At 57.1% G+C, this 56,365-nt stretch carries 53 protein-coding genes and 5 pseudogenes (2 of these 58 cut by a window edge); 36 read left to right on the top strand and 22 right to left on the bottom strand.

Going from position 1 to position 56,365, the window contains the following annotated elements:
• Positions 1-439, top strand: partial view of a UTP--glucose-1-phosphate uridylyltransferase GalU gene (gene galU / locus AAEQ75_RS18885; protein ID WP_179576505.1) — the 3' portion only. 401 nt of this gene lie to the left of the window's left edge; the window shows 439 of its 840 coding nt (coding positions 402-840); its start codon lies off the left edge, out of view; its stop codon occupies positions 437-439.
• 48 nt (positions 440-487) lie between these two features.
• Here galU (AAEQ75_RS18885) and AAEQ75_RS18890 read toward each other — a convergent pair whose 3' ends face one another.
• On the bottom strand, positions 488-910 hold the full coding sequence (locus AAEQ75_RS18890) for a VOC family protein (RefSeq protein WP_256835712.1): 423 nt from the start codon (positions 908-910) through the stop codon (positions 488-490).
• 72 nt (positions 911-982) lie between these two features.
• Here AAEQ75_RS18890 and gorA point away from each other — a divergent pair, with 72 nt between their 5' ends.
• The 11 genes and pseudogenes from gorA to istB all read left to right on the top strand — a co-directional run bounded on the left by gorA (position 983) and on the right by istB (position 13,230).
• Positions 983-2,341: a glutathione-disulfide reductase gene (gorA, locus tag AAEQ75_RS18895; RefSeq protein ID WP_343350091.1), complete on the top strand. Its 1,359-nt coding sequence runs from the start codon at positions 983-985 to the stop codon at positions 2,339-2,341.
• A 7-nt stretch (positions 2,342-2,348) separates the two neighbouring features.
• On the top strand, positions 2,349-2,972 hold the full coding sequence (locus AAEQ75_RS18900; protein ID WP_003460159.1) for a trimeric intracellular cation channel family protein: 624 nt from the start codon (positions 2,349-2,351) through the stop codon (positions 2,970-2,972).
• 2 nt (positions 2,973-2,974) lie between these two features.
• Positions 2,975-3,355, top strand: coding sequence for a VOC family protein (locus tag AAEQ75_RS18905; RefSeq protein ID WP_256835708.1), 381 nt, complete (start codon positions 2,975-2,977; stop codon positions 3,353-3,355).
• A 169-nt stretch (positions 3,356-3,524) separates the two neighbouring features.
• The gene (gene galU / locus AAEQ75_RS18910; RefSeq protein WP_021489019.1) at positions 3,525-4,391 is read left to right on the top strand and encodes a UTP--glucose-1-phosphate uridylyltransferase GalU; all 867 of its coding nucleotides are present in this window, start codon (positions 3,525-3,527) and stop codon (positions 4,389-4,391) included.
• A 25-nt stretch (positions 4,392-4,416) separates the two neighbouring features.
• Positions 4,417-5,161, top strand: a pseudogene (locus tag AAEQ75_RS18915) (SDR family oxidoreductase).
• Positions 5,162-5,485: 324 nt separating this feature from the next.
• Positions 5,486-6,397 carry a bifunctional GNAT family N-acetyltransferase/nucleoside diphosphate kinase regulator gene (locus AAEQ75_RS18920; RefSeq protein WP_343350092.1) on the top strand — a complete coding sequence of 304 codons (912 nt, stop codon included), beginning with the start codon at positions 5,486-5,488 and terminating at the stop codon, positions 6,395-6,397.
• A 351-nt stretch (positions 6,398-6,748) separates the two neighbouring features.
• Positions 6,749-8,569 (top strand): Mu transposase C-terminal domain-containing protein, encoded by a 1,821-nt coding sequence (locus AAEQ75_RS18925; RefSeq protein ID WP_343350093.1) that lies wholly within the window; start codon positions 6,749-6,751, stop codon positions 8,567-8,569.
• Positions 8,566-9,429: a TniB family NTP-binding protein gene (locus AAEQ75_RS18930; protein WP_053069166.1), complete on the top strand. Its 864-nt coding sequence runs from the start codon at positions 8,566-8,568 to the stop codon at positions 9,427-9,429. The genes AAEQ75_RS18925 and AAEQ75_RS18930 overlap by 4 nt, the downstream gene beginning before the upstream one ends.
• Positions 9,430-9,536: 107 nt before the next feature.
• On the top strand, positions 9,537-10,481 hold the full coding sequence (locus tag AAEQ75_RS18935; protein WP_312977209.1) for a hypothetical protein: 945 nt from the start codon (positions 9,537-9,539) through the stop codon (positions 10,479-10,481).
• Between the two features lie 453 nt (positions 10,482-10,934).
• A complete protein-coding gene (istA, locus tag AAEQ75_RS18940; protein ID WP_343352432.1) occupies positions 10,935-12,434 on the top strand; it encodes an IS21-like element ISPst3 family transposase in 1,500 nt (499 codons plus the stop codon).
• Positions 12,427-13,230 carry an IS21-like element ISPst3 family helper ATPase IstB gene (gene istB, locus AAEQ75_RS18945; RefSeq protein WP_096824898.1) on the top strand — a complete coding sequence of 268 codons (804 nt, stop codon included), beginning with the start codon at positions 12,427-12,429 and terminating at the stop codon, positions 13,228-13,230. The genes istA and istB overlap by 8 nt, the downstream gene beginning before the upstream one ends.
• 197 nt (positions 13,231-13,427) lie before the next feature.
• Here istB and AAEQ75_RS18950 read toward each other — a convergent pair.
• The 3 genes and pseudogenes from AAEQ75_RS18950 to AAEQ75_RS18960 all read right to left on the bottom strand — a co-directional run.
• Positions 13,428-13,829: pseudogene (locus AAEQ75_RS18950) on the bottom strand (TauD/TfdA family dioxygenase); the annotation flags it as partial.
• 39 nt (positions 13,830-13,868) lie between these two features.
• A complete protein-coding gene (locus AAEQ75_RS18955; RefSeq protein WP_343350094.1) occupies positions 13,869-15,245 on the bottom strand; it encodes a heavy metal sensor histidine kinase in 1,377 nt (458 codons plus the stop codon).
• A gap of 2 nt (positions 15,246-15,247) precedes the next feature.
• Entirely contained in the window at positions 15,248-15,925 is a 678-nt protein-coding gene (locus tag AAEQ75_RS18960; protein WP_004374688.1) for a heavy metal response regulator transcription factor, read from the bottom strand.
• 206 nt (positions 15,926-16,131) lie between these two features.
• Between AAEQ75_RS18960 and AAEQ75_RS18965 the strand changes: the two genes are divergently transcribed.
• The 8 genes and pseudogenes from AAEQ75_RS18965 to AAEQ75_RS19000 all read left to right on the top strand — a co-directional run bounded on the left by AAEQ75_RS18965 (position 16,132) and on the right by AAEQ75_RS19000 (position 24,210).
• Entirely contained in the window at positions 16,132-16,491 is a 360-nt protein-coding gene (locus AAEQ75_RS18965; RefSeq protein WP_003246763.1) for a co-regulatory protein PtrA N-terminal domain-containing protein, read from the top strand.
• 166 nt (positions 16,492-16,657) lie between these two features.
• A complete protein-coding gene (locus AAEQ75_RS18970) occupies positions 16,658-17,215 on the top strand; it encodes a cupredoxin domain-containing protein (protein WP_343350096.1) in 558 nt (185 codons plus the stop codon).
• 147 nt (positions 17,216-17,362) lie between these two features.
• Positions 17,363-17,896 carry a cupredoxin domain-containing protein gene (locus tag AAEQ75_RS18975; RefSeq protein WP_003246762.1) on the top strand — a complete coding sequence of 178 codons (534 nt, stop codon included), beginning with the start codon at positions 17,363-17,365 and terminating at the stop codon, positions 17,894-17,896.
• A 79-nt stretch (positions 17,897-17,975) separates the two neighbouring features.
• Positions 17,976-18,224 (top strand): DUF2933 domain-containing protein, encoded by a 249-nt coding sequence (locus AAEQ75_RS18980; protein ID WP_003246761.1) that lies wholly within the window; start codon positions 17,976-17,978, stop codon positions 18,222-18,224.
• 5 nt (positions 18,225-18,229) lie between these two features.
• Positions 18,230-20,593, top strand: coding sequence for a heavy metal translocating P-type ATPase (locus AAEQ75_RS18985; RefSeq protein WP_012018611.1), 2,364 nt, complete (start codon positions 18,230-18,232; stop codon positions 20,591-20,593).
• A gap of 173 nt (positions 20,594-20,766) precedes the next feature.
• Positions 20,767-22,494 (top strand): ATP-dependent nuclease, encoded by a 1,728-nt coding sequence (locus tag AAEQ75_RS18990; protein WP_343350097.1) that lies wholly within the window; start codon positions 20,767-20,769, stop codon positions 22,492-22,494.
• A pseudogene (locus AAEQ75_RS18995) lies at positions 22,484-23,912 on the top strand (UvrD-helicase domain-containing protein). Before AAEQ75_RS18990 ends, AAEQ75_RS18995 begins: the two are co-directional and overlap by 11 nt.
• 97 nt (positions 23,913-24,009) lie before the next feature.
• Positions 24,010-24,210, top strand: a complete 201-nt coding sequence (locus AAEQ75_RS19000) for a heavy-metal-associated domain-containing protein (RefSeq protein WP_003246756.1) — start codon at positions 24,010-24,012, stop codon at positions 24,208-24,210.
• Positions 24,211-24,229: 19 nt separating this feature from the next.
• On the opposite strand, the gene AAEQ75_RS19005 is transcribed toward AAEQ75_RS19000, so the two are convergent.
• The 4 genes from AAEQ75_RS19005 to bufA2 are packed head-to-tail and all read right to left on the bottom strand — an operon-like array spanning position 24,230 to position 26,527.
• A complete protein-coding gene (locus AAEQ75_RS19005) occupies positions 24,230-24,544 on the bottom strand; it encodes a hypothetical protein (protein ID WP_017675723.1) in 315 nt (104 codons plus the stop codon).
• A gap of 50 nt (positions 24,545-24,594) precedes the next feature.
• Positions 24,595-25,389, bottom strand: coding sequence for a DNA-binding domain-containing protein (locus AAEQ75_RS19010; protein ID WP_003460128.1), 795 nt, complete (start codon positions 25,387-25,389; stop codon positions 24,595-24,597).
• Positions 25,386-26,222, bottom strand: a complete 837-nt coding sequence (bufB, locus tag AAEQ75_RS19015; protein WP_004374664.1) for an MNIO family bufferin maturase — start codon at positions 26,220-26,222, stop codon at positions 25,386-25,388. Before bufB ends, AAEQ75_RS19010 begins: the two co-directional genes overlap by 4 nt.
• A 44-nt stretch (positions 26,223-26,266) precedes the next feature.
• Positions 26,267-26,527, bottom strand: coding sequence for a BufA2 family periplasmic bufferin-type metallophore (bufA2, locus tag AAEQ75_RS19020; protein WP_003460126.1), 261 nt, complete (start codon positions 26,525-26,527; stop codon positions 26,267-26,269).
• Positions 26,528-26,810: 283 nt separating this feature from the next.
• On the opposite strand from bufA2, the gene AAEQ75_RS19025 reads away from it, so the two are divergent.
• The 6 genes from AAEQ75_RS19025 to AAEQ75_RS19050 all read left to right on the top strand — a co-directional run bounded on the left by AAEQ75_RS19025 (position 26,811) and on the right by AAEQ75_RS19050 (position 31,695).
• Positions 26,811-27,017 (top strand): co-regulatory protein PtrA N-terminal domain-containing protein, encoded by a 207-nt coding sequence (locus AAEQ75_RS19025; protein WP_003460125.1) that lies wholly within the window; start codon positions 26,811-26,813, stop codon positions 27,015-27,017.
• A gap of 194 nt (positions 27,018-27,211) precedes the next feature.
• The gene (locus AAEQ75_RS19030) at positions 27,212-29,005 is read left to right on the top strand and encodes a copper resistance system multicopper oxidase (RefSeq protein ID WP_343350099.1); all 1,794 of its coding nucleotides are present in this window, start codon (positions 27,212-27,214) and stop codon (positions 29,003-29,005) included.
• 12 nt (positions 29,006-29,017) lie between these two features.
• A complete protein-coding gene (locus tag AAEQ75_RS19035; protein ID WP_343350100.1) occupies positions 29,018-29,329 on the top strand; it encodes a hypothetical protein in 312 nt (103 codons plus the stop codon).
• Positions 29,319-30,410: a copper resistance protein B gene (locus AAEQ75_RS19040; RefSeq protein WP_343350101.1), complete on the top strand. Its 1,092-nt coding sequence runs from the start codon at positions 29,319-29,321 to the stop codon at positions 30,408-30,410. Before AAEQ75_RS19035 ends, AAEQ75_RS19040 begins: the two co-directional genes overlap by 11 nt.
• Positions 30,411-30,419: 9 nt before the next feature.
• Positions 30,420-31,262, top strand: a complete 843-nt coding sequence (locus AAEQ75_RS19045) for a c-type cytochrome (protein WP_343350102.1) — start codon at positions 30,420-30,422, stop codon at positions 31,260-31,262.
• Complete coding sequence (locus AAEQ75_RS19050) at positions 31,252-31,695, top strand: DUF411 domain-containing protein (RefSeq protein ID WP_003246746.1); 444 nt, start codon at positions 31,252-31,254, stop codon at positions 31,693-31,695. The genes AAEQ75_RS19045 and AAEQ75_RS19050 overlap by 11 nt, the downstream gene beginning before the upstream one ends.
• A gap of 177 nt (positions 31,696-31,872) precedes the next feature.
• On the opposite strand, the gene AAEQ75_RS19055 is transcribed toward AAEQ75_RS19050, so the two are convergent.
• The 5 genes from AAEQ75_RS19055 to AAEQ75_RS19075 form a co-directional block, all read right to left on the bottom strand.
• Positions 31,873-33,198, bottom strand: a complete 1,326-nt coding sequence (locus AAEQ75_RS19055) for an OprD family porin (protein WP_343350104.1) — start codon at positions 33,196-33,198, stop codon at positions 31,873-31,875.
• 157 nt (positions 33,199-33,355) lie between these two features.
• A complete protein-coding gene (locus tag AAEQ75_RS19060) occupies positions 33,356-33,688 on the bottom strand; it encodes a DUF2790 domain-containing protein (protein ID WP_313403421.1) in 333 nt (110 codons plus the stop codon).
• Between the two features lie 145 nt (positions 33,689-33,833).
• A complete protein-coding gene (locus AAEQ75_RS19065; protein WP_343350106.1) occupies positions 33,834-36,983 on the bottom strand; it encodes an efflux RND transporter permease subunit in 3,150 nt (1,049 codons plus the stop codon).
• Positions 36,980-38,440 carry an efflux RND transporter periplasmic adaptor subunit gene (locus tag AAEQ75_RS19070; RefSeq protein WP_003460118.1) on the bottom strand — a complete coding sequence of 487 codons (1,461 nt, stop codon included), beginning with the start codon at positions 38,438-38,440 and terminating at the stop codon, positions 36,980-36,982. The genes AAEQ75_RS19065 and AAEQ75_RS19070 overlap by 4 nt, the downstream gene beginning before the upstream one ends.
• On the bottom strand, positions 38,437-39,699 hold the full coding sequence (locus AAEQ75_RS19075) for a TolC family protein (RefSeq protein WP_343350107.1): 1,263 nt from the start codon (positions 39,697-39,699) through the stop codon (positions 38,437-38,439). The genes AAEQ75_RS19070 and AAEQ75_RS19075 overlap by 4 nt, the downstream gene beginning before the upstream one ends.
• An 836-nt stretch (positions 39,700-40,535) precedes the next feature.
• Here AAEQ75_RS19075 and AAEQ75_RS19080 point away from each other — a divergent pair.
• Positions 40,536-40,837 (top strand): annotated as a pseudogene (locus AAEQ75_RS19080) (transposase); the annotation flags it as partial.
• 447 nt (positions 40,838-41,284) lie between these two features.
• On the opposite strand, the gene AAEQ75_RS19085 reads toward AAEQ75_RS19080, so the two are convergent.
• From AAEQ75_RS19085 to cadR, 5 genes are all read right to left on the bottom strand, one after another.
• Complete coding sequence (locus AAEQ75_RS19085) at positions 41,285-42,193, bottom strand: sterol desaturase family protein (RefSeq protein ID WP_023083085.1); 909 nt, start codon at positions 42,191-42,193, stop codon at positions 41,285-41,287.
• A gap of 68 nt (positions 42,194-42,261) precedes the next feature.
• Complete coding sequence (locus AAEQ75_RS19090) at positions 42,262-43,008, bottom strand: helix-turn-helix transcriptional regulator (RefSeq protein ID WP_023083084.1); 747 nt, start codon at positions 43,006-43,008, stop codon at positions 42,262-42,264.
• The gene (gene lspA / locus AAEQ75_RS19095; RefSeq protein ID WP_023083083.1) at positions 43,005-43,514 is read right to left on the bottom strand and encodes a signal peptidase II; all 510 of its coding nucleotides are present in this window, start codon (positions 43,512-43,514) and stop codon (positions 43,005-43,007) included. Before lspA ends, AAEQ75_RS19090 begins: the two co-directional genes overlap by 4 nt.
• Positions 43,511-43,858, bottom strand: coding sequence for a DUF3703 domain-containing protein (locus tag AAEQ75_RS19100; protein ID WP_044727165.1), 348 nt, complete (start codon positions 43,856-43,858; stop codon positions 43,511-43,513). Before AAEQ75_RS19100 ends, lspA begins: the two co-directional genes overlap by 4 nt.
• 107 nt (positions 43,859-43,965) lie before the next feature.
• The gene (cadR, locus tag AAEQ75_RS19105) at positions 43,966-44,373 is read right to left on the bottom strand and encodes a Cd(II)/Pb(II)-responsive transcriptional regulator (protein WP_017246254.1); all 408 of its coding nucleotides are present in this window, start codon (positions 44,371-44,373) and stop codon (positions 43,966-43,968) included.
• A gap of 101 nt (positions 44,374-44,474) precedes the next feature.
• On the opposite strand from cadR, the gene AAEQ75_RS19110 reads away from it, so the two are divergent.
• From AAEQ75_RS19110 to AAEQ75_RS19125, 4 genes are all read left to right on the top strand, one after another.
• Positions 44,475-45,368, top strand: coding sequence for a cation transporter (locus AAEQ75_RS19110; RefSeq protein WP_026006648.1), 894 nt, complete (start codon positions 44,475-44,477; stop codon positions 45,366-45,368).
• Between the two features lie 85 nt (positions 45,369-45,453).
• A complete protein-coding gene (locus AAEQ75_RS19115; protein WP_250033552.1) occupies positions 45,454-45,714 on the top strand; it encodes a hypothetical protein in 261 nt (86 codons plus the stop codon).
• Between the two features lie 92 nt (positions 45,715-45,806).
• On the top strand, positions 45,807-46,325 hold the full coding sequence (locus AAEQ75_RS19120) for an ATP-dependent zinc protease family protein (protein WP_343350108.1): 519 nt from the start codon (positions 45,807-45,809) through the stop codon (positions 46,323-46,325).
• The gene (locus AAEQ75_RS19125; protein WP_069900673.1) at positions 46,312-46,881 is read left to right on the top strand and encodes a DUF4946 domain-containing protein; all 570 of its coding nucleotides are present in this window, start codon (positions 46,312-46,314) and stop codon (positions 46,879-46,881) included. The genes AAEQ75_RS19120 and AAEQ75_RS19125 overlap by 14 nt, the downstream gene beginning before the upstream one ends.
• Before the next feature lie 25 nt (positions 46,882-46,906).
• Here the strand turns inward: AAEQ75_RS19125 and AAEQ75_RS19130 are convergent, their stop codons facing one another.
• A complete protein-coding gene (locus tag AAEQ75_RS19130; RefSeq protein ID WP_069900674.1) occupies positions 46,907-47,884 on the bottom strand; it encodes a site-specific integrase in 978 nt (325 codons plus the stop codon).
• A 179-nt stretch (positions 47,885-48,063) separates the two neighbouring features.
• On the opposite strand from AAEQ75_RS19130, the gene AAEQ75_RS19135 reads away from it, so the two are divergent.
• From AAEQ75_RS19135 to AAEQ75_RS19145, 3 genes and pseudogenes are all read left to right on the top strand, one after another.
• Positions 48,064-49,062, top strand: coding sequence for a DNA-binding protein (locus tag AAEQ75_RS19135; RefSeq protein ID WP_063542795.1), 999 nt, complete (start codon positions 48,064-48,066; stop codon positions 49,060-49,062).
• A 38-nt stretch (positions 49,063-49,100) separates the two neighbouring features.
• Positions 49,101-49,607 (top strand): DUF6036 family nucleotidyltransferase, encoded by a 507-nt coding sequence (locus AAEQ75_RS19140; RefSeq protein ID WP_343350110.1) that lies wholly within the window; start codon positions 49,101-49,103, stop codon positions 49,605-49,607.
• 165 nt (positions 49,608-49,772) lie between these two features.
• A pseudogene (locus AAEQ75_RS19145) lies at positions 49,773-50,018 on the top strand (inositol monophosphatase family protein); the annotation flags it as partial.
• A 152-nt stretch (positions 50,019-50,170) separates the two neighbouring features.
• Here the strand turns inward: AAEQ75_RS19145 and AAEQ75_RS19150 are convergent.
• From AAEQ75_RS19150 to AAEQ75_RS19160, 3 genes are all read right to left on the bottom strand, one after another.
• Positions 50,171-51,433 (bottom strand): site-specific integrase, encoded by a 1,263-nt coding sequence (locus tag AAEQ75_RS19150; protein ID WP_343350111.1) that lies wholly within the window; start codon positions 51,431-51,433, stop codon positions 50,171-50,173.
• Between the two features lie 15 nt (positions 51,434-51,448).
• A protein-coding gene (locus AAEQ75_RS19155; protein ID WP_256382191.1) for an IS3 family transposase occupies positions 51,449-52,602 on the bottom strand; the annotation gives its coding sequence in 2 pieces (ribosomal slippage) (positions 51,449-52,356 and positions 52,356-52,602; 1,155 coding nt in all).
• Positions 52,603-53,114: 512 nt separating this feature from the next.
• A complete protein-coding gene (locus AAEQ75_RS19160; protein WP_343350112.1) occupies positions 53,115-54,296 on the bottom strand; it encodes an integrase in 1,182 nt (393 codons plus the stop codon).
• A 572-nt stretch (positions 54,297-54,868) separates the two neighbouring features.
• Between AAEQ75_RS19160 and imuA the strand changes: the two genes are divergently transcribed.
• Both imuA and AAEQ75_RS19170 read left to right on the top strand, forming a co-directional pair.
• On the top strand, positions 54,869-55,486 hold the full coding sequence (gene imuA / locus AAEQ75_RS19165) for a translesion DNA synthesis-associated protein ImuA (RefSeq protein WP_343350114.1): 618 nt from the start codon (positions 54,869-54,871) through the stop codon (positions 55,484-55,486).
• A gap of 7 nt (positions 55,487-55,493) precedes the next feature.
• Positions 55,494-56,365 carry the 5' portion of a Y-family DNA polymerase gene (locus tag AAEQ75_RS19170; RefSeq protein WP_343350116.1) on the top strand. 538 nt of this gene lie beyond the right edge of the window, so only the first 872 of its 1,410 coding nucleotides appear in the window; its start codon is at positions 55,494-55,496; the stop codon falls past the right edge of the window.

Here is a 56,365-nt window from a genome sequence, read left to right on the forward strand (position 1 = left end):
GAACCTGGAAGGCGATAGCGTACTGGCGCAGATGGTCAAGCTGTACAACCAGTTCCGCTGCTCCATCGTCGCGATTCAGGAAGTGCCGAAGGACGAAACCTACAAATACGGCGTGATTGCCGGCGAGATGATTCGCGAGGACATCTACCGCGTCAGCAACATGGTGGAGAAGCCCAAGCCTGAGGACGCGCCGTCGAACCTGGCGATCATCGGTCGGTACATCCTGACCCCGGACATCTTCGACCTGATCCGCAGCACGCCACCGGGCAAGGGTGGTGAGATCCAGATCACCGACGCCCTGATGCGCCAGGCCCAGCAGGGCTGTGTGATGGCGTACAAGTTCAAGGGCCAGCGTTTCGACTGCGGCAGCGCCGAGGGTTACATCGACGCCACCAACTTCTGCTTCGAGAACCTGTACAAGACCGGCAAGGCGTTCTGATACGCCTTCAGGTAAACGAAACGCCACCCTCGGGTGGCGTTTTGCATTTCAGGGGATGGGCATTTCCTCGGAGCCAGGGCCTAATGGCTGGCCGTAGCTGAATTCGACGTAATTGCCGGCTGGGTCGCGCAGGCCGCAGTAATAGCCAACTGGGTAGGGTTCGTCGCGTGGTGCCCAGATCAGGCAGCCGTCGTGTTCGGCCATGGCGGCGATGCGATCAACCTCTGCGTGGCTGCCCAGGGCAAAGCCGAAGTGGCTGTAGTCATTAGCAGCCAGGTTACGGTCTTGCCCGCCCGGCATGATCACGAAGATGAACTGGTGTTCCTTGCCCGGCTCGGCCATCCAGACGATGCGTGTGCCCTTGCCGGGGCGCTCGTGGATCACTTGCATGGCGCAGAAACGTTGATAGAAGGCGATGCAGGCGTCGAGATCGGGGACGTGCAGGGCCAGATGAGTCAGGGTGGGGCGCATGTTCTCCACCTCCGGCGTTCAGCTTAGCGCGGGCCTTTACGGTATGCTCCTCGTCTGCCAAGGAGATACCCCATGAGTTACGACTTCGACCTGTTCGTGATCGGCGCCGGTTCCGGCGGCGTACGTGCGGCGCGCTTCGCCGCAGGTTTCGGTGCCCGCGTTGCGGTCGCCGAGAGCCGCTATCTGGGCGGTACCTGCGTCAATGTCGGTTGCGTACCGAAAAAGTTGCTGGTGTACGGCGCGCATTTCTCCGATGACTTCGAGCAGGCCTCGGGTTTCGGCTGGTCGCTGGGCGAAGCGAATTTCGACTGGGCGACATTGATCGCCAACAAGAACCGCGAGATCGAACGCCTCAATGGCATCTACCGCAATCTGTTGACCAACAGCGGCGTCAGTCTGTTCGAAGGTCATGCGCGTATCGTCGACGCGCATACCGTCGAAGTGAACGGCCAGCGTCACAGCACTGAACGCATTCTGATCGCCACTGGCGGCTGGCCGCAGATTCCCGATATCCCCGGTCGCGAGCACGCTATCAGCTCCAACGAAGCCTTCTTCCTCAAGCAACTGCCCAAGCGCGTGCTGGTGGTGGGTGGCGGTTATATCGCTGTGGAGTTCGCCTCGATTTTCCATGGCCTGGGCGCGCAGACTTCGTTGCTCTATCGCGGCGACCTGTTCCTGCGTGGTTTCGATGGTGCGGTACGTGAGCACCTGCGCGATGAACTGAGCAAGAAGGGCCTGGACCTGCAGTTCAACGCCGACATCGCCAGCATCGAACGCAAGGCCGATGGCAGCCTGGCCGCGACGCTCAAGGACGGTCGCGTACTGGAGGCCGACTGCGTGTTCTACGCCACCGGTCGCCGGCCGATGCTCGATAACCTTGGCCTGGAGAACGTCGAGGTCAAGCTGGACCAGCGCGGCTACGTGGAGGTCGATGACCTGTTCCAGACCTCCACGCCATCGATTCTCGCCCTTGGCGATGTGATCGGCCGCGTACAGCTGACCCCGGTCGCACTGGCCGAAGGCATGGCCGTAGCGCGCCGGCTGTTCAAGCCCGATGAGTACCGGCCGCTGGATTACAGCATGATCCCCACCGCCGTATTCAGCCTGCCGAACATCGGCACCGTTGGCCTGAGTGAAGAGCAGGCTATCGAGGACGGGCACAAGGTGAAGATCTTCGAGAGCCGCTTCCGCCCGATGAAGCTGACGTTGACCGAAGATCCCGAGCGCACGCTGATGAAGCTGGTGGTCGATGCCGACAGCGACCGCGTGCTCGGCTGCCATATGGTCGGCCCGGAGGCCGGCGAGATCGTTCAGGGCCTGGCTGTCGCGCTGAAGGCCGGTGCGACCAAGCAGATCTTCGACGAGACCATCGGCGTGCACCCGAGCGCCGCCGAGGAGTTCGTCACCCTGCGTACGCCGGTCAGCCGCTGAGGACAGCATGGAAAAGCTTTTCTATGTCGCAGACCTGTTCGGCGTAGCGGTGTTTGCCATCACCGGTGCGCTGATGGCAGGGCGCAAGTCCATGGACCTGTTCGGCGTGCTGGTGATGGCCATCGTCACCGCACTGGGTGGCGGCACGTTGCGCGACCTGATTCTGGACAACCATCCGGTCAGCTGGATTCGCGACGACACCTACATCCTGGTCGCTTCCCTGGCGGCACTGGGCACCGTGGCCTGGGTACGCATGACCCGCCCGATTCACGAGAAGGGCCTGCTGATCGCCGATGCCTTTGGCCTGGCTGTGTTTACCGTGTACGGCACTGAACTGGCGCTGCAACACGGTACGCCGATCAGCACCGCGGTGATCATGGGGGTGATGACTGGTGTTGTCGGCGGGGTGATTCGCGACGTGCTGTGCAACGAGATTCCGCTGATCTTCCAGAAGGAAATCTACGCCACGGCCTGTATCGCCGGCGCGCTGACCTTTATCGGCCTGCGTGCCCTGGGCACGCCACACTGGCTGGATACCGCGGCGGCAATGTTCGTAGTGCTGGCAGCGCGCCTGGCGGCGATTCACTGGCACCTCGGGTTGCCGCGTTTTCATCTGCTGGACAGGCATTGAGCATGATCGAGAGACTGGACCATCTGGTGCTGACGGTGGCGGACATCGACGTCACCGTCGACTTTTACCAGCGTGTGCTGGGCATGAGTCACGAGCGCTTCGGTGCCGGGCGTAGCGCTCTGGTATTCGGCAAGCAGAAATTCAACCTGCATCAGGCCGGGCGTGAGTTCGAGCCCAAGGCGATCAAGCCAACACCGGGCGCCATCGATCTGTGCCTGATCACCCTGTGGCCGCTGGAGCGTGTAATGGCTCACCTGGCCGAGCAGGGCGTGACGGTAGAGGAGGGGCCGGTGGCACGTACTGGCGCCGTCGGGCCAATCGAATCGGTGTATTTTCGCGACCCGGACGGCAATCTGATCGAAGTAAGCCGTTATCTCGCCTAGAGGGCGACTTGTCGTTGGCTGCGGCACCTCGGCATCCGCGTGCTGAGGTCGAGGTGTCGCACTTCGCAAAATTGCAGCAGCGAAACGGCGCCTGCTGAAATATCTTGAACCGTAAAGGTTCTAAACGGGTCAGGTTCTATTACCGAGTCACTCAATTGGTATAGAACTCATGATCAAGAAATGTTTATTTCCCGCAGCCGGTTACGGCACCCGCTTTCTTCCCGCTACCAAGTCGATGCCCAAGGAAATGCTCCCGGTGGTCGACACCCCGTTGATCCAGTATGGCGTCGAAGAAGCCCTGCAAGCCGGGCTGCATGAAATCGCCATCGTCACCGGCCGTGGCAAGCGTTCGCTGGAAGACCACTTCGATATCAGCTACGAGCTGGAACACGAGATTTCCAACACCGGCAAGGAAAAATCCTTGAGTGGTGTGCGCCACCTGATCGATCAGTGCACCTTCTCCTATACCCGCCAGATCGAGATGAAAGGCCTCGGTCACGCCATCCTCACCGGCCGCTCGTTGATCGGCGACGAGGCGTTCGCCGTGGTGCTGGCCGATGACCTGTGCCTGAACCTGGAAGGCGACGGCGTGCTGGCCCAGATGGTCAAGCTCTACGAACAGTTCCGCTGCTCCATCGTCGCCATTCAGGAAGTGCCGATGGAGGAGGTTTCGCGCTACGGCGTGATCGCCGGCGAAGCGCTGCGTGACGACATCTTCCGCATCGAGCGGATGGTGGAAAAACCCAACCCCGAAGATGCGCCGTCGAACCTGGCGATCATCGGCCGCTACATCCTCACGCCGGATATCTTCGAGCTGATCGAGCAGACAGAACCGGGCAAGAGCGGCGAGATCCAGATCACCGACGCGCTGATGAAGCAGGCCCAGCAGGGCTGTGTGCTGGCCTACAAATTCAAGGGTCGCCGCTTCGATTGCGGTTCGGCCGAAGGCTACGTGCAGGCCACCAACTTCTGCTTCGAGAATCGCCACAAGACTCATCCGGTGATGACTGCGAGCCCGCAGCTGAAGGCCGTCTGAACACCAGCGAAAGGAGGAGCGAAGGATGAACGACAAGACCCTGCCGCCTCAGCATCAGCAGCGGCAACCTGGTGTCGAACACGCCATGCACCCTGAGCCGATCTACCTTGCCGATGATTACCGCGCCGCCGGCAAGCTGACCGGCAAGGTGGCGATCCCTCGACGAGGTGAAACATCACGGCGGCGAAGCTATCGCCCTTGCTGGTGACGTTGGCGACGGCGGCTTCTGCCAGTGCGTGGTCGACGCGGTGATCGCCAAGTGGGGACGTATCGACATCCTCATCAACAACGCTGGCGAACAGCACCCCGAGCATAACCTCGAGGCCCTCGACCAGGCGCAGTGGGAGCAGACCTTCCGCACCAATATCTTCGCCATGTTCCACCTGACCAAGGTCGCGCTGGAGCATCTGCAGCCGGGCTCGAGCATCATCAACACCAGTTCGGTGACGGCCTACAAGGGCAACCCGATGCTGCTCGACTATTCCTCGACCAAGGGCGCGATCACCTCGTTCACCCGCACGCTGTCGATCAACCTGGCGCCACGTGGCATTCGCGTCAATGGCGTTGCACCCGGGCCGATCTGGACGCCGCTGACCCCGTCCACCTTCAGCGCCGAGAAGGTCTCCGAGTTCGGCGCCGACACGCCGCTGGGGCGCCCCGGACAACCTGCAGAGGTTGCCCCGGCATTCGTTTATCTGGCCAGCAACGATGCCTCTTACGTCACCGGGCAGATGCTGCATGTCAACGGCGGCAGCGTGGTCAACGGCTGATGAAAAAAGCCTGAACGACTCGTGGCAGAGCCTGCCTAAATTTTATGTAGAGGCAATAACGCCTCGCGAGTCACCACAGTTCCGTCAGCAACTGCAGGAGCACAGCAGCCGCAGTGTGGAGTTCGAAAGAGTCATACGCACGCAGCTGTAGCGGCAACTGCAGGAGAGGGCGGTTCAGCCCGTTGTGCAGGCTGTCGAAGAGAAAAGTGCGCAGACGGTTCGGCGTTACTCGCGTTATGGCTTAAAGTAACCGGTCGCCGAAAGAACCGTCATGGCCATAGCCATGAAGGGCTTTCATTCTTTACAAATAAGTGTGTGGTGAAGATGAGCAAGCCTTTCATTTCGCTGTGCCCTGAAATTACTCGGGCACATGCGCTGACGCTGATGGAGTGGTTGCAGGATGAGCGCGTCACCTGCTATCTGAGCGACTCGCGTCATGTTTCCCGTTCCATCGCGGAAGTCATCGATCGGACGCAGTTGCCGATCCTGACCCATCTGTTCAACCGGGGCGGTCGTTTCTTCATGGCCTATGACCGGCATGACGAGCCGGTGGGCTTTGTCCGTCTGATCAAGACCGGCCTGGAGTGCGAGATCGTCCTGGCCATCGGAGACAGCGACAAATGGGGCCGAAATCTCGGCGCTCGCACGATCCGCGAAGGCATGAAACTGGCCTTTCTCGACATGCGCGCCGAGAAGCTTATCGCCAAGATCCACCCGGACAACGTGCGCTCGCTGAAAGCTTTTGTGCGCTGCGGCTTTATGCTCGAGAACGAAACGCCAACATTGAAATCGTTTTCCATGACGGCGGCGTGTTATCGCCAGCTCCTGCGCGAAAGTGCCGGTACCGACGTTACAGGAATCCAAATCACTGAAATCGACAAGGCCAGGCTCGAGAATCTAATCGCACTCGAGGAGGGGCCGGCCATTGTCGAGCTCGAACATGAGCTCGAGCGTGCTGTTGTCGTCAAGCCTGAGGAAGTGGCACGCAATGTCGTCACGATGAACTCCAAGGCCTTGCTGCAACTGGACGACGAAGAGATCGAAGTGGCCTTGGTCTATCCCGAAGACGCCGACAGCCGCGCCGGAAAATATTCGGTGTGTTCCGATATCGGCGCGGCCATTCTCGGCTACCAGGAGGGAGACGCCATCGACTGGCGGATTTCCGATCGGACTCTCCGGATCGAGATCAGTAAAGTGCTTTATCAACCGGAAGCTGCGGGCGATTACCACCTGTAATCGCTCCTTTGGCTCATCGTTACTTCATCAGGCATACATTTTTTGATGCCTGATGAGGGCGGGCCATCTGTTCTGAAGGCCGTAGGGAATTCGACCTGAGAAGCGATTGACCTGGGATCGTTGAAAGCGGATCTCCAGGTGAGATGTGATGCCTGCTCAAAAAAGAGACTAGATTTTTCATATATAAATCAGTGACATAGCTTCGTTTCAGTTTAAAAAAAAGACAAAATTGGCGAAATCACATCTCATAGTCTATTTTTTAAATGCAGTCTGCGTTGTGACAGGCAATATCACACTTGGCGATATGTTGCCGAAAGATGTTTCTCTCCAAATTTTGCAGCGAAACTATATATGACAGATCAACTAATTGTTGGGGAGCTAGTAGTCGCAAAGGGAAAGCTTGCCACAATTCAACAGATTCTTAGCGCAAAGAGCATTAGGGTAGTCGTTAAGGCAACTGGCGAAGCTTTGATGGTTTCTCAGCGCGATATTGAGAGGATTGTTGGTCTCACAGGAGGGGTGGTTGGGGGTAATGTAATAAATTTGAATGTGAATGATTATGGAGAAGACGAGCTATCGCTAGCTGTAGAGCGGTACAACGTTATTAGCCAGTGGAGGGTGAAGGAAGTAACAACCGCTCAAGCTTGTGTGAAGCTGAATTTGTCGCGGAGCTATTTTTTTCGTTTGGCTAAGATGTGTGATGAGGAAATTGGTCCTCTGTCATTGGTTCTTCAGCGGCGTGGGGTTAAGAAAGGAGTTACTAGATTAGATGAAGCTGTAGAGGTAATTATTTTTGATGCGACTCATAAAGTTTACAATTCAAAAGGTGCTAGCTATAGCAAAGTGTGGCTCGAGGTAGATGTCGCATGTAAAGAGCAGGGGTTACCATCCCCTTGTAAAGCTACAGTTTTACGACGTGTGGAGTTAATTCTCTCAGAGAAAAAAAGAGTCAAAATCAAAGCCGGGGCCGATGCCGCAGCACAACAGTTCTCGGCGCGACCGGGAAAGAAAAAAGTCGAAAGGCCGTTGCAATGGGTGCAAATGGATCACACGTTGGTCGACATTATCCTTTTAGCGGATGATCGTATCAATGTGATTGGTCGCCCTTGGTTGACGGTGATAATTGATATATATACAAGAGTGATTGTCGGCTATTACCTCAGCCTTCACGTTCCGTCGTCAGTTTCTGTGGCGTGTGCACTTAGTCAAAGTGTGCTTCCTAAAATAGGTTTTGCCAAAAGCATGGGCATAGATCCCGTAGACTATCCCTATTATGGTAAGCCAGACGTTTTGCACATGGATAATGCTGCGGAGTTCACCAGTCCCAAATTTAAAGCTGGATGCGAGTCATTTGGAATACATCCCGAATATCGACCAGTTGGTGAAAAGCACTTTGGTGGTCATGTTGAACGATTGATTGGTACTTTCATGACGACAAAAGTCCACCTCTTAAAAGGAACAACAATGTCGAACTCAGTTGCACGAAGAGATCTCGACAGCGAAAAGAATGCCACAATGACATTCTTCGACTTTTCTCGTTGGTTTGCACGCGAAGTGGTTGTTTATCACTCGACCATTCATAGTGCGTTGAAAGTTAGTCCGCGGCAAGCTTGGTATGACTATTTTGCTCCCTCCGGTGGGCTTCCGTATCCACCGAAAATTTCAGAACCGGAGCAGCTGAAGCTTTGGTTTATGCCTCAAGAAGTACGAAAAATTAACCCCGAAGGTATAAAGTTACACGGTCAGACGTATTGGGATCCTATTTTAGTGCCCTTTATTGGGACTAATAAGGCGGTTGTTAAGTTTGATCCGTTTAATTTGAATGAGGTGTGGGTTAAGTTAAATGGACAGTTCTGCTCAATTCGTCTATCCGACTTAACGATCCAAGCACCAAATTATGAAGAATATCGTGCAAGCAGGTTACATAGGCGGCCAGTTCGAGTCGGGGCAATTGATAGTGCTGGAGGGCTTAAAGCCTACAGGGAAAAGCAGGACATCGAGAAAGAGAGCATCGTCTTAACGCGTAAGCAAAGACGCCGAAAAGCTGCGGAAAAAGCCTATCTTGATGCCTACCCTGGTCCTATTGGCGACAATCCGGCAGTTAAGCCCGAAAAAGTCAAGCCTGACTATTCAGCTATTCCGGAAAGATTCAGATCTGGGGGGAGCAAATGAGTAGCGAACACGTTCGATCTGACATACAGAAGTATTTATCCGCCGATGTGGATACTCGAATAGCCGCAATTCATAATGAGCTTTGGGTTGATAATAATTCCAGCGAAGCTGTTTTTAGAATGATGAATAATATTGCGGAAGTCCCAGATCGCATTAATGCCCCCGCGCTGCTCGTGATCGGTCCTGGTGGTTCGGGGAAAACGGCCATAATATCACAAATCCCGAAGCGAATTAAGAATAGTGAAGGATTGGTTGTTATATCCATGGCCGAGTCGCCTGAGATAAGCGTCAAGAAAAGCCTTAAAGCCGAACTCGCCTTGGCTCTCGGTTTGCCTCTAGCCTCTGGGGTGAGACCTAAAAGCGGCTCAGATATTATCCCAAATGAAATTAGAGAGGTTATCAGGCTTAGAAGAGTTTGGGGCTTGGTTATCGATGAATTTCATGATGCACTTTTGCGTCCTAAGCAAGAGCAGCGAGTTAATATGTCAATCCTCAAGAAATTACTTGGAGTTGAGTATGGATTGAAGTTATTTTGCTTTGGCACCGTTAGCGCGCGGAATGCCCTGCAGTCCAATGATGAATTTAAAAGGCGATTTCATGAGGTTACGCTTACGGATTGGTGTGAAGATGAGGGTTTTAGATCGTTCTTGCTAGAAGTCGAGGAATCATTGCCATTGCGAATGCCATCGCAGCTCTATTCTGAGGAGATGGTAAGGTCGATTTTATCTATTACCTATGGCCGAATGGACAAGACTCTCGAGTTGATTAGAAGTGCTGCATGTTATGCAGTAAAGCTAGGCGTTGAGAAAATTGATCTGAATATGCTGCAGCGTGCAAACAAAAATCTCTGGGGCTACTAGATGTGAGATTAAGTGCGCTACTAACGCCGAATTTTGACGAGACGCTATCGTCATGGCTTTTTCGGTGCAGCCTTAATCGGCATATAATAAAATTCACGCGCCTGGAATTGGCCGAACGTCCGTTGCATTGGTGGGAAGGGCTAGAGTTCAGGTCCGCTGATCCAGATGTTGATTTTTTTTCAGCGTCTCAACGCCTGGGGGAAGGGCGTGAGGACATTAATCCAGAATGGTTGAGTGTTTATTTCGGTTTACGTAATGGAACTGCAGTTGAATGGAGTTATCGCCGTTTCTTTTGTCCGGACTGTTTGCGAAATGACGTAGCCAATGGTCATTTACCTATATGGCGAAAAAGTTGGTGCTATTCCCATTCATGTATTTGCAGTATGCATAAAAAGGAATTGGTCGCGCTATCTGATGCGTCTCGTTACTCGAAAGCGTGGGATGCTTTTGTCCAAGAATGTAATTCGGTCTCAAGAAGTAATGTGGCGGAAGACCCATGGTTTTCACGTTTCCGCTCTACCACTCTTATGAAGATTGAGCACTTTCTTACTGGCAGCAGAGCTAGTCGGAGATATATCGTGGTTGATTTATTCAATAAGTTATTCTGTATTTTTCTTCAAGCTCCTTTTCATGGTGGTCGAGGTGGATCTGCTAGAATCCATTTTCAGACAGAGAGAGGTATGCGGTTTTCTGATCCGACCTCCTTTGAGCAAAGCATATTCAAGGGGGCTTCCATCGCGGACCCGCCAAGTAGATTTGGAAGCATGATATTTGCTGCTTCATTGCTAGATATTATTCCTTATTCAAGATTTTTGATGTTCATTGAAGCGTGTGAGGATGCAAAGATTGGTCTACTAATACCTAGGGACTTACATCGGGCTGCAGCCTTTCCTTATGTCGATGGGGCCGGGTATAGAGCACTGCATCGTTATTTGGGTGGTTTTCCCAGGAAGGACTTTCCGTTATTGGATCGCCACCTTCAACTCCAAGAGGTCAGATATGCTCGTGAGGGTGTGCTCGGCCTGCATTTGTTCGGAACAGTTCTTGACTAGCGGTTGTTAGTCTACGCAACTCTGTTCGTGCATAAATGTGACAAATCGTGAATCTTGTTTCTGCCTATGAAAAGGTATTTTGGTACTGCGGAAAATTGACAAGCTGAAGCAAGTAATTCCTATCCTTACTTGTCAACTCAAAATCCATCAATGATCGGTCGATACCGATCGCATTGGGCATCAAGGGGCGCTGTACTAGGGCGTTTTTTCATTAGGGCAGGTTATGCCTCCAACGCAACGCGCATCCATTTTGGCATTTTGGATGTCATTAGTTTCGCTAGGTCTTCAGGTCTAAGCGCCTTTTTAATTGTGACAATACACTCCGGGGTAGAGTTGTTTGTTGCCGCTGACCGAAAACTGACCCAGTAGAGGCTGTTCTGCCGACTGAAAACTGACCCAGGTGTTCAACTGCTTCTGCTCAATTTTTGAGCAGGAGAACACAGGGTGATCAGTATGGAAATGATGGGCAAAATTCGGCGGATGTATTTCCGCGACAAGCTGTCGCTGCATGAGATAGCCAAGCGCACCGGGCTGGCGCGCAACACGATTCGCAAGTGGGTCAGAGCACCTGAGGCCAAGCAGCCGGTGTACCAACGCCGCGCGCTCTTTAACAAACTCAGCCCTTTTCACGCCACGCTAGAGCAGGCGCTAAAAGCCGATTCGCTGCGCCCCAAGCAACAGCGGCGCAGTGCCAAGGCGCTGTTGGCGCAAATCAAAGCCGATGGTTATGACGGTGGCTACAGCCAGCTCACCGCGTTTATCCGTGCCTGGCGAGGGGGACAGGGCAAGGCGTCGCAGGCCTTTGTGCCGCTGACCTTTGCTCTTGGCGAGGCGTTTCAGTTTGACTGGAGCGAGGAAGGCTTGCTGGTCGGCGGCATTTACCGGCGTATGCAGGTGGCACATCTGAAGCTGTGTGCCAGCCGTGCGTTCTGGCTTGTGGCGTATCCGAGCCAGGGCCATGAGATGTTATTTGACGCCCATACACGCTCGTTCGGCTCCTTGGGCGGCGTGCCGCGCCGGGGCATCTACGACAACATGAAGACGGCCGTCGACAAGGTCAATAAGGGCAAAGGCCGGACGGTGAATGCGCGCTTTGCGGTGATGTGCGCGCATTACCTGTTCGATCCGGACTTCTGCAACGTCGCCGCTGGTTGGGAAAAGGGCATCGTTGAAAAGAACGTGCAAGACAGCCGCAGGCGTATCTGGCTAGACGCCCAGGACTGCCAGTTTCACTCCTTCGAGGAACTCAATGCCTGGCTGGGCCAGCGCTGCCGCGCGCTTTGGAACGAGCTGACGCACCCTCAATACAGCGGGCTGAGTGTAGCCGAAGTGCTGGAGTTGGAGCGCGCTGAACTGATGCCTGTGCCAGCGCCATTCGACGGTTACGTCGAGCGGCCTGCGCGGGTCTCCAGCACCTGCCTGGTCAGCGTCGGGCGCAACCGCTACTCGGTGCCATGTGAGTACGCGGGTAAGTGGGTCAGCAGCCGTTTGTATCCGACGCGAATCGAGGTGGTGGCTGACGACGCGCTGATCGCCAGCCATGTCCGCTTGCTGGATCGCGACCAGGTCAGCTATGACTGGCAGCACTACCTCCCGCTGATCGAACGCAAGCCCGGTGCGCTGCGCAACGGCGCGCCCTTTGCTGATCTGCCGGCGCCGCTGCGTCAGCTTAAGCACGGTCTGGGGCGTCATGCCGGCGGTGACCGGATCATGGCGCAAGTCCTGGCTGCCGTACCGGTCGCCGGACTCGATGCCGTGCTGGTAGCCGTTGAGCTGGTACTGGAGAGCGGCAGCCTGAGCGCCGAACACATCCTCAATGTCGTGGCACGGCTGACAGCATCCGAACCACCACCCAGCGTCGAAACCCACTTGTCGCTCAAGGAAGCCCCCGTCGCTAACACGGCGCGCTACGACCGCCTGCGTGGCCAGGCCGAGGAGGTCGGTCATGCGTGATTTGATGGCGGAACTCAAGGAGCTGCGCCTGCACGGCATGGCCACGGCCTGGGCGGAGTTAACTGCACAGGGTGAGTCGAACACAGCCTCGTCCAAGTGGCTGCTCGAACACCTGCTGGAACAAGAGCACACAGATCGCGCCATGCGCTCGGTGAGCCACCAGATGAACATGGCCAAGCTGCCGATGCACCGCGATCTGGCCGGCTTCGACTTCAGCGCCTCCAGCGCCGACGCTCGCTTGATCAGCGAGCTGGCCAGCCTGGCCTTTACCGACACCGCGCAGAACGTGGTGCTGATCGGTGGGCCAGGCACCGGTAAAACCCACCTGGCCACCGCACTGGCCGTGTCCGGCATCACCCGGCATGGCAAGCGCGTGCGCTTCTACTCCACGGTCGATCTGGTCAATCTGCTGGAGCGCGAAAAACACGACGGCAAAGCCGGGCGGATCGCCCAGGCACTGCTGCGCATGGATCTGGTCATCCTCGACGAACTGGGTTATCTGCCGTTCAGCCAGGCTGGCGGTGCGTTGCTGTTTCACCTGCTGTCCAAGCTGTACGAACACACCAGCGTGGTGATCACCACCAACCTGAGCTTCGCCGAATGGTCGAGCGTGTTCGGCGACGCCAAGATGACCACCGCCCTGCTGGATCGGCTGACCCACCACTGCCACATCGTCGAAACCGGTAACGAGTCCTATCGCCTGCAACACAGTAGCTTGGCGGCCCAGGCCAAGATCAAATCACGGGAGCGAAAGCGTAAGGGCGGCCAGGAACCGGAGGACGATGAGTCGTTCTGATTTCATGGTGACGACGGCCTGCTGCATGGCTGCATGTGGCAGGTCTTCAACAGCTGAACTGGGACAGCGAGGGAGTGGGTTCAAAAGCAGCTGCGCTGGTAGACTTATCCACAGTTGCTGGTAACAAAATCAGCAATCCGCCCTGGGTCAAATTTCAATCGGCAGGGTGGGTCAATTTTCCATCAGCGCCAACAGTTGGTGAAACCGTCGTTGACGAACAGGCCCTTGTGCCCGGTAACCGGGTGGGTACGCACCACCGGGTGAACCACGGGCGGGTGGGTGCGTTGCACTTCGTGGTAATGCGCCAGGGCTTCGGGCGTATTGCCGAAGCGCTCCAGCGGGAAGGAGCGGGTGAAGTCGTGGGTGGCAGTGAGGCCGTCGAGCAATTGCTTCAGCGGCTGCGACAGGGCGTCATAGGCGGCGCTGCTGCTTGCCCAGAGGGTGTCGCCGCCGTAGGGCGGCAGGTGCTTGGCGGCGAGTACCGCGCCGAGGGCCGGAGTCTCCAGAAAGCTGACGTCGGTGTGCCAGATGGCATTGTCGCGCACGTCGGTCACGGCGGTGTCGAGCACGAGGATTTCAGGTTGCTCTGTCAAGTTGGGCTAGCTGTCTGCTGTAGTCTACTTACCGGCAGACCGACATCAGCTGGGATGGGGGAGTTCAATGTGAAAGCCCGTGAGGCCAGCCGCTGAAGTACACCAAATGCGGCCTTTGTGAGCCTCGATTATGGATCGGGTGATGGCAAGCCCGAGCCCGGCATTGCTCGGGCTACCTTCGCGTCGAGCAGGGTCTACCCGGTAAAAGCGGTCGAAGAGTTTCTCTAGATGCTCCGAGCTGATTGTGTTCCCTGGGTTCTCGATGCTGAAGGTAGTTGAGTCCGCTGTCTGGCGGATCAGAACCGAAATTCTCTTTCCCGCCGGCGTGTAACGCAGCGCATTGGACAGCAAGTTGGACAGCGCTCGATCAAGCATCAGCCGATCTCCTAGCACTTGGCCTTTGCCTATGAGCGAAAGTTCAATGCCGCGCTCTTCGGCCAGGAGGTGGTAGTAGTCAAACAGTTTGAAGATTACGTCAGCCAGTTCGATCCTGGCCTGCTCTGGGATGATCAGGCCATTATCAGCCTTGGCCAGGAACAGCATGTCATCGATCATGCGAGACATGCGCTTCAATTCCTCCAGGTTCGAGTACAGATTCTCCTCGTAGGCATTGATATCACGCTTCTTGCTCAGCACGACTTCAGTGTGGGTCATCAGGTTGCTTACGGGCGTGCGCAGCTCGTGTGCGATGTCAGCAGAGAAATTGGAGAGTCGAATGAAGGCCTCTTCAAGTCGGGCCAGCATCGCGTTGAAGGACAGTACCAACTGCTGAAGTTCCTGTGGCACTGGTTCTAGAGGGATTCGTTCCTGTAACGAGCGAGCGGACATCCCGGAGGCTACATCAGTGACTTGCCGCAGGGGCCTAAGACCACTGCGAGCAACCACCCAGCCAAGCGCCGCACTGACCAAGGCACTGATGACCAATCCAATCCAGAACCATCGCTGCAGCGTGTCGAAAAAGTGCGTGTGATTGGTGACATCGAGAATCAGCAGAGCTGTAAGCGGTTCGGGTTGGTCAGTCACAGAGATTTGAGCCGTCATGCCCCGGTACATGTGCTCGTCTTTCTGCCACTCCCACATGCTCTGCTCATCGGCACGCCTGAAGCGTCCCGGCACTTCGACTGCTCTGGGGTCGGAAAAGAGCACTGCGCCGTCGCTGGCCAGGATGGTTGCGGCCAGATCCTGATGCGCCCCCAGTAAGGCTCGCAACTGCGGTAACTCCTCGGAGAGGTTAGCTCCGCTGCGAGCGTTGTTGAGAATGTGTTTGGCTGATTCGAGTTTTTCCACCAGGGCCTGCCGGTCCAGCATCTTAAAGTGGTGCTGGCTGAGCATGTTGAAGCTCAGCCCCGCTACTGTCAGGACGGCAATCACCGCGGACATGAACATCAAGCTCATCCGAGCGGTCAGCGAGAGGTGCTTCATATTCACTCCGGCGCATCCATCATGTACCCCATGCCGCGGGCGGTATGGATCAGCTTGAGATCGAAATCGTCATCGATCTTGGCGCGCAGCCGACGTACAGCGACCTCAATGACGTTGGTGTCGCTGTCGAAGTTCATGTCCCACACCTGCGAAGCAATCAGCGATTTCGGGAGCACTTCGCCGCGCCGGCGCAGTAGCAGTTCCAGCAGTGAAAACTCCTTCGCGGTCAGGTCAATTCTTTTCCCGCCACGGATCGCACGCCGCTTCATCAGATCGACTTCCAGATCGGCAATTTTCATGGTGGTCTGCGTCGGCGAACCATTACCTCTGCGCAACAGCGTTCTGACCCTGGCCAGAAGCTCTGAGAAAGCAAATGGCTTGATCAGGTAGTCGTCCGCACCCAGCTCCAACCCTTTAACGCGGTCTTCCACACCATCGCGTGCCGTCAAGAACAGTACGGGGACGTCTTTTCCTGCTGCGCGCAACATGCGCAGCACTTCCCAACCGTCCAGCCCAGGCATCATTACATCCAGAATTAGCAGGTCATAGGCTTCGCTAAGTGCATGCTGAAGGGCATCTGTACCGGTCATAACCCGGTCGACATTGAACCCAGCCTCGGTGAGACCTTGCTGGAGGTACGTACCGGTTTTGGGTTCGTCTTCAGCTACCAGTAGTTTCATGTGTGCAGACTCCAAAAGTCGGGTGGCCTGAGTTTGCAGGCAAACCGCGGCCCCAACCAGAAGCTTACGAAAATGTAATTCTGACTTCAGCTCACTGACAGGGTGGCTTGTCTAGGGTGCAAGCATGAGTACTAGGTTGTGCTCTCGGCCCTCGACAGACCAAAAGCAGAGGTGCCGGCCATAGTTTGCACTGATGGAGACTGCCCATGAAATCGCTGAAACCTTTGCTTCTGGTTGGTTCGCTACTGCTGTCTTCCATGGCTTGGGCCGAAGGGGGCAGCGACCGTGTATTCGAGCGCATCCAGCAGATGCGCGACAAAGCAGAAGCCGTGCTGATCCAGGCGGAGAAGGCCCCGGTCGGCGAGCGGCATGTGCACATGAAGGAGCATATGAACATGCTCGAAGACATCATGAGCCAGCTGCACAATGAACATCCCGCGCCAAACATGTCTGCCGAAGAGCATCTGGCCTGGATGGAAAAGCATGACAAGCTGGTAGACGACGTGCTGGCTCAAATGATCCGCGAGCACAAGCTAATGATGGCCGACAAAGAGTGCCATCGATAAGGATTTTCCCATCTTCCAGGCCTTCCGTGATTGCTCCTTTGGCCTAGCGGCGCCTTTATGGCGCCGTGCTTTTTCCCAGCTGACGCAATTGTAGTTTTGGGGTCAGCGGCCTGGCAGCAAGCGGGGAATAGCATGAGATTTCCAGCACCCATCTCGAGGTCTCACCATGAAACGCTTACCCCTTAAACTGCTGATCAGCACTCTGTTCATCAGCACCACCTTTCCGGCATTTGCCGAGGTCGGCGGCAGTAGCAATGGCATTGGGCAGCAGGCCCAGGCGACGCCAGCGACTCGCACCATCTTGGTAAAGATGGACGACATCAACTACAGCCAGAAAACGATCGATGTGAAGCCAGGTGAAACCGTGCGCTTCGTTCTGAAGAACGAGGGCGCGTTGATGCACGAGTTCAACATCGGGCAGGCAGCGTCCCAGCTGGAGCACCAGCGCAAGATGGCGTCCTTGGTCAAGGACGGCACACTGACCCCGACCGGCATGGCCGAGCGCATTGTCTGGCATGAGCGTTATGGCACGGGAGACTCCAACCCTCCAGGCTATCCGGAAGTCATCAAAGCCAAGCATGACGACCCGAACGCGGTTCTCGTCGAGCCCGGCACAACCAAAGAGTTCGTGTGGACCTTCCCTAAGGCGGGCAGTTTGAGCTTCGCCTGTACATTGCCTGGGCATTACCAGGCGGGGATGGTCGGTGAGTTTGCTCTGCGTTAGTCCGGCATCGGTGCTATCCGTTGGCCGCGAGCTGGGTAGCACCGATCTGACGAACCTTACTGCGATGTAGTTTTCACGTCAGCGTACCGCCAGCTGCACCTCATTAGCATCGGGACTCATCCCTCCTCAACACCTCAGAGGCACACCATGAAACTCAGACCCGCTTTCATAATCACCACCCTTGGCTTGCTGCTCAGTGCTGCCAATGCGCTGGCCAGCCCGGGCCACAAGAAAGACAGTATTGGGCAACCGGGAGACGGTCAGGCAGTAGATCGCACCATCGAAGTCCGGATGGGGGACATCTTCTTCGAACCCAAAGCAATGGAGATCAAAGCAGGCGAGACAGTTCGCTTCGTCCTGAAAAATGACGGTGCACTGCTACACGAATTCAATCTTGGCAAAGCGGCATCCCATGCCGCGCACCAGAAAGAGATGGCCGCGATGTTTCAGAACGGCACGCTGTCCCCTACAGGTGCACATGACATGAGCAATATGGGCCATGCCATGGGCGGCATGAAGATGGTCGGTATGGAACACGATGACCCCAACAGTGTTCTTGTCGAACCTGGAGCACGCGAAGAGTTGATCTGGACCTTCTCCGCCGCCACCGAACTGGAGTTCGCCTGCAATATTCCAGGACATTATCAGTCGGGAATGGTCGGTAAGGTGACCGTACGCTGACGTTTATTGATACTCGCCAACTCCGTCCAGTCTGAGACACCTATTCTGATCCGGCCGCCATTGAAACGAGGCTATTGTCGTGGACCATACCCATCACACCAGTACCACTGAGCCGCCTTTTTGGAAGAGCAAGATTGGCATTGCGCTGATCATGCTGGCCGTAATCGGCATCTTCTATGTAGCGCGTGAGCATTACGGTCATCTTTCGCAGGCCCTGCCGTACCTCATCCTGCTGCTATGCCCGCTGATGCATCTGTTTGGCCACAATCACGGCGGGCACTCCCACTCCAGCAGCACCGCTGTTTCCAAGGACGAAGAAAGGACATAGATCGCATGCAAAAGACCTCCTGCCATCATGACCAGGATCATTCACATAACTCGCACGCCCACTCCGAGAGCCAGCGCGACCCGGTGTGTGGCATGGAGGTCAAACCTGATGGCCCTTATCGCGAGAGCTTTGAAGGGAAGGCCTATCATTTCTGCAGTGCGAAGTGCCTAGAGAAATTCCAAGCAGATCCTCATCAGTACATGAGCCATCAGTCTCATGGGGAGCATCACCAGCACGCGACTCCAGCACCCACATCGACACCTGTAGGTGCTGAATACACCTGCCCGATGCATCCAGAAATCCGTCAACCGGCTCCCGGAAACTGCCCGATCTGCGGGATGACGCTGGAACCTGTCATCCCGGAGCTGGAAGAGGAGGAAAATCCAGAGCTGAAGGACTTCTCGCTGCGGTTCTGGTGGACCCTACCGTTGACCGTCATCGTGACCGTATTGGCGATGGCCGGCCATTCCTTGCAACTGTTTCATGGCACGACCCAGAACTGGGTCGAGCTGGCTCTGGCGACGCCCGTGACGCTATGGGGTGGCTGGGTATTCTTCACCCGCGGCATTGACTCCATCCGCCACCGCAGCCCCAACATGTGGACCCTGATCGGTTTGGGAACGGCCGCTGCCTACCTCTACAGCGTGGCCGCTACCTTGGTTCCGCAGTGGTTTCCGGCGGCTTTTGCCCAGGACGGACGTATCGGCGTCTATTTTGAAGCAGCCGCGGTGATTATCTCACTCACGCTGTTGGGCCAAATGCTCGAACTCAAGGCCCGCTCGCAGACTTCGGCAGCCATCAAGTCACTGCTGAGGCTGGCACCAAAGACTGCGCGTCGCATCAAGCCCGATGGCCAGGAAGAAGATATTCCGCTGACACATGTCCATCAGGGCGACCACCTACGTGTCCGGCCGGGAGAGAAAGTCCCGGTGGACGGTACGGTTCTAGAGGGGGAGAGCGCCGTCGACGAGTCGATGCTTACCGGAGAACCGTTACCCGTGACCAAGCGGGTAGGGGATGCCCTTATCGGTGCCACCCTGAACACCCACGGCAGCCTGGTGATGGAGGCGCAGAAGGTCGGTGCCGAGACCATGCTGTCGCAGATCGTTCAGATGGTGGCCAGAGCCCAACGTTCCAAGGCCCCCATGCAGCGTATGGCTGATGCGGTGGCAGGGTATTTCGTGGTCGGGGTGATCCTGATCGCGATTCTGACCTTCTTCGGCTGGGGGCTATTAGGGCCGGAATCAGGCTGGGTATTTGGCCTGATCAATGCGGTGGCGGTGCTAATCATTGCGTGTCCCTGCGCTCTGGGTCTGGCAACCCCGATGTCCGTCATGGTTGCGACTGGCAAGGCCGCTAGCAGCGGTGTGTTGTTCCGCGATGCCAGCGCCATCGAAAATCTATGCAAGATCGACACGCTCATCGTCGACAAGACTGGAACCCTGACTGAGGGGCGTCCCGTATTTCATAGTGCGGAAGGGACAGGCGGTTACGACTCCAATGAAGTGCTGCGCCTGGCTGCTAGTCTCGACCAGGGTAGTGAGCACCCGCTGGCTCATGCCATCGTCGATCATGCGCGCGGTCAGGGCATTGCACTGGTCAAACCGGACACTTTCGAATCTGGCTCGGGTATTGGTGTGCGCGGCCAGGTCGATGACCATCAGCTGCAGCTCGGCAACACAGCACTGATGGACGAGGCGGGCGTCGATATTACCCCGCTGCGCAATCGCGCCGAGCAACTGCGTCTGGAAGGCATCAGCATCATCTATTTGGCCGTTGATGGTCGCCTGGCGGGACTCCTGGCCGTTTCCGATCCGATCAAGCCTACCTCTCAACAGGCTGTCTCCAAGCTTCAAAGCGAAGACGTAAAGGTCATCATGGCCACTGGTGATGGCCTCACCACAGCAAGAGCCGTGGCGAAGCAGCTCGGAATCGAGGAAGTGCATGGTGAGGTCAAACCGCAGGATAAGGAGAAACTGGTCGCCGATTTGCAGGGCTATGGCCGTCGTGTCGCCATGGCGGGTGACGGCATCAACGATGCGCCCGCCCTGGCCAGGTCTGACGTAGGTATCGCCATGGGCACCGGTACCGATGTGGCGATGAACAGCGCCCAAGTGACGCTGGTCAAGGGAGATCTGATGGGCATCCTGCGAGCGCGCACCCTGTCAGTGGCAACCGTGAAAAACATGAGGCAGAACCTCGCCTTTGCGTTCCTCTACAACGCGATGGGAATCCCGCTAGCAGCGGGGCTGCTGTACCCGCTGACGGGGCATCTTCTGTCGCCCTTGATTGCTGCGCTGGCGATGAGTGTCAGCTCGGCGTCGGTGGTCTTCAATGCTCTGAGGTTGAAATCAACGGACATCGGATAGGCTTCCATACCACCGACCAGGTGATTATTCAGAAGCGCATCTGACCGGAAAATGCCGTACGGTAGTTTCCGGTCCGACCTATCTGTCGCAACACATAGTGACGAGGTGACGTTCGATGGACTGTTGCCGCTGCGGGTAGGAGACTGGTCGTCGTTAACCCATGAGGACTCTCCGTGGCCCGCATTCGCAGACTGATTATCAGCAACTTCCGATCTATCCAGGCGCTCGACTGGGTGCCGGCCCCAGGAATTAACTGCCTCATAGGTCCTGGCGATAGTGGAAAGTCCAGCATTCTAGATGCGATTGACCTTTGCGTCGGTGCCCGCCGGGGCGGCACGTTCGGCGACATGGACTTCTTCGCTCTGAACGTCGAAACACCCATCACCATCAGTGTGACGCTTGGCGATTTGCCGGTATCGCTGATGGATATCGATGTTTACGGCGAGTTCTTGCGTGGATTCAATCCAGGAACGGGAGAAGTCGAAGACGAACCGCGAGCGGGGCTGGAGACCGTTATCACCTTGCTCCTGCAAGTTGGTGCCGATTTGGAACCTACCTGGACACTTTTTTCTGAGCGTGCGGAGCAGCAGCAACTCGAACGCACTCTTCCCTGGAAGGAACGAGCGGCACTAGCACCCGCCCGTATCGGCAGCTTTGCGAGTTCGAACTTGTCGTGGAGTCGTGGCTCAGTGCTCAATCGACTTACCGATGAGCGCGCCGAGCTTGGTGCTGAACTGGCGCGCGCCGCTAGGCAAGCAAGAGCGAACTTTGGCAATCAAGCAGCCGAACATCTGACCCAGACGCTTGAGGTCGTGCAACGCACAGCACAGCATCTTGGCGTTTCGGTCGGGGCTATGCCTCAGGCGCTCCTTGACGCACATTCTGTGTCGATTGGCGAGGGGGCGATCGCGCTGCACAGTGAAACAGGTATTCCGCTGCGCTCCCTTGGCACGGGCTCGTCACGCTTGCTAGTGGCAGGGCTTCAAAGGGCTGCGGCCAGCGCCGCGCCAATTGCCCTGGTTGATGAGGTGGAATACGGGCTTGAACCTCATCGGCTCATGCGATTCCTGGACTCGCTGGGTGCAAAGGACGCTGCCGCTCCGTTGCAAGTGTTCATGACGACGCACTCGCCGGTCGCGCTGCGCGAGCTGTCCGGCAGCCAGTTATTCGTTGTTCGGTCAGCACCTCAGCGCCACAGTGTTATGCCAGCTGGGGAAGCCAACGAGGTACAAAGTACCCTTCGGAAGGACCCCGAAGCATTCCTCGCCAAATCCATCATCGTTTGCGAGGGGGCCAGCGAGGTTGGCTTCGCGCGTGGCCTTGACCAATGGTGGGTCAGTCTTGGCGCTACCTCATTCCTGGCCCATGGCGGCGCGTATGTGGACGCCGGCGGGGGAAGCCCCGATAACAGTCTTATCCGGGGAACAGCACTTCTGAACTTGGGTTACCGCGTGATGGTTTTTGTAGATGCCGACAAGCCTTCGACCGCGGGGCTCGCTGAAGCATTCTTGGCCGCCGGCGGGCAAATTCTTACATGGCGACCAGGCCTCACGTTGGAGGACGAGATCTTCCGCCATCTCAGAGAGCAAGCACTCGATGCACTTCTGGCGAAAGCCGAAACAATAGTGGGTGCAGAGCTGATGAACGCACACATTCAGACGAAGTCCCAAGGCCGCGTGACGCTGAACGATATCCGAGCCAAGCGACTCGTGGATGGGTACTCACCTGAGAGACGAGAGCTGCTGGGAACCGCATCCCGTATCCGCAACAGCGGCTGGTTCAAGTCGCTGACAACCTATCAGGAGGTTGCAAGGGACATCGTCGGTCCGTCTTTACAGAACGCCGAACCGGGCTTCATGGCAGTCACGAATCAGCTCTGGACGTTTACAAGTGCCCCCTGAGATTGATCTTTTCGCTATCGAGCGTGGCTCCATAACGGCCCCCGCAGGTTGTGGAAAAACGCAATTGATTGCCGAGACGCTCATCGCGCATACGCAGAGCAAACCCATCCTCGTCTTGACACATACGAACGCCGGCGTTGCGGCCTTACGGGCGCGCCTGAGACGAGCCGGTGTTCCTAACTCCGCATATCGAGTCTCCACCATTGACGGATTCTCGATGCGCCTGATCGCTAAGTTCCCAGCGCGAAGCGGCCATAACCCGCAGATCCTACAGCTGCATCAACCCAATACTGACTACCCGGCAATTCGGGAGGCCGCCATGCAGTTGTTGCAGGCCGGTCACCTCGCTCAGCCCCTTCGCGCCACCTATGCACGGTTGCTTGTCGACGAGTACCAAGACTGCAACGTCGTCCAGCACGCCATCGTGTCTGGTTTGGCCCAGGTGCTTCCGACCTGCGTGCTCGGTGACCCGATGCAAGCCATATTCAGCTTCCGTGGCAATCGACTGGTGCATTGGGCGAATGAGGTGCAACCCCTGTTTCCCGCAGCGGGAGAGTTGAGGATACCGTGGCGCTGGCGGCTGGCTGGAGCTGAGAACCTCGGGCAGTGGCTGCTCGCCATAAGGCAACAACTTCAAGCTGGTCAGCCGGTGGATCTGCGCACGGCTCCAGCAGAAGTGCGTTGGGTGCAGCTAAACGCCGGAACCGAAGTTCAGCAGCGACTGGTGGCCGCGAGAACCGAAGCTCCCAACGCTCAGGGTAGCGTCCTCATCATCGGGGACTCCATCAACGTGCAAGGTCGCCATCAGCTCACGAGCCAGACACCCGGTGCCATGGCCGTAGAAGCCGTCGACCTGAGAGATCTCGTCAACTTCGCCAGGAACTTTGACTTGCAGGGTGCCAATGCTCTGGCACAACTTGTGGAGTTTGCTTCCAGCGTAATGACGGGGGGTAGGTGCAGCAAACCTGCGAACGCGCGTGGAGTCGCTGCGTGCAGGAAGGGCCCGAACGCCTCCGACCGCGGCCGAGGCTGCGGCGATCGATTTCGTAGCAGCGCCAACATTGGGGCAAGCGCTCCGTGTGATCGATACGCTCGCTGAGCAGCACGGGGCACGTGTATACCGACCGGAGGCTCTGTACTGCTGCCGGTCTGCAATGCAAGCGGTGGTGGGAGGTGCTACCGACTTTCTGAGTGCAGCCATTCAAGCGCGAGAGCGCAATAGACACCTTGCCCGACCGATCGCAAGACGCTCTGTAGGCAGCACATTACTTCTCAAGGGGCTGGAGGCGGATGTCTCGGTTGTTCTGCATCCTGAGCTTATGACCCCCCAGAATCTATACGTCGCACTGACGAGGGGCGCAAGGCATGTCGTGGTGTGTTCACCAACCCCCATCCTTACGCCCGTGGTAAACGGCTGATCCTTTTGTAGCGCTTACGGGCTTGACCTTGCCATCGTGTCAAGGTCGATGCTGTCCGTGCGGTAACTTGAGCCGCGGACGAAATGAGGTGAAAGACATGTTTAGTCTGAGTGTTGCGGGGATGGGCTGTGGCAGTTGCGTGAGCAAAATCACGAAGGCCATTCAAGCTCTGGATCAGGATGCACGAGTAGAAGTGGATCGAGCGGCCGGCAAGGTCACCGTTGAGAGCACAGAAAGTGCCGAATCGATCCGCGAACTCATCCAGGAGCTTGGCTATTCGGCCCAGGTCAGCGCTTGAGCGCTGACCTGCTATCCCACTAAATCTCCAGTTCTGAGAGCTCTTTTAGCCCTGGGATACTGGTGACCTCGTTGGTCATACCTTCTGAACCATCTCGGCCGCGAAGCCAGTTTGAGTGATCGCCTGGCTCGCGCATTTCCAGCGTGTCATAGGAGTACCGCTTGCGCTTGAACAGGCTTTTCAATGCAGCGAACTCGTGGCTTTTTTCGTCTTCTATGCCGACGACTTCTCCTGCAAGCCGCTCCCAGTGACCAACGCCGTCGGCCAGCATTGCCTGATAGGTCTCCGGGTCAAGCAAGGCTTGCTGTTTGAAATGCATGATGCGGTGAGTCATAGAAGCGCTCGGAGTGGCCAAAGAGAGAGCGCTAGCCTAAAGGTTCCGGGTCATTCGTGTAATAGCTGGCCGCGCTTTAGCAAACCGTCGTTGACCCACAACTTCAACCAGGTCGCGGCTTGCAAGGGAGCTTGCTCGCCATGCGTGGCGCTCAACGACTCGCAGAGTTCAGCGAACGATCCGCCCTCGATGAGAAACTGCAATGCCGAAGCCTCCGCTGGCTCCAGGCTCCGGTACTGGCAGACGAGTTCATGACGCCAAACAAGACAGGCTAGGTTCGTTGGCAGGCGGGTAATATCAGGCAGCAAGCTGCCGGACTTGGCGGCTTTCCACAACTCCAGCGTGTTGTACTGCAGCTGCAACCACCGAGCAGATGCAGTCAGGGAAACCCTGAGTGAAATCCAGTCTTCAGCCGAAAAATCACTCATGGTCTCCAGCGAAAGCGCTTCGACATCCTGAGCGTCGAAGGCCAGTGTAAAGGCCCATTCCAGTTCCGCGAGTTCGCGCATCGGCGATAGTTGGGGTTCTTCGACGTAGCTGCTAATGAACTCGGGCAGCTTCTCGCCCAGCCAGCGAATGCTGAAATGTCGTGGTGGCCAGGCGGCCAAGTAGGCCAGTGCGAGCTGCTCGAATGATTCGTTGCCGATCCAGTGAAGCAGGGCAGGGAAGTCTTCTCGCAAGACCGCAAGCAGGCGCGAACGGTAAGCGTTGTGGTAGATCTGCAGGCCTTCGAGAGCACTCAGCGCTGTGCTACCTCGGATCTGCTCCAAAAGCTCGTTGGAGGGCAGGGCACTGTCACCTGTCAGGTAAGTTTCAAATGCAGTCTGTAGGGCGATCAGGCTCAAGGGGTGGCCCCCGATATCACAGATTTGGCGATAGCACGGGCATGTGCTAATTCGGACAACAGCTCTTCCAGCGGCGGAAACTGGTCATCCCGCTCGATCAAGGTCGATGTCGGGCCCAAGTAGCTCAAAGTCTTGCTGTAGAGAGACCAAACCGGATCAGCGATGGGCTGGTCATGGGTGTCGATGAGGTACTGCCCGTAATCGCTGTGCCCGGCCAGGTGAATTTGCCGAATCCGCTCGTGCGGCAATTCCATGATGAACTGCCAAGGGTCGAAACCCTGGTTGCGCGAACTGACGTAGACGTTGTTCACGTCGAGAAGCAGCTCGCACCCGGTCAGGTAACTGAGCTCCGAGAGGAACTGAGACTCGCTCATGCTGGATGTTGTCCACTGCACGTAGGAGGAAACGTTCTCCAGCACGATGGGACGTTCCAAAACATCCTGCACCAAGCGCACCCGGGCCGCGACATGCAGCAGGCTCTCCTGGGTAAACGGCAGCGGTAGCAGATCGTGAAGTTGATGGGCGTTGCCTCGACTCCAGCACAGGTGATCAGACACCCACTGAGGCTGCACCCGATCCGCCAGCTGCTTGAGCTGTCGTAGGTAGTCTATGTCCAAGGCATGTGAGCCGCCAATCGAAAGAGATACTCCGTGCATCACCAGGGGGTAGTGCTCGCCGATCGCATCAAGGAAGTAGAGAGCCTTGCCGCCCTCCACCAGGTAATTCTCGGAAATGATCTCGAACCAGTCGACCGCAGGCCGTTCCTCCAGGATCTGCCGGTAATACTCGTTACGAAGGCCAAGACCGAAACCCAGAGTTTTGCGCTTACTCATTCGAGACTCCAGCAGGGGAGTGGCATGCACTCCCCTGAACCGCCTTATTCGCTGGTTTTGCCACCGGCTTCGTCACATTTGGTCTGGGTCATCAACTTGAACCCTTGGCCTTTGCATTCGCCTTGGCCTTTGCAGTCGTTTTTCGCGGTCATGCAGTCGTTCTGCCCTTTGCAACCATTGATCCCGAAGCACTTCACTTCTGCTGCTTTGGTTTCCTGAGCAGCCTGGACGGGCAGGGTGGAGAACAGGCTGGCGGCCACCAGAGCCAAGGCTGCACCGGTAGCTACGTTGGATTTGTTCGACATAGTGGCTATCTCTCTTGATTGTTTGATGGTCGCGATCCGTCGGTGCGAATGAACGAGTTAGCTCAGGCATTGCTACCGATCAGGCCCATGGAATCCGCAAGGCTGCGCGGGCAGGAAGACAGTACCGAGCCTTCAGGAGGGCCTACAAGAAAGAAATAGCAAACTGACAGAACTGTAATGTTCGGATCAGGTTGCTGACAGGGCGTCGTGGTTAACGTAGCAGCGAGCTTAACGCTCGTCCCCACTAGTTACAGGGGCTTCTAAACTTCTGAGGATTAACGAAATGAAATCGATCAAAACCCTGTTTGTAGTTGCTGCCCTGAGTGTTTCCAGCCTGGCGATGGCCGAAGGCGGTGCTGATCGCACGTTTGCACGCATGGAGCAGGCACGCCAGACGTCTCTGGAGGCCTACCGGGTGGCCCAGCAGCAGAAAGTTGAGGCTCCTGTAGCCAGCAGTCCAACCGAGCAAGCAGAGCACACCAACTGCTGAAGTCATCTACCTTACAGAAATGTAATCACCCGGATGGTTGAAATATGGCAGTTTCATACTGCTCATCGTCGGTAAGGCATTGTGCAATGCACCGACGTGGAAAGTTGAGGGGCAAATCCCCGACATTGAAGCAGCCATGAACCCGAGACCGGGCACGCCATCACCGGCTCATTTGACGGATTGGACAAAACGGCATGCAAAGCAAAACCACAAGGCGCACCTTCGTCAAAGGCCTGGCAGCCACCGGTATTATCGGCGGACTTGGCCTGTGGCGCACGCCGGTCTGGGCGGTGAACAGCCCCGGCCAGCCCAACGTACTGACTGGTAACGAATTCGACCTATTCATCGGTGAAACCCCGGTGAACATCACCGGCGCAGCGCGCACGGCCATGACCATCAACGGCTCGCTCCCTGGGCCGATTCTTCGTTGGCGCGAAGGCGATACCGTCACATTGCGCGTGCGCAACCGCCTCAAGGAGGACACCTCCATCCATTGGCACGGCATCATCCTGCCGGCGAACATGGATGGTGTTCCTGGCCTGAGCTTCCATGGCATCGCCCCTGATGGCATGTATGAGTACAAGTTCAAGGTCAACCAGAACGGCACCTACTGGTATCACAGCCATTCTGGGCTCCAGGAGCAGGTCGGCGTATACGGTGCGCTGGTCATCGATGCCAAGGAGCCCGAGCCCTTCAGTTACGACCGTGATTACGTCGTGTTGCTGAGCGACTGGACGGATGAAAATCCAACGCGGGTACTGGCCAAGCTCAAGAAACAGTCGGACTACTACAACCAACACAAACGCACCGTTGGTGACTTCATCGATGACGTAAGCGAGATGGGTTGGTCCGCCGCCGTAGCCGACCGTAAGATGTGGGCCGAAATGAAGATGAGCCCGACTGATCTCGCCGACGTCAGTGGCTACACCTACACCTACCTGATGAACGGCCAGGCACCTGATGGCAACTGGACCGGCATATTCAAACCAGGCGAAAAGATCCGCCTGCGGTTCATTAATGCCTCGGCTATGACCTATTTCGATGTGCGCATCCCAGGCCTGAAGATGACTGTGGTTGCGGCCGATGGTCTGCACGTCAAACCGGTCAGCGTCGACGAGTTCCGTATCGCCGTGGCCGAGACCTACGACGTGATCATCGAACCAGACAGCGAACAGGCCTATACCGTGTTTGCCCAATCCATGGACCGCACTGGCTATGCGCGCGGCACCCTTGCGGTACAGGAAGGGTTGAGTGCACCGGTACCAAGCCCTGACCCGCGCCCACTGATTGCCATGGGTGACATGGGCATGGACCACGGCAGCATGGGCGGCATGGATCATGGGAGCATGCAGGGTGGCATGGCCGGCATGGATCACAGCCAGATGGCGGGAATGGATCATTCGGGCATGGCAGGCATGGCAGGCATGGCAGGCATGGCAGGCATGGCAGGCATGGCAGGTGCCATGCAGGCACACCCAGCCTCAGAGACCAACAACCCGCTGGTCGATATGCAAACCATGACACCAACGCATAAGTTGGACGACCCAGGTATTGGTTTGCGAGACAACGGCCGACGCGTCCTCACGTACTCTGACCTGCGCAGCACCTTCCCTGATCCGGACGGGCGTGAGCCAAGTCGCACCATCGAGCTGCACCTCACCGGGCATATGGAGAAATTCTCCTGGTCCTTCGATGGAATCAAGTTCTCTGACGCCGAGCCTCTGCGCCTCAAGTACGGCGAGCGTGTTCGCATCACGCTGGTCAACGACACCATGATGACTCACCCGATCCATCTTCATGGCATGTGGAGTGATCTGGAGGATGCGAACGGCAATTTCTTGGTGCGTAAACACACCATCGACATGCCGCCAGGTTCCAAGCGCAGCTATCGGGTGACCGCCGATGCGTTGGGGCGTTGGGCCTATCACTGCCACCTGTTGCTCCACATGGAAACGGGCATGTTCCGTGAAGTCCGTGTGGATGAGTAAAGGAGATTTCTGATGAGTACTTTTATGAAGCGTAATGCCCTGTTTGGCAGCGCAGCGATGTTCAGTCTTTTGGCTGTTCTGCACGCGCCGACGTCATTTGCAGGTGAGGGGCACAGCGAGCACGAACAACATGCTGCCGAGTCGGCTGCGCCCGACGCCAGTGACAAGCCTGCAGATCAATCGAAAGGCAAGGCCGCTGGCCATCAGATGGATCATGGCGCCATGGATCATGAGGGTATGAACCATGACGATATGGGGCACGAGAAGATGATGGATAAGCATGGCGGCACCGAAGCCGAAGCAGGTTCGAACCATGACCACTAGGTTTTCACGCCCGTCCCTCATAGCGCTGGCCGTGTCGCTGAGTGCACTCAGCGGCGGCGTTACTTTGGCTGCGGAAGAAATGGATCATTCGGCAATGGGGCACGGCACCATGTCGATGGACCATAGCCAGATGAGCCACGGCGCTACCAAAGCGCCGATGGAGGGCATGGATCACAGCAAGATGGACCATGGTGCCATGCAGGGTGCTTCGGGCAGCATGGATCATAGCCAGATGGGCCACGGCCAGAGCCAAGAGAAGGCCCAGGCTATGGATCACAGCAAGATGGGGCATGGCGCCATGCAAGGACAGATGGAGGGCATGGATCATTCAAAGATGAACCATGGCTCCGCTGAAGCCCCGAGAACCACCAGCCGTACGCCGATTCCCGTTCTGACGGATGCTGATCGCCAAGCGGCTTTCCCGCCATTACCTGGCCACAAGGTTCACGACAGCGCCATCAACAGTTTTTTCCTGCTCGATCAGCTCGAATACCAGGACGCAGATGAGGGCAGCACCCTGGCCTGGGATGCGTCGGGCTGGGTAGGCGGTGATATCAACCGGGTCTGGTTCCGCTCCGAAGGCGAGCGTACCAACGGCGTGACCGAGGATGCTGAATTACAGCTGCTGTACGGCCGCTCGATCGGCCCTTGGTGGGATGTCGTCGCGGGCGTTCGCCAGGACTTCAAACCGGAGTCGCCGCAGACTTGGGCCGCCTTCGGTATCCAGGGCATGGCGCTTTACGCCTTTGAGGCCGAAGCCACGGCCTTCGTCGGCGAGAATGGCCAAACTGCTGCCCGACTGGAGGGCGAGTACGACATTCTGCTGACCAACCGGCTGATTCTCCAGCCAACTGCCGAAATGAACTTCTACGGCAAGAACGATCCTGAGCGAGGTGTGGGGTCTGGGTTGGCAAATACCGAGCTCGGCTTGCGTCTGCGTTACGAGATTGTCAGGCAGTTTGCCCCCTATATCGGGGTTTCCTGGAGCCGCTCCTATGGCAACACGGCGGACATGGTGCGCGACGAGGGCGGTGATGTAGACGAGGCGCGTTTTGTCGCCGGTATCCGGATGTGGTTTTAAGAACCTGACATGAAAAGAACAATTAAAACTTTGGTGGCGGCCGGCGTGGTCGGTAGCACAGCTGTCCTGGCCGGCGCCTACTTTGGCGTGGTCAACGTGGGGGCCGACGATCCCCATTTTCCTGCAGTGCATGCGTTTCTCACGATGGCCCGTGACCGCTCTATCAAAGTCCGTTCGCGGGACATCGAGGTTCCCAACCTGGATGATCAAGCTCTTATTCGCGCCGGTGCGGGCAACTACAACTCCATGTGTATCGGCTGTCATTTGGCGCCAGGTGTGGCGGAGACCGAGCTAAGCCAATCGCTTTATCCTGCGCCCCCCAACCTCGCCAAGATCGGTGTCGATGGCAATCCGTCAGCAGCGTTCTGGGTGATCAAGCATGGCATCAAGGCAACGGGTATGCCTGCGTGGGGCAAGAGCATGGGAGACGAGTACATCTGGGGCATGGTTGCCTTCCTCAACCAACTGCCGACGATGGATGCCAAGCAATACCAAACACTCGTCGCATCCAGTGGCGGCCATCAGCACGGTGGTGGGGAAACGCAGATGCATAACCATGAAGGACAGCACGGCGACAACAAGCCTGGCCATCATGACAATAGTGGCGGTGGCGATGACCATCATGGATCAGGTGATGCTGGAGAGCCTGGTCATCACGATGCCGCGGCTACGGATAGCGAGGGTGGCTCCGCACCTAAGGCAGGTCACCATTCGGATATGAGTGGCGATGACCACCATGCTGGAGATGAGGCGTCGTCCAACGGAGGTGATCATCACGCCGAGCAGGCTCCGAACGCCTCGCCCAAGACCCACACCCACGCCGATGGCAAAGAGCACGTACATGAAAGCTAAATATCTGGCCTTACTGGCCGCTCTCTCCGTCACGTCTGCGGTTCAAGCAGCTGATGCCCTGACGATTGATGTCCATCGTGATGCCAATTGCGGATGTTGCAAGAAGTGGATTTCACACCTCGAAGCGAATGGCTTCAAAGTCGTCGACCATGTTGAAAGCAACATGACAGCAGTGAAGCAAAGACTGGGCGTCGCGCCACGGTTAGCGTCTTGCCACACCGCGGTGATTGACGGCAAGTTCGTCGAAGGTCATGTGCCGGCGGCTCAGGTCATCGAACTCACTAAGCGCGATGATCTGCTGGGCATCGCTGTTCCCGGGATGCCGGCGGGCTCCCCCGGCATGGAAGTCGATGGCGTACAGCATGCCTACCAGGTCATTGGCTTGACCAAGACGGGTTCTGATCAGGTCGTTGCAGAATATCCCGCCCAGTAGTACTGCCTGCCAGCACGGCCGCTTGTGTGTAGTGGCCGACTCATTTTCATACGTCCTTTAACCTAAGTAAAAAAGGCGCCCTAGGGCGCCAAGGGCTGTCTCCAAACCAAAGGAGCACTACGAGGGGACAGCAGGACCAAGGAGCGAGCGGGCAATCAACCCGCTCGCTTGCCAGGGTTAGAGAACTTCCAGCGGGTACTCGACAATCAGGCGGAACTCATCCAAATCCGACTCGAAGTCGGTGGCGCGAGTCGTGGCTTGTCGAATGCGAAAGGACATGTCCTTCAACGACCCAGACTGCACAACGTACTTGGCCTCGATGTCCCGCTCCCAGCGCTTCTGGTTGGTCAACGGATCGCCGTTGTCATCACTGCGCATATAGACTTCGTTGGCGTTGCTGTAGTCGGCATCCCAGCCCTGGGCATATCGAGTCATGAAGCTCAATCCAGGCACACCGAAAGGCTCCATATCCAGGTCATAGCGCACTTGCCATGACTTCTCCTTCGGCGAGTTGAAGTCGCTGTACTGGATGGAGTTGTCGAGGTAGATGGAGTCCGATTGGCGCAAGTAGTCGAAGTCATCATCGCCATTGTTGCGCTGGAGACCCACCAGCACTGTATGAGCGCCGAATTGGATGCCGACCTTGCCGCTCCAGATGTTGTTATCGAAGCTCCCGAGGAGCTGCCTCCCTTCATCGACCGCCTTGTAGTAGTTCAGCCCGCCGATCAAGGCGACATCGTCCGCAAGCGGGTAGCTCAGCGTGGTGCCCGCGTAATATTGATTCCAGGCATCCTTGAGGCGGCTGGTGTAGAGACTAAAGCCGACGTTGTCATTAAGCGTGTAATCACCACCGAAATAGGCGATCCATGGCGAGTCCACTTCGCCCGCGTAGAAGGTAGCGAAGCCGTCGCGCATGCTGCTGGTATTGGGTTGGCTCATCGAGTGGAGGCGACCGCCCTGAAGCGACAGTCCTTCCACGCTGCTGTTGACCACGGTGACACCTCGGAAACTCTCCGGTAAAAGCCGTGCATCACCGTATTGGACGACCGGGCTGACGGGAAAGACGTCGCCTGCCTTGATCTCGGTATCCATGAACCGAGCTTTCCCCGCGCCACCCAGTTTGGAGTAGTTATCCTCAGCCTGCCCGAGGCTGTTGTAAGGCAGCACATCGACTGAGCCACCGGCTCCTGAACGGCCGTCGCCAGTGTCAAGTTTAAGTCCTAGCATGGCAAAGGCATCGACACCGAAGCCTATGGTGCCCTCGGTGAAGCCAGACTCGAATCGGCCTATCACGCCATGCGCCCACTCTTCCGAATAGCCATTACCCGAGCTGCTGGACTGGCCTTTGCGGAAGTCACGGTTGAAGTAGAGATTTCGATTGAGGATGGTCAGGCTGCTGCCTTCGATAAATCCCTCGCCTTTCTCGTCGGCGGCCATTGCAGCTTGCCCGGTACTGACGCTCAGAGTGAGCAGAGAAAGTCCTAACAGGGTTCTGTTATTCATAAATGCTCCTGATGTTATTGGCAGTTGTCATTGTGTGGTCGCATATATGTGCCAAGCGCGCCGGGCATAGCCAGGCACGCCTTGGTCATATTTCCACATGCCAAATAACGTCAGGGTGACTTGGAAATTACATTTCAGTCAGCGCGATGTCATTTATCTAGTTTTGATTAAGGCAACCTGTCCCGGCTGCCCGGTATTCAAGAATATTCAGATCGCCATTGGAGTCCTCGTAGGTCATCTGGGCCGGCATCACACCGCAGCTAGAGTCCGTCGGGGTAGTGGCCACGACCCTGGCGATATCGAGTTTCATGCCGTAGCGGTAATGAATAACTTCAGGCGGATTCTTTCCGTTAGCGGCAGCATACTCTTGCATGGCCTGCTCATTGGCCTGAATCATCCGACCATAAACACGATCAGCGCCGCCTTCTGCCAGAGTGGCAGAGGAAACAACCATAGCGGCAAGGGCTGCAATAACTTTGAGGCTTTTCATGTTTAATCACTCCTTCAAGGTGGTGATTAAAATATATCCGCTCAACCTGTCATAAAAATGAAGTCAAAGTTACATCGCTGTAATGCTTCCTGCCGCGTTACCCGGGCGAGTCAGCTTGGCGCGTGGCTTGCCCGGGTTTGTAAAGCTATAGCTCCTGCGGTGCGCGAACCTTCTGTGTACGCTGCCTTCGCATCAGCCAGTACGCGGCCGGCAAAACCAACATGGACATCAGCGGCGCGGTAATCATGCCGCCGACCATGGGCGCGGCGATGCGCTTCATCACTTCAGATCCGGCACCTCCGCCCCAGAGGATTGGCAACAGGCCGGCGATGATCACGGCCACCGTCATCACCTTGGGCCGCACGCGCAGCACTGCGCCTTCACGAATTGCCTCCAGTAGTGCCGGGTCACCGCTGCGCCCGGCATCCATACGTGCATGCCAGGCATTCTTCAGGTACAGCAGCATGATCACCCCAAATTCCGCCGAGACGCCGGCCAAGGCGATAAAGCCGACCCCAGTGGCAACCGACAGGTTGAAGCCGAACCAGTAGAGCAGCCAGATGCCGCCCGATAGGGCGAAGGGCAGGGTTGCCATGATCAGTAGGGCCTCACCGAAGCGGCTGAAGGTCAGGTAAAGCAGCACGAAGATGATCAACAAGGTCGCCGGTACCACCCAGGCCAGCCGTGCATTGGCGCGCTCCAGGAACTCGAACTGACCGGAGTAGGAGACGGTCATGCCAGCATCGAGTTGTACCTGCTCAGCTACGCGTTGCTGCAACTCGCGCACGGTCGATGCCAGGTCGCGCCCACGGACATCGACATAGACCCAACCGGACAGACGCCCGTTCTCGCTGCGCAGCATTGGCGGCCCTTCGGTCAGACTAACCTGGGCGACGGTGCCCAAGGTGATCTGCTGGCCGGCTTGCGTGAGGATCGGCATACGCCGTAGTGCCTGCGGACTGTCTCGCCACTCCTTGGGATAGCGCAGGTTGATCGGGAAGCGGGCCAGTCCTTCAACCGTCTCACCAATATTGCTGCCGCCGATGGCGCCCGATACCACCGCCTGCACATCGGCGATGCTCAGGCCATAGCGCGCCGCGGCCAGTCGATCGATCTGGATGTCCACGTAACGGCCGCCAGTAAGGCGTTCTGCCAAGGCCGAACTCACCCCAGGCACCTCTTTGGCCACGGCCTCGATATCGCGCGTTATGCGCTCGATGTCGACCAAGGAGGTTCCGGACACTTTCACCCCAATGGGGCTCTTGATCCCCGTCGCCAGCATGTCGATGCGGTTGCGGATGGGCGGCACCCAGATATTGGACAGCCCCGGAACTTTTACCGCGCGATCCAGTTCCTCGATCAGCTTTTCGGGTGTCATCCCCGCGCGCCATTGATCGCGTGGTTTGAACTGCACCGTGGTCTCGAACATTTCCAGCGGTGCTGGATCGGTGGCGGTCTCTGCTCGCCCGGCCTTGCCGAATACCCGTGCCACTTCGGGCACCGTGAGGATCATCCGGTTGGTTTGCTGCAGCAGCTGGGTTGCCTTGCTCGCCGGCAAGCCGGGCAGGGCCGAAGGCATGTACAACAGATCGCCTTCGTCCATGGGCGGCAGGAACTCTCCTCCGAGTCTGCTGAGGGGCCACAGACTGGACACAAAGACCAGCACGGCCAGCGCCAAGGTCACCTTGGGCCAGGCCAGCACCCACTCCAGCACCGGCCGGTATGCGCCGATCAGCCAGCGGTTCAAGGGGTTTTGCTGTTCGCTGGGGATATGCCCACGAATCCAGTAGCCCATCAGCACCGGTACCAGGGTGACCGAGAGGCCGGCGGCGGCGGCCATGGCATAGGTCTTGGTGAAGGCCAGAGGGCCGAACAGGCGCCCTTCCTGGGCCTCCAGGGTAAATACCGGGAGGAACGATAGGGTGATGATCAGCAGGCTGAAGAAGAGTGCCGGTCCGACTTCGGCTGCGGCTTCGCCGATCACTCGCCAGTGCGCCTCGCCTTGGAGCGGCTCATTGGGGTGCCGAGCCTTCCAGGCCTCGATGTGCTTGTGCGCGTTCTCGATCATCACCACGGCGGCATCGACCATGGCGCCGATGGCGATGGCGATCCCGCCGAGCGACATGATGTTGGCATTGACGCCCTGGTAGCGCATGACGATGAAGGCCATCAGGATGCCCAGGGGCAGGGTGATGATCGCCACCAGCGACGAACGCAGGTGCCAGAGAAAGATCAGGCAAACCAAGGCAACCACCACGAACTCTTCCAGCAGCTTGTAGCTGAGGTTGTCGATGGCACGGTCGATCAGTTGCGAACGGTCATAGGTAGTGACCACTTCGACGCCGGTGGGCAGGCTGGCTTTCAGGCTGTCCAGCTTGGTCTTCACGGCAGCGATGGTGTCCCGGGCATTCTTGCCGGAGCGCAGGATGACCACGCCACCGACCACTTCACCCTGGCCGTCCAATTCGGCGATACCGCGACGCATCTCTGGCCCCAGTTGAATGGTGGCCACCTGGCCTAGCAGCACCGGAATTCCGCTTGCCGAAGCCCGCAGCGGCACATTGCGAAAATCATCCAGGCTCTCCAAATAGCCCGAGGCCCGCACCATGTACTCGCGCTCCGCCAGCTCCAGGATGGCGCCGCCGGTTTCCTGATTGGCGCTCTTCAGCGCCGCTTCGACCTCCTGCTGAGTTACCCCATAAGCCACCAGCTTCTGGGGATCGAGCAGCACTTGGTATTGCTTGACCATGCCGCCGAGGGTGGCCACTTCGGCTACGTTGGGCAGGCTCTTGAGTTCGTACTTAAGGAACCAGTCCTGCAGTGCCCGCAGCTGGGCAAGATCATGCTGGCCGCTGCGGTCGACCAAGGCGTACTGGTAGATCCAGCCCACGCCGGTGGCATCCGGCCCAAGGGTGGTGGTAACACCCTCGGGCAGGCGTTCCTGCGCCTGGTTGAGGTACTCCAGCACCCGCGAGCGTGCCCAGTAGAGGTCGGTATCGTCCTCGAACAGCACATAAACGAAGGAGTCGCCGAAGAACGAGTAGCCGCGCACTGTCTTCGCCCCCGGCACCGAGAGCATGGTGGTGGCCAGCGGGTAGGTCACCTGGTTCTCGACAATCTGCGGTGCCTGCCCGGGGAAGCTTGTGCGGATGATGACCTGGGTGTCGGACAGATCCGGCAGTGCATCCAACGGCGTGTTGCGCAGCGACCAGATGCCCAGGGCGGTGATGAACAGGGTCGCCAGCAGCACCAGAAAGCGATTGCCGATAGACCAGTGGATCAGGCGTGCGATCATGGCTGGTCTCCTTCCTTGCTGAGCTGCTCGATCATCAGGCCGGAGTTTTTCTGGCGGGCGCCGATACGTACGTGATCTCCTGGCTTAAGTCCCACAGCTACTTCTGAGCTGACCAATGGAAAAGCCATGGTCATACCTGGCATATTCAGGCTCTCGAAGGGCCCGTGCTCCAGGGTGACTGACTCCGCGTCCAGAGCACGAATCACACCATGGGCCTCATGTAGTTCCTTCTTATTGTCCTGCTCGGCATGGCTGGCCATGACACCCTGTAGGCTGGCCTCCGAATCGATGAGGAACTGGCCGGAGGTAACGACCGCCTGACCCTCCTCAAGACCGGACAACACCTCCAGACGCCCATCAGCCTCGCGGCCCAAGGTTATTTCCAGGGGGCGGTAGCGCCCATCGCCTTCTACCAGCATCACCAACGCACGCTTCCCGGTGCGAATCACGGCTTCACTCGGCACAAGAAGCGTGGATTGTTCGACGGCACTGTTCAGGCGTACGGCGGCGAACATGCCGGGGCGCAACTTACCGGCAGGGTTGGGTAGCTCGCTGCGTACCGTGAGCGTGCGTGTTTGCGGATCGGCACTCGGCAGCAAGGCTATGACGCGGCCCAGCAGCGGTCGATCAGGAAAGGCCGTCAGGTTGGCGCGGATCTCGTCCCCGACCTGGATACTTCCGGCCATGGCCTCGGGTATCGCCGCATCGAGCCAGACACTGGATAGCCCGTTAATCAACGCCAGATCCTGCCCGGCTTCGACGGTCATCCCGGCGCGTACCTGCAAGGCTTGGAGCTCGCCGCTGATAGGTGTGGTGAGTGTTTGCACCGCCCGTGGTTTGCCGCTGCGGCGGACCTGCTCGATCAACGTTTGAGGCATGCCAAGCAGGCGCAGGCGCTCTTGGGCCGCACTTATCAAGCGAGTGTCAGCGGTACGCAGTACCGCCAGGAACTCCAACTGCGCGGCGGACCATTCGGGAATCAGCAGGTCGACCAGGGGGGCTCCGGCAGGCAGCACATCGCCCGGGGCGCGACCGTAAACCCGCTCGACGAATCCGCCGGCGCGGGCCTGGAGGTTCGCCACTTCTCGCTGGTTATAGGCCAGGGAACCCACCGCCTCGATATCCGAGGGCAGTACACCTCGGATCACCATCGAGGTTCGCATTCCGAGGTTCTGCACGGCTTGAGCGGGGATGCTCAGGACAGACGGATCCTGCTCGGATCCTGCGTATTTAGGGACAAGTTCCATATCCATGAAAGGTGACTTGCCCGGTTTATCGAAGCGCTGCTCAGGCTGCATAGGGTCGTACCAATAGAGCACCTTGCGCTCGTCCGTCGGTGCGGAGCTAGGCAGTAGCTCGTGTTTGGCTTGCCGCTGGGCCAGCCAGTAGCCACCGCCCGCCGCGCCAATGCCCACGGTCAGCACGGCGACCGCAAAACCAAATGTCGATATCTTCATTTCAGGCCCTCCACATAGGCGTAGTACAGGCTTGCGGAGAGCTGGCTCAACTTGCGCTGCTGTTCAATCTGCCGCAGCTGCGCCTCAATCAGGTCGCGCTGGGCAGTAATAACGGATGTGAGCTGGCTGTTACCGGCTTGGTAGGCGGCCAGTTCGAGATCGGCACGTTTGCTTGCAAGCGGGATCAAGGTTTTTTCGGTGCGTGACAAGGTCCTGCGCAGTTGCTCAAGCCCGGCAATACCGCCTTCCAGCTCAGCCTGATGGGCGCGCAGTAATGCTTCCTGCTCGGCTTCCATCTGCGACACGCTTTCTTGTCTGGCGTTGATCTTGGGCCCCTGACGTGTGCCTACGAACAACGGCAGGTCGAACGTGAATTGCACCATCACCATATCGCCGAACTGGTTGTCGCGATTGTTGTAGGCAAACTCAACACCCCAGTCGGGGGTCTTCTCGGCGATGGCCTCGTTCAGCTCGGCGCTAGCCTCGCCGACTCGGGCGGAGGCAGCGCGCAACTCAGGGTGTGAGGCAATGCGTTGCTGCAGGTGCGGTGCCACCAGGTTCAGATTGGGAACACCTCCTTGCAAAGGCTGGTCAGCCTCGTTGCCTATCCAGCGGCGCAGCTTGGCACGAGCTACTGCCACATCGCGATTCAGTTCATCTCGCCGATCTTGTAACGCCAAAGCTTCCTGGTCGGCCTGCAACAGCTCGCCAGGCTGAGCACTACCGCCGGCAATTAGCGATTGCACGGTCGAGCGGAGCATCTCGATCTGACGGTCCAGTTGATCGAAGAGGCCAACACTGCGTTCGGCGTAGTACACGTCCAGCCAGCTCACTGCCGTCTGGCGCTTGATTTCCAACTGCATGGCACGCTGCTCGGCCTCGGCCCGCGTCATGGAGGCTTCGGCCAGTTGGCGACGGGCCAGACGCTTGTCGCCGTTTGGTACCTCCTGCATGAGTCCAATGCGGCGCATGGTCATGGAGTCACGATTAAGTGTGTAACGGTCAGGGCCTTCGATCGGCAGGTTGTCGATGCCTAGAATCAGCTTGGGATCGGGCAAGGCGTCTGCGGGCCCTACAGCCTGCTGTGCCGATGCCACCTGCGCCTGGCGCGCGAGGTTCTCAGGGGCACTCTGTTCGGCCAGAGCTTGGGCTCGTTCGAAGGTTAGGGGCTGTGCCTGCGCGGCAAGCCAGGGAGCTGCCCAGAATGCGGCAGCCAACACGCCGAGATAGCCACGGCGTGGAAAAAGGAAAGCGGACATGCTTTCGCCTCCAATGCGATTGATCGAGGTCGCAGCTACGAAACGTGGTCGCGACGATGCGCCTGACTGTAAGGCGCGGGATGATCACGGCATTAGACGAAACGAGGAGGGCGCCAGAGTCCTGCGGGCTCTCGCTTAATCACCGACTGGGTCAGCAATATCTCGGGGCGTGAGGGGAGAGGGGATATGCTCTTGATCACGGTGGTCTGGAGAAGTCCTCCGGTCTTGCATTCCTGGCCGGATTTGCAGGGGGACTTATTGGCCACCCCATCAGACGTGTCCATTTGCTCGCAGCACGGAGCATCGACCATTGCATGGCCCTGATGATCGGCGCTCTGCATCGGGCAAGGTTGTGCCGGCATGCTGAAAGCCACACCGCCGAAGGTCGGCAGCACGAGGCTAGCAATCATTAGCAGGATCAATCCAATCCGACGCACAGCAATTCACCAGGCGGGGCAATAGGCCGACGATAGCAGATTGCCCCGAGGCATGAACGCTCCTTTTGGCAATAGTGTTGATTTGGATCAAATAGAGTGTCATGCAGGGTATCAATCGGGCTCAACTGGTAGCTCCGTTTAACCGGATTTCTCAAGCTCGTAGGGTTCGCACCACCCGCTAGGCGCGCTAGCACAAGACCGGCCTCGCTAGCCGTTCAGTCGAGCCCCAAGTAGGAATTGGGGGCCTGGTCAAACATACTGTTGCTTAGGCGAGATGCAGGGGCTGCCTGCTTCGAGCAGGCCCAATCAGGCACCAAAAGCGAATTCTATAATCGCTCTATAATCACTTTGAATCGCCCCGGGTTTCGTGGAGGCCTCAACTCTTGAGAAGATGAGGCAATGAGAAAGACGACTACCTACTCCCCTGAAGTCCGTGAACGTGCCGTGCGCATGGTTCTGGAGCACCTGAACGACTACCCCTCCGAGTGGGCGGCCATTGAGGCCATTGCCCCGAAGATCGGCTGTGCAGCGCAAACTCTGCATGGCTGGATTCGTCGCCATCAGACCGACGCCGGCCAACGTCCTGGGCCGACCACTGACGAGCGCGAACGCATCAAAGCCCTGGAGCGAGAGAATCGCGAGCTGCGCAAGGCTAACGAGATCCTGCGCCTGGCCAGTGCGTATTTTGCCCAGGCGGAGCGGCATAGAATTTCGCGAGCAATCTCGTAGAGGACGATTGACTCACCGGGACGCCAAGTTCGCGCATACTCCCTCCAACGAACCTCGCTCAACTCTGCTAGTTCCTGCACGTTCGCGGGTGTGAGCACTCCCATGAAGAGGGCCTTTCGGTGACGATGCGCATCACCGTCCAAACCTTGGACACCGTCTTGTCCGAATAAGGTTTTTTGCAGTCGCTTGGGCGCAGCGTTCTGGCGAACGAATCGGTCAGGGTCGCAAATCAAGCGAGCAGCTTCGGCACCTGTTAGGCACAGAGTTTTCTGTAATATCAAGCGAGTTTGAAACACAGGCGATTGATGAAACTTACTGCGCGTGGAGATAAATCGGTAGGGATCTCGCAAAAAGGCCCAAGTACTGTCCAATCCGGTGTCACGCGGTATGTTTGGCATTGCTGACTCCACCCGTTCTAGCTACGTGTTGCGGATTTCATCCTGCTCTGAAGAATTGTGACCGGCCGGGTAAGCAGATGTTGGATGAACAGGATCAATAAATTGCCCGAAATAATTTCTGGGGTAGTCCTTTTCATGCAATCCAACCTCAGCCTCGCCCAGCTTCCCGGCGCTGTCGTAGAAGGTTCCAAACATCTGATCCCACACAGTTGAAAACTCACCGAAGTTGACCTGAGCGTCTTCGAAGTCGCGCTTATGGTGCCAACGATGGACCTCAGCAACCCCTAGCACATGCCGCAGCCAACCCACGCTGTAGTCCAGGTTCGAATGCTGAAAGGCCAGATGGACGGTTAGGATCCCAAACCACGTTGCGACTACGGCAGACGGAGCTCCAGATATGAGCAAAACCACCAGCCCCGGCCCGGCCATCAACGCCGCATGCAGAGGATGTCGACGTTCTCCGTTCATCCAGTAGAGCCGCTCAGCGCTGTGATGGATCATGTGAAAGCGCCACAGCCAATGCACCCGGTGGCTGATGCGGTGCATCACATACAGGCTCAAGTCGAGCACGGCGGCGACTAGTAGCAATTGCAGCCACAATGGGCTCTCGATCGGAAAGAGCCGAACCGAAGCCGGTACCGCATCGCCTAACTTAGCCAGAAATTCTGCAGTAAATTGAATGACAGACAGGTTCACCAGCATGTGCAGCAGATCCGTCAGGGTGTCCTGATGATCTTCCAGCCAGGCTCGCCGAAAAGGCTGGATGCGCTCCAAGCCAGCAATGAGTAGCAGCCCCGCCGCGGCGACTATGGGTGTGGTGGGCCAATACGGTATACCTGCATACAGCGCCCAAATCATGAAGGAGGCACAGCCGCCAAACACAAGTGGATAGCTCAGCCACCGTATGGCGAATCGCAAGGGAATAGACATCGCTCAGCTCCTGAGTAGGGAGCCATGACTGTATGTGGGAAGGTCCGCTTTCGGCTTGAACGAAAGAGCTACGACCCCTGAAGATCGACTTCAGCCAGGGCGGAGGAAGGATCGATGCCCAGCAGTGCCCGGAATGTCCGGGAGAAATGTGCCGAGTCAGAAAAGCCCGCCTCATGGGCCGCTTCAGTGAGTAGACCCCCTTTGGCTAGGTGCTGTAGGGCTTGTGTGAGACGTAACCATTTCGCATAGCTGCGCAGCGGCAAGCCTGTCTGTTCCACGAACCAATGGGAAAACCGTGTAGGGGATAAATGCACCAACGCGGCCATTTCTTCGCGCCTCATTTGGCCTCTATGCAGCGCTTCAATCACCTTTGTCAAGCGAGGATCTGGAATCGGTGGATCGGGTAGCCGCAGTGCCTGGCGCACCCCCGTCCTAACCTGGAGAGCGGTATGTCCTGTCTCGCGCAGCATATCGATAATCGCTACTACGTCCGCCGGGGCGATCACGACTACCCTTGCTTCTTCGGTACCCCGCATAGTTGGGGCTTCATCGGATAGTGCATCCAGATAGATCGACAGCACTCGACCAGCACTGATCCGGTGTTTCAGGCCCGCGGCGATGAAGATGGCAGCCCCTGTTTGAATGCCCAACGGGGTTTCAACCGATACAGGTGAATCGAGGCCCACTGAAATCTGATGCGCCTGATGGTGGTGCCACTCCTGGTGGCCGGCACGGCCATGAAAGATGCCGATGCCGGGCCCTATCCAGGCCTGGCCTGCCCAGCGTACGGTATCCGTTGAGAGCGAGCCTTTCATTCGTTGACTCGGCCGGCTTCCGCATTTGGGCTTAGCAAACTGCTCAGGATCAACATGGCGGCGCCACCGACGATAGCAATATCCGCCAGGTTAAACGCAGGCCAATGCCAGGACAGCCAGTAAAAATCCAGGTAGTCGATTACATGGCCTCGAAATGCGCGATCAATCAGATTCCCAACTGCCCCGCCCAAGATAAGGCTATAGCCTAGGGCTTCGCTTTTGGCTCTGCGTTTACGCAATATCAGAGCCAGCACGATCGAAACGACCAAAGCTATGACAATGAAGAAGTAACGCTGCCAACCACCCGCGTCAGCCAGGAAGCTGAACGCTGCACCGGTATTCCAGAAGTGAACCAGGTTGAAGAACGGGGTGAGAGGAATCACGGTGCCGACCGGGAGCGAACCCGTAATTGCGCTTTTCAACGCTAGGTCGGCCGAGGCAATGGCTAGCGATAGCATCCACCAGAACCCAGGAGCAACAAGAGGTGATCTAGGAGACGACCTCATTGCATTTCTCCTTGAAGAAGTCGCTGCAGCTCCGGTGAAATAGGCATCGGCGCAAAAGCACTGACCCTGGCGCGCCCGCTGTTTCCGAGCGGCACCCAGATCTTCGAGAACAGCAGGGCCGCCATGATTCGCGGTACTTGGCTGAGCACCTTTCGTAAGTCGCGCAACTGCCAGCCGGCCCTCAGCATCAGCCAATGGCTCTGAGCATGAAGAATAGGCATTCGCTGGCTCAATATGTGGGCTCGCTCCAGCCAGGAGAAAGCCTCGGTTGGCGCCTCTTCATTAAGTGCTTTCCTAGCCTGGAAGAAGGCCTCATCAATGGCAATGCTGAGAGCGGTATTCATCTGGATCTCACTTACGCAGTAGATGCCCGAGTGAACACCCTATAGCTGCTATAGGGTCAAGCGCTATGGGCGATTCAAGACGACGCAAAAATGACTTTATGTCGGAATTACGAAAGAGGTTTGTCGCCCCCCAGCAGGCCCGAAAGTATCCCGCAGTCCAGACTTTGTCGTTCGTTATCGCAGCAACCTCGCAACGTCACCAGCTGGTTTTCGAGAGCATGTAAGGATGCGATCTGAGCCCTTACCTGTGCGATATGTCTATCAAGGAGCTCATTAACCGCAACGCAGGGTTGCTGCGGCTGTTCCTGATAGCTCTGCAAAACACCAATTTCTTCCAGTGACATGCCAAAAGAGCGGCATCGGCGAATGAACAGCAGTTTGTCCGCATGGTCTGCTTTATAGGTTCGATAGCCATTGTCCTCGCGTTCGGGCGGTGGAAGCAGTCCCTGACGTTCATAAAAACGAATCGTCTGAGTGTCCACTCCTGTCCGCTGTGCAAGTTGACCGATGCGCATGGTCTGTCCCTTGGTAAAAAAGCCAGTATATCCAGGCTTGACCCTATAGCCACTACATGGTTCTTAATCGGTAGAATCAAGTCCTATAGGAGAGGCGAGTCATGACTTCTTGTGATAAATCCTGTGGCTGTGGCCCTGAGCCGGTAAGCACTGAAGCGGCAGCCGCGCCTTCGAATGAAGGGACTTGGGTCAGCAGTTTTTCTGTGCCCAAGATGGATTGCCCGTCAGAAGAGCGAATGATTCGGCTCGCGCTCAATGGCTTTTCTGAACTCAATTCGCTGTCCTTTGATCTGAGCAGCAGACAGGTACGCGCTTTCCATGACGGTCCGGTTGACCAGATCGCAACCAAGCTGGAATCACTTGGTTTGGGGGCAACATTGCTCGGTACTCAACCGGCCAGCCAGGAAGCAGCTTCGGCCAATAGCGCCAGTGAAGAGCTGACTGCTTCCAAGGAGGCTGGCTCGCTCAAAATCCTGCTCGGTATCAATGCCACGATGTTTGTCATCGAGTTGGGCGTAGGCTTGATTGCTCAGTCGACGGGTCTGATCGCCGACTCGCTGGACATGTTTGCTGATGCTGCCGTCTATGGTCTGGCTCTCTTTGCGGTCGGTCGGGCTGCGCAGCTGCAGGTTCGCGCTGCGCACCTGGCGGGTTTTATCCAGATCGTGTTGGCTCTGGGGGTACTCGTGGAGGTGGTTAGGCGCTTCATCTATGGCAGCGAACCTGAGTCGATGCTGATGATGGGGATTGGCTTAGTTGCACTCGTCGCGAACGTCAGCTGTCTCTTATTGATCTACGGCCATCGTGAAGGCGGTGCACACATGAAAGCGAGTTGGATTTTTTCGGCCAACGATGTGATCGCGAATATTGGTGTTATCGCCGCTGGAGCTCTGGTTGCGTGGACAGGCTCTTCCTATCCAGATTTGGTGATTGGTACGGTAGTTGGCCTCATCGTACTCAACGGTGCGCGCCGAATCCTGGCATTGAAAGCCTGACCAACCGGATCGACAGCACCCCCATTTTCCAAACAGAGACGCGTAGCTTGTGAGTGACGTTGAGACGGCTGAGATAGAACAGCTGATGGCTGGATTGGACGGCAAAATTGCCGAAGGGCATGCCGCCCAGAGTCGCGATGCTGCTTATGCCGTCTATGTGAAGCTCGCGTCGCTTCGTGAACAGCTCCCAGCCCAGCCTGATGTCAGTAAAATCCTCACAGAAGTCGGGGTGGAGAAGGCCTTGGAGCAAGCCAGCCAGAAGGCCTGGCGACTCTATGAGGCCTTTTACCTCGAAGTGCAGTATGACTTGGAATGGGCGAGCAGCCGCAGCTACGAAGACGCTTAGAAATTCTTCCTTGAAAGATGAGAAGCGGCGAATGGGCCACGGGTGATACCTGGCCTAAACGAATCCAACGCGCCATAAATGAGGTTTCCACTATGCAGCATCGAACTACCAGATGGTTGTCTGCCGTTTTTATCGCTTTGGCGATGGCACCCTGCTTCGCTGCGACGAACACACCCCCCAAAGTATTTGGCTGGGTGGAGGAAGGACTGATTCAGCCGGACAACATCTCCGTAAAAATCAAATTGGATACGGGGGCCTTGACCTCATCGATGGATGCGAAGGACCTGGAAAGGTTTGAAAAGGACGGCGAGAAATGGGTCCGCTTCAACGTGGAAGTCAAAGACAGTGAGACCGGCAAGATGGCCAATTCATCATTTGAGCGCAGGGTCATTCGCAATGTGAAGGTGCGTGGTGCGGGCGGCGCTGAGAAAAGGCCAGTTGTAGTCATGCAAATGTGCATCGGGTCACGTATTTATAGTGAGGAGTTTTCGCTCAAGGATCGAGGCAAGATGAATTATCCAGTCCTTATCGGCCGCCGCACACTGGCGCGTATCGGTGCGGTTGATGCCTCCCAGACATTCACCATGGAGCCGCGATGTGGCAAATCATGACCCTGAGACGCAACCTCTTGTCATGACTTTAGTTAGATTTGCTCTGCCATTGGTTTCGGTAGTCATAAGTTTATTGATCGCCTTCCAGACCTATGCAACTGACCTCAATGTGGAATGGCCAGAAGGCTGGAGTAGCTCGCGCCAGCCCGCTCTGCTGGATGCACAGGGACAGCCTACCGGCTCGCGCCAGAGAGCTGTATTACAGGACAAGGATGGCAACCAACTAGCGGCAATGGAGGTCACACGTCTAGCCGTGCCAAAAGAGCATGCCGTGAGCATCGAGAACGTTATCGCGACTATGCGCAAAGCGTTGCAGTTCCACTATGCCCAGCTCGGGCTCCTGGCGAACTGCACCAAGCCGACTGAAACAGCACTTGGCGACCTGCGTGGTCTTCAAGTTATGTGCACCATGACTGCACGAGGTGAGACGGTACTTAAACACGCATTGGTCACTGCCGCAGGAGGGCAAGTAGCCTACTCACTGGAATACGCTGCAGTTCCCATAGCGTTCTCTGAGCATTTGCAAGAGTTCCTCCAGGTGCGCAAGTTACTCTGATTTTCTGTGCCTGTGTCGCCACTCCTTAGGGAGAACTTGGCAGCTGAGTCAAAGAGCCTGCATCCAGGTTGAAAGGGATGACGGGCTTTGCAGCCAGACCGCCAAATGAGACGGCGGGATCAATGTAGCGCATCGCCGACTTGATGTCCTTCCAGCCGACGTAGGTCATCAGGGCCTTGAGGTCCCAACCATTGGCCGTGGCCCAGGTGGCGAAGCCTCGGCGTAGCGAATGGCTGGTGTACAACTCGGCTGAGATACCGGCGCTTTGCAGGATTTGGCGCAACAAGCTGATCAGGCTGCCGGGATGCAGGGCCTCGCTGCCCAGATGCCCCCAACGATCCAGGCGACAGAACACTGCGCCGCGGGCGATGCCGGCGACACTGATCCAGTCGAGATAGGCCTGTACTGGGCACAGGCGTTTCAGGGCCGGTGCGTAATGGGTCGTGCCGAGGTTTTCCCGGTCACTCTTGCTCTGCGGCAGGAACAGGCTCATGCCAGCACCGGCTTCGGCCTGGATATGCTCGACCTGCAGTCGACAGAGTTCGTCACTGCGAAAACCCCGCCAGAAGCCGATTAATAGCAGCGCCGCATCACGCCGGCTGCGCCGCAGGCTTGCCAAATTGCCGGACTGCTGAGCTCGTTCGGCCTCCTGATTCAGCCAGTGAACCGCCTGTTCCAGGTGTTGCAACTGCAACGGTGCAGCTTGCTTGGCTTGTGCCGGATGCAAGGTGCGGATGCCTTTGAGCACCTGTCGCACCGTGGGCGTCTTGGTCGGATCAGGAAAGCCCTGGGTGATATGCCACTGAGCCAAAGCAGCCAGGCGCTGTTTGAGCGTGTTGCTGCTTAGGGTGTCGGCGTAGTCCACCAGGTAGCGCACGATGCTATCGCTGGTGGCGGGTAGAAAGCCGCCCCAGCTCACTTCGAAGTGCTCGATGGCCGACTGATAACTGCGACGGGTGTTTTCCCGCGTACCGGCTTGCAGATAGCGCTCGACGTCTTTCATCGCTCGAAATGCCCTTTGTGTACGGGAAAACGGCAGCTAAGCGGCCGTTTGTGCCAGTCTTATTGAATAACCCTCCATTATCTTATCTGATTTATTCGCTTTGAACGCGCTTTACATCAATCAAAATTAGTATGTAAATACATGGTATGTAATCCACTACGAAATCGTAGGAGCAGACCATGGCCCGCGGCGGCATCAACAAGGCACTGGTTCAGAAAGCGCGACAGGCGATCCTGGCGCGAGGCGAGAACCCGAGCATCGACGCGGTACGGGTTGAACTGGGCAATACCGGCTCGAAAACCACCATTCACCGCTACCTGAAAGAGCTCGAAGACGCCGAGCGCGGCCGGGATGCGGGCTCAATCCCGCTCAGCGAACAGTTGGCCAACCTGGTCGGCCAACTGGCAGATCAGCTAGAGGAGGATGCGCAGGCCACCGTGGCCCAGGAGCGCGAACATCTGGCACGCGAACGGCTCGATTTCCAGAACCAGGCTCGGCTGGCCGAAGGCCGAATCCAGCAGTTGGAAAGCCTGAGCAGCGGGCTCACGGAACAGCTCCGGACTGCCCAGCAAGCACTACAGCAGGAGCAGCAGCAACGCCAACAGGCCCAGATCGAGAATGCCCGCTTGCTGCAGGCCAACCGCGACCTGGAGGAGCGCCTGCAGGACCGCGATGGGCAGATTCGCTCGCTGGAGGAAAAGCATCAGCACGCACGCGACGCCTTGGAGCACTATCGCCAGGCCAGCAAGGAGCAGCGCGAGCAGGAACAACGTCGACACGAGACGCAGGTACAGCAGCTGCAATTGGAACTGCGGCAATTGCAGCAGACCTTGATAATCAAGCAGGACGAGCTGACCCAATTGAACCGCGACAATGCGCGTCTGCTAGCTGAGGCGCGGCAACTGCAAAAAGAGCAACATGCGCAGCAACAGCTACTGGCGCAGAAAACTCAGGCCCTGGATGCCTCGCAGAACGCGCTGGCCGGTGCCGAGCGCTCGAATGAAACCCTGGAACAGCGTTGTTGCACATTGCAGGAGGAGGTATCCCGGCTGGGCACAGCCTCTGTGATCCAGACGCAGCAGGCGCAGGGCCTGCAGGAGCGCCTGATCGAAGCCAATGCACAGTTGAAGCTACTCGGGGCGCCGCTTGCGAACAGCGATAGCGCACCGAGCACATGAACCGGCACACTGAGTCCATGTGCTGAGTGGAGGTGAAGATGACACTACTTGAGACTGCCAATGAGGGGGCCGCCGAACCTGTCCGTTTGACTACACCGCTAGACCAGGCCATTGGTAATCTGTTCGCCCGGGCCTTGCCGCTACTGGATGGCAACCCACCAGGCTCGCTCAAGGTCTTCGTCTTCGGCGGCTGCGCGGTGCACCTGCTCACCCATGCGCGTGGTAGTGCGGACATCGATGCGGAGATCGAGGCTGCCCGCGTGCTGCGCAAGGACGAGATCATGGCCGTCTACACACCGCCAGAGGGTTATGAGGACAGAGACGGCCGCGACTTGCAGGTTTATCTGGATCAGAACTACACCAATGCCCTCGGGCCACTGCACGAGGACTACCGCGAGCGCGCCATCCCCATGGAGGGTTTCGAGGGTGAGCAGCCGCTGCATATCTTCGTTGCCGCCGGCGTGGATCTAGCAATATCCAAACTCGGCCGCTTTACGGAAAACGATCAATTTGATATCCAACAGCTCATCGAATGTGTCGAATAGCGATTGGCAGGTCTTGAAATCGCATAGATCCAAGCTTCCTCCATGGATGGCTGAAGCGATTGGGCGCGAAGCAGTCTTTGCTGAGAAGGGATTCTAATATTCGTTTAAATACAATAATTTAGAGAACGAATGTCCTAATTTTTGCCTTATCTCGGCATGACCCCTCGCTTGGCTCGCGTAGCCGCCGGCGACGCTATCGCGGGAATCTCTCTCGTGCCGGTCTCGGCACATGACGTCGTTGGTGGCCATGCTCTGCTGATCGGGGCTGGCGGTGTGTTGCTTAACCAAGATGGCGTGCCAGTGATTTACGACTCAGAGGCCCGGATGAAAAGAGTGTCGCTACGTTGCTTCGGTGGAGCACCCAGTGCGTGTAGCGCGTTAGCCCATAGAGATTGGGGAAAGCTCTTTTGAAGGCTCGGCGGAACGATGCTTACTGGTGAATATGCGTATTTTTTTGCACCTTTACCAATGACCGCTTAAGGCCTCTAGAATGGGCACTTCAGAGATGGCAGATGTGCTGTTTTGCAGATTTATTTGCAGATTTCGACGGGCAGCAGACCCCTTTAGCTGTCACTCTCTTCACCGGGTACCGTGGCGGTGTAGCGTGCTATATCACGTATCCGAAGAGCGGCTTGTAACTCAAAAGTATTGAGGTTCGGTGAGGCAAGCCTGGCAGAGGTGTTGCGGATCCACTGGAGCGATGCCGATCGCAACTGATCAACCTCCATTTCACTCCACCCGTCCTGCCGCATTCGAACAAGGGCCAAATCAAACACCGGCTGGAGGAGTCCGCGGATGTGGTGGTCGGACAATCCTGGTCGCCCTCCCAGGGTACATAGCAGAGGTACGGCCTCGTCGTCGGAGGGCAGGGGAGGTAGGTTTAAAATGCGCCGGTAACGTGCAAGGTAAACATCCAGGTACTGCTGCGGCGCACGAACTCTGTCTACCAACCGGGCGCCTTTACGCAGATAGAGCCACCAGAGACCAGCAGCGTCCCTGCGAAAATCCTTCATCGCCAGAGCGTCGCGCCCTTTGCCTGATAAATCGGATACGTTCAGGTACATGGCGTAAACGGTGGCGAGGATGAACAGCGTCCGCTCATGTCGGACGTCTTCTGAAGCCATACCAGCTGCTGTATCAATCACGTATAGCCATTGATCCTTGCTTAGCGAACGCGCTCCATTGCTCCCTGGAATACGTCTTCCCCGTGAAGGAAGGCGGTTAGAGTCGAATGGGTTGACCTCGGTTAGATCCTCACCAACGGCATAGACAAAGAGGCATTTGCATACAGATATGCACTTATTAAGGGTCGCCTGAGATAGGCCCAATGGTGGGCCGGATAGCGGAGGAGGGGTGCATCCTGAGGAGGTAGATCGATCGCTTTTGGGATTGTGCCAATTGAAAGGCCGCCAGTCGGCATTGACCATGTAGCTGTCTGACTCATGCGCCATCCGACTGCCAATGCGAGTGAACCTGTCCCTTACAACCGGCCCAACCCAGCTGCTCGGCGGCTTAAGGCAGAATGCTACGAAGCTCTCGCTATCCGAGTGGTTGAGCTCTAGGAGCGGCTTCTGGGCCTCCAGGAGCGACCAAAGGAGTAAGCGCTCTGCATGAGTGCGGTAGCTGTTGAATGTTGTCTCGTTATCGCTGCAGGTTTTTAGGAAAGCACGTACTGCAACGTATCCCTCCTTGGCGCGAAACGCCGCTGGAAACCCTTCCAGAAATGCGCGCACCTCAGGTAGCTCATATCGCAGCTCTGGGGATTGAAACTCGAGCTTTTTGAAGCGAGTAAGCACCTCAAAAAGAGGTTGTGGCGCGATCTTCATGACGTTGATCGGGTTCTACCCCATTTCCACGGACGGCTTGAAAAGGGCTGAAAACTTCAGATCTTGCCGGGCGACTCTACGACGCATACGTGGGTTATGAAACCGCTCGATGTAATCGAATAAATCCGCCCGGGCCTCATCGCGAGTCCGATACGACTGGTGAGCAACACGCTCCCGTTTGAGCTGACCGAAGAAGCCCTCACAGGCGGCGTTGTCGCCGCAATGACCGACGGCACTCATGCTGCAGATCAGCGTGTTGCGATTCAAAAAGCGCTGATAGTCCGCACTGGTGAATTGGCTACCGCGATCCGAATGCAGGATCACTGACCAGTCACCTTGGCGCTGCCAGATCGCCATCTCCACCGCTCGAATCACCATCAGCCGATCTTGGCGGTGGTGCATCGACCAACCGATCACCAGCTTGCTGTACAAGTCGAGCACCACGCATAGGAAGAGTTTGCCTTCCAGTGTGGCTATTTCCGTGATGTCCGTGACCCACTTGCGCTCCGGCTCCTGCGCAGTGAAATCGCGCTCCAGCAGATTTTTCACACCTGCTGGACGGCCGCTGGCGGCTCTTCCAAACCCACGCCTCTTCCGGCGTGGCCAGCCTTGAATTCGCTCAGCCGCCATCAGGCGAGCAACGCGGTTCAGGCTCACAGTTTCGCCCTCGTCGAGCAGATCCTCGTGCATACGTGGCGCTCCGATCACACCACGACTGTCCTCGTGAATCTCTCGAATGCGCTTCACCAAGCGCGCATTCTCTCGAGCGCGGGGGCTTGGATCACGATCCTGCCAGGCGTAATAGCCACTGGCAGAAACCTTAAGGCAACGGCACATCAGGCGTACCGGGTACTCGTTGCGGCAGCGCTGGATCACCGTGTACCGCTCGATGACTCCCTGGCAAAGTACGCTGCCGCGTCTCTTAAAAAATCACGTTCCTTGGTCACTCGGGCCAGCTCGCGCTTGAGGCGGGCAAGCTCCTCATCCCGCGGACTTCCCGTTCCTGGGAAGGCTTTCTCCATACCCGGTTGTGCTTCCCGAACCCAGCGGTTTAGCAAGCTCGGGGCCACTCCAATCTCTTGGGCAATTTGGCGGCAACTGGTCTCTGAACGACGAGCCAGTTCAACGGCTTCCCGCTTGAATTCGGGACTGTATTTCTTGCGTTTCATGAACACTCCTTCTGCTCAATATGAGCTTACTCGAAAGTGTCCGTGTTAACGGGGTAGAACCCATCCCGGCTCTAAGCCCTAAGAGCCATCGGCGTGCGTACCCGAGCGCGACGTGCGTTGTACTCATTCAGGCTAGTACCGGGTGCTTAGGGGATCAACTGATCGAGAGATGCGTGACCGAATCGAATGGACGCTCCGGTGAACTGAAGATTAGAAACGGCGAAGCACGTGAACCAAAGATTCGAAATGGAACGGCAATCCATGAACTGAAGATTAGAAATCGGATTTTTTCGTGAACCAAAGATTGGAAACGGGAGGGCACAGAGTGAACCGAAGGTTAGAAACGGAGAGCTCAATCCCGTTTCGAATCTGTAGTTACCAGAAATTCGAATCTTTAGTTCAGATCACTGTAGATGCGCCTAAATAGGTACTTTCCGGCCAGTATAGAGTAATATCCGGGTCTGGTGATTATCGGATATTACAAGTACCTTGACCGCAAGCTGGTCGTTACTTCACTCACGGTAATATCTGCCGTAGGTGTAAGCGATACTCGTAATACGTAGATCTCGCTGCAGTTCGGCGGGGTCGCGGGTTTGAGCAGCACTCCTCGCGCCACTGTCCCTCAAAAACCTGAGGCTAGATCCAAGTAAAACATTCCAATGATCACCACATTCTCCTGAAGAGGTAATAGCCGCATGCACCTGTCTGAGAGCTCCTTGAACAATATCTCGAATTTGACGAACAGAAAGCCCCGGACGCCCATAGCTAGTCTCCAACATGGGTACTCCCTCATCTTGCTCCGGCAACGGCGATAGACCTCGGCTTTTCCGGTAGCGTTTCAGATAGGGCAAGAATTTTGGGTTGACTGCGAGCCTTTGCGACGGCGTGCCTGGAGCATCTAGCACCAGCCACCACTTGCCGTCCTCAAGCACGAAGCAATCCATACTTGGACAGTATTCGCCAGATTTTGCGAGATCCGCAGCTCGCAAGTACATAAAAACCGTCGCCGCCACTATAAAAAGAGCACGCTCGTCTGTCGGATTGACTACTGCGCGGCACTCTAGAATCCGTAATACATGATATAGCTGGTCTGAACTAAGATATCTGCGAACAGGGTAAATCCCACTCTCTGCATTTCCATTGTGCGATCGAGACGCAGTGACAGGATTGAGTGCTGCCGCATCTTCTGCATGGAGAAAATTGTAAAAAGAACTACAGATGCTGTGTATCTGTCGCAAGGTACCCGTAAACGGTCGATAGGAGTCAGCCTCTGTTTGGCTTCGAATATCGAAAGGTCGCCAGCCTTCGTTAAAAGTCCAATTCCCATCATCTTGAATAAATCGGACCGCCGGCGAAGCACCGACCCAATTCGAAGGTGGCTTTTTGCAGAAAGAGAGGAACTGTCCAAATTGATCACGGTTTAACGTCAACGCCGATTTTCCGGCAAAAACCCAGCTCCAAAGAAGCAAGCGCTCAACAAATGTACGGTAATTACCGAAAGTCCCCGGGGCACGGTTATGGCGCGCAAGGAAGCGCAGGCTCCATTTAAAATCCTTCTCGACATCAAGCTCAGTCGAGAAACTCTTGAGGTAGGCCGCAACACAGGGGTAGCGAGCATAATACTGCTCGATGCCCAGGACCATTGACTCGGGACCGGCAAAGAGTGGATGCGGGTCTATGGTGTATGCTGGCATCGGAGACTCCAGCGGCCGGTGGCGAAATCTAGAGTTGCTTTCCGTAACCGTAGCAGAGCATTTCTAGTCTTGTTTTTATTTTTTTTAACCAGTCAAAATTGCTTCAGGAGTCCACTTTTTTGACTGTATATCGGCGGGCAACGAAAGGGTCTCTAGGATCCTGCAGCTTCCATATCATTGATTAATCTGTATTTTTTTTGAGCAAGATTTGTCTCTTTTATTGTCAGGAGCCACATGAGAGGTCCATCTCACCCAATAAGTTATTTAACATAATATACATTATGCGAAGCCTAGGATGAAAAGGGTCACCAGTTCCAGCCAGGCTTCCAGACACCTGAAACGCCGGGCTTCATCGTTCCATGATCCATATACTCCCATACAACACGACGGATCGTATGGGTTGGTTGTACGTAGATCGCGATTTCCTGGATCGACACGACTCTCCGGACTGATTTATTCGGCTGACTCGGCCGCGTCTCGGTAACCAGGTTGAGCACCTTATCGCGATTCTCTTGACCCATGCGTCGGCTCAAATAATACTGTATTCATATACAGTATTTGGTTGCTACTCCATGCCATCCGTGGTCGCGCTTGACCGGTTGATCGATGCTCGTCGTGTATGGCGAGGCCAGGTCGTTTCATCGCCATCGGGCGCCAATTTCTCAACCGGACATCATTTTCTCGACGCCGTACTGCCAGGTGGCGGCTGGCCCCAAGCTGCCCTCAGTGAAGTTCTCACGGCGGCGCCTGGCATCGGCGAGCTGCGCTTGTTGTGGCCGACCCTTGCTAGCCTGACGGTTTCAGGCGAACGAGTGGTGCTGATATCCCCTCCTCATCTGCCCTACCCTCAGGCCTGGATTGATGCCGGCGTTGATCTACGCCAATTGAGCATTATCCAGGCAGATGGCCGCGATGCTCTGTGGGCTGCCGAACAATGTTTGCGTTCGGGGAGTTGTGGCGCGGTGTTGAGCTGGTTGCGTCAGGCCGATGATCGCTCGCTGAGGCGTCTGCAGGTGGCAGCTGCTACTGGGCAAACCCTGGCTTTCGCCTATCGGCCGCAGGCAGAAGCGGCCAATCCTTCACCGGCAGCACTACGGCTGGTGCTCGACAGCCAGCCAGCACAGCTGCGGGTGATCAAGTGTCGCGGTGGTTTGCCGCCGGCTCAGCCGCTCGCGCTTGCCTGGCATTGAGCCTGCCATGCTCTGGGCTTGCATCCTGTTGCCACAGTTGCCCATGGACGGCGTGCAGCGTCACCGCGCCAACCCCGACGAGCCGTTGGTGCTGCTCAACGGCTCGCCACAACGGCGCGTTCTACAGGCGGTCAACCCGGCAGCCCGAGCCCTGGGGCTGAAGCCCGGCCAGTCACTGACTGCAGCGCAGGCGCTGACACGCGGGTTTGCCACGGCAGAATACGATCTGGCAGCCATCGAGCGCTGGCAGCAGTTTCTGGCTGCCTGGGCCTATGGGTTCAGTGCCCAGGTCAGCCTGCACTATCCGCGCTGTCTGCTGCTGGAGGTGCAGTCCAGTCTGGGACTGTTCGGCCCCTGGCCGCGTTTCGAAGCACGCCTGCGCGCCGAGCTTTCGGCGCTGGCCTTCCAGCACCGTATTGCCGTCGCGCCGAATCCGGCAGCAGCCCGAGTGCTGGTCAATATCGGTGATGGGTTGATGGCCAGTGATGAGCGGATGCTCAAGCAGATGCTCGATCCCTTGCCAGTGGATCGACTCGGGCTATCCGCCACGCTGACCACGGCCTTCAATCGCATGGGGCTCAGGCAGTTGCGGCAGCTGTTGGCTCTGCCGCGTGACAGCCTGGCCAAGCGTTTCCCTGCCGAAGTGCTACGTCATCTCGATACCCTCTCTGGCCAGCGCCCGTTAGCGCTGGATTTCTTCATGCCTGCGGATGTTTTCGATACCCGTATCGAGCTGAATTTCGAGGTGGAATCGCATCAGGCACTGCTGTTCCCGTTGCGCCGGCTGACAGCCGATCTGGCGGCTTACCTGGCCTGTCGTGATAGTGGCGTGCAGCGTTTCACCCTGCATCTGGAACACCGCGCGGGTGCCGATACGCA

It is taken from the genome of Pseudomonas sediminis (assembly GCF_039555755.1).
Lineage (GTDB): Bacteria > Pseudomonadota > Gammaproteobacteria > Pseudomonadales > Pseudomonadaceae > Aquipseudomonas > Aquipseudomonas mendocina_D.

Bases quoted from the DNA above. Each gene is read 5' to 3' on its own strand.
- AAEQ75_RS18890 (WP_256835712.1), bottom strand. From the start codon at position 910: ATGCGCCCCACCCTGACTCATCTGGCCCTGCACGTCCCCGATCTCGAC.
- gorA (WP_343350091.1), top strand. From the start codon at position 983: ATGAGTTACGACTTCGACCTGTTCGTGATCGGCGCCGGTTCCGGCGGC.
- AAEQ75_RS18900 (WP_003460159.1), top strand. From the start codon at position 2,349: ATGGAAAAGCTTTTCTATGTCGCAGACCTGTTCGGCGTAGCGGTGTTT.
- AAEQ75_RS18905 (WP_256835708.1), top strand. From the start codon at position 2,975: ATGATCGAGAGACTGGACCATCTGGTGCTGACGGTGGCGGACATCGAC.
- galU (WP_021489019.1), top strand. From the start codon at position 3,525: ATGATCAAGAAATGTTTATTTCCCGCAGCCGGTTACGGCACCCGCTTT.
- AAEQ75_RS18920 (WP_343350092.1), top strand. From the start codon at position 5,486: ATGAGCAAGCCTTTCATTTCGCTGTGCCCTGAAATTACTCGGGCACAT.
- AAEQ75_RS18925 (WP_343350093.1), top strand. From the start codon at position 6,749: ATGACAGATCAACTAATTGTTGGGGAGCTAGTAGTCGCAAAGGGAAAG.
- AAEQ75_RS18930 (WP_053069166.1), top strand. From the start codon at position 8,566: ATGAGTAGCGAACACGTTCGATCTGACATACAGAAGTATTTATCCGCC.
- istA (WP_343352432.1), top strand. From the start codon at position 10,935: ATGGAAATGATGGGCAAAATTCGGCGGATGTATTTCCGCGACAAGCTG.
- istB (WP_096824898.1), top strand. From the start codon at position 12,427: ATGCGTGATTTGATGGCGGAACTCAAGGAGCTGCGCCTGCACGGCATG.
- AAEQ75_RS18955 (WP_343350094.1), bottom strand. From the start codon at position 15,245: ATGAAGCACCTCTCGCTGACCGCTCGGATGAGCTTGATGTTCATGTCC.
- AAEQ75_RS18960 (WP_004374688.1), bottom strand. From the start codon at position 15,925: ATGAAACTACTGGTAGCTGAAGACGAACCCAAAACCGGTACGTACCTC.
- AAEQ75_RS18965 (WP_003246763.1), top strand. From the start codon at position 16,132: ATGAAATCGCTGAAACCTTTGCTTCTGGTTGGTTCGCTACTGCTGTCT.
- AAEQ75_RS18970 (WP_343350096.1), top strand. From the start codon at position 16,658: ATGAAACGCTTACCCCTTAAACTGCTGATCAGCACTCTGTTCATCAGC.
- AAEQ75_RS18975 (WP_003246762.1), top strand. From the start codon at position 17,363: ATGAAACTCAGACCCGCTTTCATAATCACCACCCTTGGCTTGCTGCTC.
- AAEQ75_RS18985 (WP_012018611.1), top strand. From the start codon at position 18,230: ATGCAAAAGACCTCCTGCCATCATGACCAGGATCATTCACATAACTCG.
- AAEQ75_RS19000 (WP_003246756.1), top strand. From the start codon at position 24,010: ATGTTTAGTCTGAGTGTTGCGGGGATGGGCTGTGGCAGTTGCGTGAGC.
- AAEQ75_RS19005 (WP_017675723.1), bottom strand. From the start codon at position 24,544: ATGACTCACCGCATCATGCATTTCAAACAGCAAGCCTTGCTTGACCCG.
- bufB (WP_004374664.1), bottom strand. From the start codon at position 26,222: ATGAGTAAGCGCAAAACTCTGGGTTTCGGTCTTGGCCTTCGTAACGAG.
- bufA2 (WP_003460126.1), bottom strand. From the start codon at position 26,527: ATGTCGAACAAATCCAACGTAGCTACCGGTGCAGCCTTGGCTCTGGTG.
- AAEQ75_RS19025 (WP_003460125.1), top strand. From the start codon at position 26,811: ATGAAATCGATCAAAACCCTGTTTGTAGTTGCTGCCCTGAGTGTTTCC.
- AAEQ75_RS19030 (WP_343350099.1), top strand. From the start codon at position 27,212: ATGCAAAGCAAAACCACAAGGCGCACCTTCGTCAAAGGCCTGGCAGCC.
- AAEQ75_RS19035 (WP_343350100.1), top strand. From the start codon at position 29,018: ATGAGTACTTTTATGAAGCGTAATGCCCTGTTTGGCAGCGCAGCGATG.
- AAEQ75_RS19040 (WP_343350101.1), top strand. From the start codon at position 29,319: ATGACCACTAGGTTTTCACGCCCGTCCCTCATAGCGCTGGCCGTGTCG.
- AAEQ75_RS19045 (WP_343350102.1), top strand. From the start codon at position 30,420: ATGAAAAGAACAATTAAAACTTTGGTGGCGGCCGGCGTGGTCGGTAGC.
- AAEQ75_RS19050 (WP_003246746.1), top strand. From the start codon at position 31,252: ATGAAAGCTAAATATCTGGCCTTACTGGCCGCTCTCTCCGTCACGTCT.
- AAEQ75_RS19055 (WP_343350104.1), bottom strand. From the start codon at position 33,198: ATGAATAACAGAACCCTGTTAGGACTTTCTCTGCTCACTCTGAGCGTC.
- AAEQ75_RS19060 (WP_313403421.1), bottom strand. From the start codon at position 33,688: ATGAAAAGCCTCAAAGTTATTGCAGCCCTTGCCGCTATGGTTGTTTCC.
- AAEQ75_RS19065 (WP_343350106.1), bottom strand. From the start codon at position 36,983: ATGATCGCACGCCTGATCCACTGGTCTATCGGCAATCGCTTTCTGGTG.
- AAEQ75_RS19070 (WP_003460118.1), bottom strand. From the start codon at position 38,440: ATGAAGATATCGACATTTGGTTTTGCGGTCGCCGTGCTGACCGTGGGC.
- AAEQ75_RS19075 (WP_343350107.1), bottom strand. From the start codon at position 39,699: ATGTCCGCTTTCCTTTTTCCACGCCGTGGCTATCTCGGCGTGTTGGCT.
- AAEQ75_RS19085 (WP_023083085.1), bottom strand. From the start codon at position 42,193: ATGTCTATTCCCTTGCGATTCGCCATACGGTGGCTGAGCTATCCACTT.
- AAEQ75_RS19090 (WP_023083084.1), bottom strand. From the start codon at position 43,008: ATGAAAGGCTCGCTCTCAACGGATACCGTACGCTGGGCAGGCCAGGCC.
- lspA (WP_023083083.1), bottom strand. From the start codon at position 43,514: ATGAGGTCGTCTCCTAGATCACCTCTTGTTGCTCCTGGGTTCTGGTGG.
- AAEQ75_RS19100 (WP_044727165.1), bottom strand. From the start codon at position 43,858: ATGAATACCGCTCTCAGCATTGCCATTGATGAGGCCTTCTTCCAGGCT.
- cadR (WP_017246254.1), bottom strand. From the start codon at position 44,373: ATGCGCATCGGTCAACTTGCACAGCGGACAGGAGTGGACACTCAGACG.
- AAEQ75_RS19110 (WP_026006648.1), top strand. From the start codon at position 44,475: ATGACTTCTTGTGATAAATCCTGTGGCTGTGGCCCTGAGCCGGTAAGC.
- AAEQ75_RS19115 (WP_250033552.1), top strand. From the start codon at position 45,454: ATGGCTGGATTGGACGGCAAAATTGCCGAAGGGCATGCCGCCCAGAGT.
- AAEQ75_RS19120 (WP_343350108.1), top strand. From the start codon at position 45,807: ATGCAGCATCGAACTACCAGATGGTTGTCTGCCGTTTTTATCGCTTTG.
- AAEQ75_RS19130 (WP_069900674.1), bottom strand. From the start codon at position 47,884: ATGAAAGACGTCGAGCGCTATCTGCAAGCCGGTACGCGGGAAAACACC.
- AAEQ75_RS19135 (WP_063542795.1), top strand. From the start codon at position 48,064: ATGGCCCGCGGCGGCATCAACAAGGCACTGGTTCAGAAAGCGCGACAG.
- AAEQ75_RS19140 (WP_343350110.1), top strand. From the start codon at position 49,101: ATGACACTACTTGAGACTGCCAATGAGGGGGCCGCCGAACCTGTCCGT.
- AAEQ75_RS19150 (WP_343350111.1), bottom strand. From the start codon at position 51,433: ATGAAGATCGCGCCACAACCTCTTTTTGAGGTGCTTACTCGCTTCAAA.
- AAEQ75_RS19160 (WP_343350112.1), bottom strand. From the start codon at position 54,296: ATGCCAGCATACACCATAGACCCGCATCCACTCTTTGCCGGTCCCGAG.
- imuA (WP_343350114.1), top strand. From the start codon at position 54,869: ATGCCATCCGTGGTCGCGCTTGACCGGTTGATCGATGCTCGTCGTGTA.